We start from the raw sequence: 56,849 nt of genomic DNA on the forward strand, positions 1-56,849 counted from the left end.
GCGCGCATCGCCGATATTGGCGACGTGATAGAAGAGCTGCAAGGCGTCGATGAACCTGCGGCCCGCCTCGATCCCGCCCTTGAGCTCAAAGCCAACCAGCGCGCCGTAGCCGCCTTTTAGATACGCGTCGGCGCGACGACGATTTTCGCCGTTCTGCAGGCCTGGGAAGATCACGTGCGAAATCGACGGATGCTTGGCGAGGAAATTCGCCACCTTGATCGCGTTCTCATTATGCTGACGCAGCCGCAGCGGTAGCGTTTCGAGCCCCTGAATGAACTGAAAGGCATTTTGTGGAGCGATCGCCGCGCCGAGGTCACGCAGCAGCTTCACCCGCGCGCGCAGGATGTAGGCGATCGGTCCGAGCGGCTTCGCGGCCTCGGTCCAGATTGCACCGTGATAGGCATCGTCGGGCTGCGTGAGCAACGGAAAGCGCGACGCATGCGCTTCCCAGTCGAAATTGCCGCCATCAATGATCGCGCCACCGATCGACGTGCCGTGGCCCCCGATATATTTGGTCGTGGAATAGACCACGACGGCCGCGCCATGCTCGAACGGCCGCGCAATCAGAGGCGCAGCGGTGTTATCGAGGATCAGAGGCACGCCTAATGAACGGCCGATATCGGCGACCTCCTTGATCGGAAACACGTTGAGCTTCGGATTGGGCAGCGTCTCGGCGTAGTACGCCCGTGTCCTGGCGTCGGTTGCGCGACGGAAATTCTCGGGCTCCGCCGGATCGACGAAGCGCACCTCGATGCCGAACTGCTTCAATGTCTGGGAAAACAGGGTCCAGGTGCCGCCATAGAGATCCGTCGATGAGACCACGTTGTCGCCGGCCTGCGCAACATTGAAGAGGGCAAAAGCGGAGGCGGTCTGCCCCGACGAGAGAGCCAGCGCGCCCACGCCCCCTTCGAGGGCAGCCAGCCTCTCCTCGAAAGCATCCTGGGTCGGATTCTTGATGCGGGTATAGATCTGGCCGATTGCCTCCAGCGCAAACAGGCGCGAGGCATGATCAGTGTCTTGAAATTGATACGAGGTCGTCTGATAGATGGGTACGGCCACTGCGCCCGTTGCCGGGTCGGAGCGATACGACCCGCCGTGCAGTGCTAGCGTCTCGAAGTTCTTCGTTTCGACAGCCATTCTGTTTCTCCGGCTCCGTCAGATGACCCTACGTCGGCTTGTATGTGCCGCGCACATGTGCGCCGATAGGCACAAATGATGCGTGCCGATTTCAGAGCTGTCGAGCCGTTTGGAAAAATAGCGATGCACGTGCTGCAGTCGCGAGCATCGATGCGCATTTCTTTTTCAATGGCGGCGCCGCCGGAGTTTATTCATCTTGGTGCGATCGTTCACCTTCACCGCCTTAGCAACCGATCAGACCGTGCATATAGAGCTCCATCTTCAGCGAAGACTCGCAGGAGCCGATGAAATGTTGCCACTTACAAATTGAAGCGCAGCAGAATTTCGGCACGATAGGCTGAGAATTGAAAATAATGTCATTCGGGAGAAGTGATAAGACTGAGCATAGAGCGTACGCAGCCTTCAACGGCCGCTTCCGACGATTTCAGGCGCTTGAAGTGGCAAGGACAATACATGGGAAGACGGCGCGAGCTTCGCTTTAATGCCTTCAACATGACCGCGCCGAGCCATAATTGGGCGGGTCTCTGGTCACACCCGCGGGACGCTTCGATCGACTACAATACCCTGGATTACTGGGTTGATTATGCCAGGACCGCGGAGCGGGGACTGCTCGACGGTATCTTTCTGGCGGACGTCTTCGGTGTCTATGATGTCTATGGCGCCAGTCCGGACACGGCTATCAGCCAGGCCGTTCAGCTTCCCAATGCCGAGCCGACGCTGCTTGTGTCCGCCATGGCGCTCGTCACGAAGCATCTCGGCTTCGGCATCACGTCGAACCTGACGTTTGAGCACCCCTACCAATTCGCCCGTCGCTTTTCGACGCTCGACCACCTCACCCAGGGGAGGATCGGCTGGAACATCGTGACCGGCTATCTCGACAGCGGCGCGCGCGGCATGGGTCACGCCGGCGGTCGCGCCCACGACGACCGCTATGACGCAGCGGAAGACTTTCTCGCCGCTGCCTACAAGCTGTGGGAAGAAAGCTGGGAGCGGGACGCGGTTCGCCGCGATCGGACAGCGCGGGTATTCACCGATCCTGCAAAGATCCATCGGATCCGGCATAACGGGCCGTACTACCGCGTCGACGGCATTCACCTGGCCGAACCGTCGCCACAGCGCACGCCCCTCTTGTATCAGGCCGGTACCTCGCGGCGCGGCCGCGCCTTTGCCGCCAAGCACGCTGAGGCGATCTTCCTCAATGGCCAGACCAAGCCGATCCTTGCCCGCGCGGTACGAGAGATCCGGAACGCGGCGAAGGACTTTGGGCGTGATCCCTACGACATCCGCCTGTTTGCGGGCGCGACCGTCATCGTCGGGCGGACGCGCGCCGAGGCCAACGACATTCTCGAAGACTACGCTCGCCATGTCGACGTGGCGGGCCAACTGGCCTTGCTCTCGGGTTGGACCGGGATCGATTTCTCCACCTACCGTCCGGACCAACCGATCCGGTATGTCGAGAGCAACGCAATCCAGTCGATGGTCGAGAACTTCACGGTGCGCAGCGATCGGCCGGTCAAGGTCGGCGATCTCGCAAGCCTGAGCCGCACGGGCGCGCGCTCGCCGTTCGTCGTAGGATCACCTCAGGACGTCGCTGACGAGCTGATCGCCTGGGCCGACGAGACGGATGTCGATGGCTTCAACCTGTTCCGCCTGGTCGTACCGGAGTCGCTTAACGCCTTTGTCGACCTCGTCGTGCCCGAGTTGCAATCGCGCGGCGTCTACAAGACAGCCTACCGCGAAGGAACGCTGCGTGAGAAACTGTTTCCCGGCAGAGGCCCGCTGCTGCATCCCACGCATCCGGGCGCGAGCTACCGTCACCCGGGCGCGCTCGCAACATCGGCCATCCGAACCGATGCAGCCGAATAGACAGCACGAAGTCCTCGGCCGCGGCCGGCGCCAGTAGGAAGCCAACCGGCCCTCATGCGCTGCACGCTGGGCGTCGCAAGACCCGGGATGAAAGCCTCACGCCGGATCCCGCTCTCCATACGAGCGTGAACGGGCCGCCGTTCGCATGCGCGGGGGCTCCGACAGTCAAAACGTTCCGCGGTCTTGCATCCGGCGAGAAACTTGAACCCCAATCCGCAGATTTTACGAAATTGCCAGAGAGGGACCAATGACCGCAAATGCAGTGTTGCTGGCCAGGCCAGCCAATCCCCGCCGCCTCCTCCAAAACGCCAGAGGTCCGCTCATGATGTTCAGGCTGCTTGCTGCATTTTTTCTCCTGTGCGTTGCCGCCGCCGGCGAGGCGCGCGCGGAAGGACGACTGCGCATCGTGGAACAGTTTGGGACGGTTTACCTGCCGCTGCACGTGTTGCGCGACCAGAAGCTGGTCGAAAAGCACGGCAAGGAGGCTGGGATCGATATCAAGGTGGAATGGACCAAGCTCAGCGGCGGCGCGGCGATCAACGACGCGCTGTTGTCCGGCGCCGTCGATGTGGGGGCGGCCGGCGCGGGGCCGGTGATCGTGCTCTGGGATCGCACCAAGGGCAGCGCAGACGTGAAGATCATCGCGGCCCTTGGCGAGCAGCCGAACTACCTGGTCACCAACAATCCCAATATCAAGACGCTGAAGGACTTCACCAAGTCCGACAAGATCGCCGTGCCGGCCGTCGTGGTTTCGCAGCAATCGCGCCTCCTGCAGATTGCCGCCGAGAAGGAGCTCGGTGAGGGCAAGTACAACGCGCTCGACGACCTTACCGTCAATCTGCCCCACCCCGATGCGACGGCCGCGATCCTCTCCGGCTCGTCGGCGATCTCGGCGCACTTCTCCAACCCGCCGTACCAGGAACAGGAATTGAAGGATCCGAAGGTCCACAAGATCCTGAGTTCCTACGACATCATGGAAGGCCGGATCACGCCGACGCTGCTCTATGCGACATCGAAATTCCGCAAGGAGAATCCGAAGACCTTCAGGGCGCTGTTCGACGCGTTGGCCGAAGCCTCGCAGTGGATCGAGACCCACAAGACCGAGGCGGCGGAGACCTACATCCGCGTCGAGCAATCCAAACTCGAACCAGCCTTCGTCAAGTCAGTCATCGACAACGAGGATGTCGATTTCACCATCGTTCCGCAGGGCACTTACAAATACGCGGCCTTTCTCGCCAGGATCGGCGCAATCAAGAACAAGCCAGCGAGCTGGAAGGACTATACGTTCGAAGAACTCCACGACAAGCCGGGAAGTTGAAGAAGATGAACGGCGCAGCCGGGGCTGTCCTTGAGGCCGCAGATCTGACGCTCGACTACGTCTCCGACAACGGCCGCGTTCGTGCGGTCGAGAATGTCAGCTTCGCCGTCACGAAAGGCGAGCGGCTGGTTCTGCTAGGGCCTTCCGGCTGCGGCAAATCGTCGATCCTGAAGACCATCGCAGGCTTCATCAAGCCGAGCGAGGGAAGCATCCTGCTCGACGGCCGTCCGGTCACCAAGCCGGGGCCGGACCGGGTGGTGGTGTTCCAGGAATTCGACCAATTGCTGCCCTGGAAGACCGTACGCGAAAATGTCGCGTTCCCGTTGAAGGTGGCGCGGGGCAAATCACAGGCGGAGGCGCGTGAAATTGCGGAGCAAGCCCTGGTGAGAGTCGGTCTCGCCCGCGCGCTCGATGCCTATCCGCACACGCTGTCGGGCGGCATGAAGCAGCGCGCCGCGATTGCCCGCGCGCTCGCCACCGCGCCGGAGGTCCTGCTGATGGACGAACCCTTCGCCGCGCTCGACGCGCTGACGCGCACCAATCTCCAGAGCGACCTGCTCGATCTTGCGGAAGAATTGAAATTCACGCTGGTGTTTGTAACCCACGCGATCGAGGAGGCCGTACTGATAGGCACCAAGCTTCACCTACTCAGCGCGCATCCCGGCCGGACGCTGGCGACCTTCGACACGAAGGGATTCGGACGGGACAAGCTCGGCACTACGGAATTCCAGGAGATCGTCCGCGACATCAACGCCGCGCTGTTTGCGCGCCCTGCCGGAGCTGCCGCATGACGGATCAAATCGTCGATCTGCCGGCTGCGGAAGGCCCGCAGCCTTTACAGCGCCGTCGAACCTTCAGCCATTCCGTCGGCTTCCGGCGCAGCGTCGTTCTCGTCGCCCTCGCCTTGCTCTGGCAGATCGCAGCCGACCTGACCGCCAATCCGCTGCTGCTGCCTAGCTTCACCCAGACTGCCGCTGCTCTCTGGGATGCCCTGCTCCATGAAAATCTCGCGACAGCCGTCATTGCCTCGCTCTGTGTTCTGCTCAAGGGATATTTGATCGCGCTGGGTCTGGCGATCGTCCTGGTTTCCCTGGCGATCGCCAACATCTTTGTGCGCGAAGCGCTGCTCACACTGACCGCGATGTTCAATCCGCTTCCAGCCATCGCCTTGCTGCCGCTGGCGATGCTCTGGTTCGGCCTCGGCGAGACCAGTCTGATCTTCGTGCTGGTGCATTCGGTGCTGTGGCCGTTTGCGCTGGCGACCTTCACCGGCTTTCAGTCAGTACCCGAGACACACCGCCTGGTCGGCCGCAATTACGGCCTCACGGGTCCGCGGTACGTCGGCTATATCCTGATCCCATCTGCCATGCCCTCGATCATTTCGGGGCTCAAGATCGGCTGGGCATTTGCATGGCGCACGCTGATCGCCGCTGAGCTCGTGTTCGGCGTCAGCTCCAGCCAGGGTGGGCTCGGCTGGTTCATCTTCCGCAACCGCAACGAACTATTCACCGACAAGGTATTCGCCGGGCTCGTGAGCGTCATCCTGATCGGGCTTGTCGTCGAATTCGGCCTATTCCGCGCCTTGGAGAGCGCAACCGTACGGCGATGGGGAACACAAACCTAAGACGTCTCACGGTTGGCAGATCGGCGCGGACTTGGACACGCTAAGCCAGCGCATCGCACTTGATGCGATAAAGCGCCACGTCCGGGAAATGTCATCCTCGAAGGGGCGACAGGCAGAGAATTTTACGGCTGATCCGGCTCGTTTTCTGGAATTGCGCACGGCCGCGATTGTCTGCAAATCATCGCCGTGCACCCTACGAAAGAGAAAACGGATGCCATCTCTTGCCCCAGTTCTGCGCAGCCTCGCGGCCGGCGCAATTGGCCTTGTTGTTAGCTCGCTGTTCGCGCCGGCTGCCCGGTCCGAAGAAATCCGGATCGGCTATCAAAAATCGTCGACGCTGACGGCCATCCTGAAGACCAATGGTGACCTTGAGAAGGCACTTGCGCCGCTCGGCATCACGGTAAGCTGGCGCGAGTTCACGAGCGGATTGCCGCTCCTGGAAGCCATCAATATCGGAAGCGTGGATTTTGGCGCCGATGTCGCCGACACCGTGCCGATCTTCGCGCAGGCCGCCGGTGCCAAGCTCGCCTATATCGCCGAGGAAGCGGCATCGCCCTCGGCGCAGGCGGTCCTGGTGCCGCGCTCATCGCCTATCAAGACGGTCGCCGATCTCAAGGGCAAGAAAGTGGCCGTTACCAAAGGCGCCGGCAGTCATTATCTGCTGCTCGTCGCGCTCGCCAAGGCCGGTCTCAGCTTCCAGGACATCAGCCCGGCCTACCTGACGCCGGCCGATGGACGAACCGCCTTCATCGGCAACAGCGTCGATGCCTGGGTCGCCTGGGATCCGTTCCTCTCCAGCACGTTGAAACAGTCCGATGCTCGGGTTCTCGCCGACGGGAGCAACGGCCTTGCAAGCTACAAGCGCTATTATCTCGCCTCCGCCGCCTACGCTGACGCGCACGGCGATGCCTTGAACGTCATTTTCAGCAAGCTGGTCGAGACCGGCAAATGGGTCAAGGCGCATCCGGCGGACGCGGCCGCCACGTTGACGGGCCTGTGGGGCATCGATGCAGCCACGGTCGAGGAGGCCAATAGCCACCGCTCCTATCTGGTCGGGCCGGTAACGAAGTCCGGCCTGTCGGAGCAGCAGCGCATCGCGGACGCGTTCCTCGCCGAGCATTTGATCCCGGCCAAGCTCGATACCACGGCGTTGAAGATCTGGACGCCCAGCGGCCCCTGAACGCTCGCCTCCGGCGGCGCAGGCGGCCTCAGTGCCCAAACAGAAGGTAACTGCGGTCGATGCCGCGAAGCTCCCGGGTTTCATCGGTCCAGCCGATCGCGCGGCGATAACTGCCGAGCAGCGCGGCCTGCTTCAAGGCAAGGACATCGACGCTCTGCGCCGCATCAGCGAAAGGCGCGACGAACAACGCGTCTTCCGGGCAGTAGAGCTCGCAGAGGAAGCAGGTCTGGCAGTCGCTCTGGCGGGCGATCACCGGAATGCCGCCGGTCTTGTCGAAGACGTCGGTGGGGCAGACATTCACGCAGATGTCGCAGGACGTGCAGCGCTCGGCATCGATGACCTCAATCATTCCGCCGCCTCCGCGTAAGCAGCATCCGCATGGACGCGCGGTGCCGTCCAGACCTCATCAAGGCCGCCCGTCGTGACATAGTGCCGGAAACGTTCGTTCTGGTCTGGAAAATCATCGCGCCGATGCATGCCGCGGCTTTCCTTCCGTGCCAGGGCGCTGCGATACATCCAGCGCGCCGTCGCGAGCATGGCAGCCGCCTCGCGGGCGCGTAGCACGTCGGCTTCGGCCGCGGCATCAGCACTGGACGCTGCGGCCCAGAGCGCATCGAGCCGCTGCAGCGAACCATCAAGACGGCCAGCCTCGCGGAAATAGTTCAGTTCGTACGGAAACACTTCGTCCTGAACTGAGCGCACCAGTTCTGCCGGTGCGAACGACCGGCCGGAGCGCTCGCGAAGTGCGACCGTCCCTGCGCGCGACACTTGCCGGCTCGGCATGGAGCAAGCCAGCCGCGCATAATCGGCCGCCCCCCGCCCCGCCCAGGTGCCCGAAGACATGGCCCAGGCCGCGTTGTGGCTGCCGCCGCCGGTGAACCCGCCGCAGACCAGTTCGCGTGTCGCCCCATCACCTGCGGCATAGAGCCCGGGCACGGTGGTGGCGCAGGTGTCGTCGACAATGCGCAGTCCGCCGGTGCCGCGCACGGTGCCTTCGAGGCGCAATGTGACGGGGAAGCGCTGTGTGAACGGATCGATGCCGGTGCGGTCGAAAGGCAGGAAGAAATTCGGCTGTGACACCCGCATCGACCGCCGCACCGCTTCGTCGGCCCTGTCGAGCCGCGCGTAGACCGGCCCTTGCATCAACGCACGCGCAATGGCCGAGCGGCCGCCCTTCGAAGCCGCGCCCGGAACGACGCTGCCATCCTCATAGGTGAACGTCGCCCAGCCATAGAACAGCGTCTTGGTCACCGAGCCGAATGCCGCCGAAATCGCGTAAGGGTTGGAGAATTCCATGCCGGTCAATTCGGCGCCGGCTTCCGCGGCCATCAGGTAACCATCGCCGGTCAGCACGTTCGAGCCCAGCGTCTTGCTCAGAAATGCGCAGCCGCCGGTCGCGATCACAACCGCCTTGGCGTGCACGATCCACCGGTCGTCCTTCTGCCGGCGCACACCTGTCGCGCCGGCGACCGCGCCGCCGTCATCAACCAAGAGCTCAAGCGCCGGACTATGATCGAGAATGGTGACGCCCGCCGCCTTGGTGCGCTTGCGCATCAAGCGCATATATTCCGGGCCCTGTAGCGAATTGCGCTGGGATTTGCCGTCGTCATCAACCGGATAGGGATAACCCCATTTGGCCAAACGATTGCTTTGCGCATAGGTGCAATCGAGCGTGCGTGCCATCCAGCGGCGGTCCTGGAGATAGCCGCCCATCTTCTCGCGGCCTGCCATGGCGGCTTCGCGAAGCGCGGGTTGGGGATCGATATACCAGACGCCGGTCCCGGCCGCGGCCGTCGCACCCGAGGTGCCACAAAATCCCTTGTCCGCCAGCACGACGCGCGCCCCGTGCTCCGCCGCGCTGATCGCTGCCCATGTGCCCGCGGGGCCGCCGCCGAGGACCAGAACATCCGCGTCGTATTCAACAGATCCGGCCGTGGCCGACAGCTTTTCGGCGCGTCCTCTCATGGATCACTCTCCGCAGTCCAGTTTCACGCGGCAAAGTGTTGACGCCGCGTCGTACAAGATCGCGTGAGCTCATGCCTCTGGCAATTTCAGATATTCGCGCGGATATGGTCGAAGCTTTCCTCGGCGCACGCGGGGAAAGAAGATTCATGTGGTGGCACAGGCAGCGTTTTCTTTTGATCGTAGAACGCAGCAGTAGTCTGCTGAACGTGACGCGGGATCGGGGCCGATTTTTCTTCCTATTCCGGGAGAACCATGACGGCTCGACCCTGTGCGATCATTTCGAACTCGCGACGCCACCCGAGCCCTTTTGCGCCATGCGCGTCGGCCGTGGCTTCTCCTTAAGAGCCCGTCGCCGGCTCTAGCAGTCGCGTTGCCTGCGCCTGGCGCACCCGCGGTATCACCTCGAGCGCAAACCGCCGCATCTCTGCCTCGAACGGCTGGAATTGCAGCATGAACAATTCGATACCGGCATTGTAGAAGTCGCGAATGCGCGCCGCCACCTCGTCATAGCTGCCGACGAGACCGGCGGCAGTTCCGCCGTTGGTACCGACGCGCGGCGTCTTCTGCATGGTCTGCATCATTACGACTTTGGGATCGGTGTTCTGCCGCTGGATTGCCTTCATCGGCGCGTCCCTCGCTGCAAGTGCCAACAGGCGCTCGTGCTCGGCATGCGCGTGCTCGCTGGTCTCACGAGCTACGACGAAGGCGGAGAGGCCGAACCTCAGCGGCGGTGCGCCGGAGCGTGGGCGCGCTGCCACATCTGCAATGAGCCCGGCCACGTCAGAAAGCGGTTGCCCATTGATGAACCAGACGTCGCCGTGGTCGGCGACCAATGCACGCGCGGGTTCGGACTCGCCTCCGACATAGATCGTCGGCCGCGGCCGATAGAGGCTCGTCGGCCGGAGCACGTAGTCGCGCACGTCAAAATGCTTTCCCTTATAAGTGAGCCGCTCACCCTCGATCAGGCGCGATACAACCGAGATCCATTCGCGGCCGTAGGCGTAGCGTTCGTCATGCTCGGCAAAGCCGATACCGGCTTTCTCGAGTTCCGGACGATTCCAGGCATTGACGAGATTGATCGCAAAGCGGCCGCGGCTGATGTTCTCGATGCCAAGCGCCAGCTTGGCCAGCACGACGGGATGATAGAGATAAGGCTTGATCGCCGCGATGATCTCGATCCGGCTCGTCAACGCCGCGACCGCTGCCGCGGCGCTCCAGGCCTCGAGCTGGTCGAAATCCTCGATATGCGGGTTGATGGTGTGCTGCGCGATCAAGGTTGAGTCGTAGCCAAGCTCTTCCGCGGCAAGCACGAGATCACGGTTGCGCTCCCATGAGGCGTCATAGGGTTCATCCGGGTCCTGGTACGCGCCACGTGATCCGTGCACAACCGCCCAGATGCCAAAGCGAGGGGACGTTGCTGTCATGGAAGCCTCTCTTCAGAAGTGCTCGCGTTATCTCGCGCGAACGCGGCCTGTTTTGACCAACGGGTGCTTCAACTTCAAGCGCATCCACATCAAAAGATATTCTTTGCCACCCGAGCACGCGCGGAGAAATGAGAAAACTCCGGAACGAATGACAATTGAAAAACCGCTCTGTTTCTGTTCGCCGAAATTCGTGGGACAGTTTGAGCATGTGATGAAGGTTTGCAACTAACGACAGCGCAGCGAGTGGTGACCCATGCCTGTTTCCCGCGCAGCAGGATGGCTGCGTCCTTGCTTTCCATCACCCTTCACGCGGCGCAATAGGAACAGAGCAGCTTGAGCAATACCGAGCAAACCCTGGCGGCGACCAAATTTGATCAGGCGCGGCCTCCAGCTCCGCAGCATACGCCCGCACCGTTGGGCAAAGGTAGCCTGCTGGCGATCTCCTGGCTCGCGCCGGGCGCGATCGTGATCGTCTGGGAATTGCTTGCAAGAGGTGGATGGATTTCGCCGCAGGTGCTGCCTGCGCCAAGCAAGGTCATTGCGACCGCGATAAAATTGGCGACGACCGACAACCTCTTGAACGATCTTGGGGTGAGCCTGCTGCGCGCAGCGAGCGGCTTTGCGATCGGCGCCGGCATCGGCTTTGCACTTGGCACCCTGGTCGGCTTCTCGCGCATCGCGGAGGCTGCGATAGACCGCAGCGTCCAGATGATCCGCGCCATTCCTTTCCTTGCGGTTCTCCCGCTCGTGATCGTCTGGCTCGGCGTGGGCGAAGCCGAGAAGATTTTCTTGGTCGCGCTTGGCGTGACGTTTCCAATCTACATCAACACCACGCTCGGAATTCGGCAGGTCGATCCCAAGCTGGTCGAGCTCGGACGCGTCCAGGGGCTCGGCCGACTCGAACTGATCCGCCGCGTTATCCTGCCCGGTGCCCTGCCCTCAATCCTGACCGGCGTGCGCTATGCGCTTGCGACAGCGTGGCTCGCGCTGGTCGTGGCCGAAACCATCGGCGCCCAGTCCGGCATCGGATTCCTCGCCATGGATGCGCGGGAGTTTCTACGCACCGATGTCATCGTGCTCACGATCGTGATCTACGCCCTGATCGGCGTCGCGGCCGATGCGATCGCGCGGTTGCTCGAACGGCGCCTGTTGGCCTGGCACCCCAACTATGGAGGCCAACGATGACCGTCCAGGTCGCGCTGCCTTCCCCCTCTACGTCGACGACTCCGGCCGTGGTGGTGAGCAATCTCCGCCGCGCCTATGGCGACCGAATCGTGATCGATAGGCTCAATTTGCGTATCCAGCGCGGGGAGTTCGTGGTGCTGCTGGGCGAAAGCGGCTGCGGCAAGACCACGCTGCTGCGGGCGCTGGCGGGCCTCGATCCGATTCAGGGCGGACGCATTGCAGCGCCGCGGCGGCCGGCCGTCGTGTTCCAGGAGCATCGGCTGCTGCCATGGGACAGCCTTTGGCGCAACGTCTCACTCGGCCTTCAAGTGCCAGACGCGCGCGAACGTGCCGCTGCCGCGCTCGCCGAGGTCGGGCTCGGCGACCGGCTCGATGACTGGCCACGTAACCTTTCGGGCGGACAGGCCCAGCGCGTGGCGCTCGCCCGCGCCTTGGTGCAGCAGCCCGAGCTTCTGCTGCTGGACGAGCCGTTCGCCGTGCTCGATGCGCTGACGCGCATCCGCATGCACGACCTCGTCCGCGAGCTCGTCGCCAATCATCGGCCGGGCGTGCTTCTCGTGACGCACGATGTCGACGAGGCGATCGCGCTGGCCGATCGTATCCTGGTCATGCGCGATGGCGCGATCGCTTTTGAACACCGCAAGGCCGACACGACATCGATCGAACGAACCACGCTGCTCGCCGAACTCGGCGTGCTCGCTTCCCGCCCTGCTGCGTAAGGGACTCAAGGATCGTACCATGTCTTTCTCTTCATTTGGCAACCCCTCCCGCCGTCGCTTTTTCGGCACGGCAGCTTTCGGGATCGGCGCCCTCGCCGGCCTCGATCTCGGCGAACCCGCCTGGTCGGCGGCCGGCCGCACCACCGATCTGGTGCGCCTCACCTGGGGTCTCAGCGGCCTCAACCTCATCGCCAAGGAACGGGGCGAGTTTGAAAAGGTGCTGGCCGAGGACGGCATCAAGGTGGAATGGCTCGGGCCATTTCCGAACCACGCGCCGACCTTGCAAGCCGTCACCGGCGGCAGCGCCGACTTTTCCTTTGGCGGCAGCACGACGCCGGCGCTGGCCGCGATCATCGCGGGCTCTCCCCTTGTCTTTACTCAGTTCGTCGTCTACGAGCCCCGCACCACCGCGATCATCGCCAAGGACGATTCCGGCATCAACAAAATCGAGGACCTGGTCGGCAAATCGGTCGCGGTCAATCGCTCGGGACTTGGCGAATTCCTGCTGGTAGCGGCCCTGGAGAAACACAAGGTCGACCGTTCCGCGGTGAAGTTCGTCTATCTCAATCCGCCCGATGCCGCGCCTGCGCTGGCCTCCGGCAAGGTCGACGCCTGGTCGATGTGGAGCCCCGGGGTCGATATCGCGCGGCTCGAATACAAGGCCCACGACATCTTCCTCGAGGGCCGCGATCTCGAATTCCAGATCGACTACACCTCTCATCTGACCACCCGCAAATTCGCGACCGACAATCCCGCGCTGGTCCGCGCGGTCAACGATGCCTTCCGCGCCGAGGGCAAGTGGATTTCGGAGAACAGCAAAGAGGCCGAATACATCGCACAGAAGGCCGGCAAATACAGCGATCAGGTACGCGACCAGTTCATCGCGATGAACAGGCAGTACCGCTACTTCCCGGTCAACGACGAGAAATTCCTGTCCGAATTGCAGCGGGCCGCGGACTGGCTTGTTGCGCGAAAGGTCCTGCCCGAGCCGATCAAGGTCACCGATCATCTCGCACAGCTCTGATCGCGACTGCCCTCAGCAATCACATCCGGATTCAAAAAATGAACAAACCAGTATCCGCCATAAGTTTCGCTCCATCCCGGCCGGTCGACCTCCACTCCCCCGAGTTGGACAACCTACTCGCCCAGATCGCTGAAGGCGAAAGCGAGCGCGAGCGGGAACGCGTCCTGCCGTTTGAGGCGATTGATCTCATCCGGCGCGCCAAGCTGGGCGCATTGCGCCTGCCGGTTTCCGCCGGCGGCGCCGGCAGCACCATCCGCGAACTATTCGAGATCGTCATTCGCCTTGGCGAAGCCGACGCCAATGTCGCGCACATCCTCCGCAACCATTTCAGCGTGGTCGAGCGGCTCGTCCGCCGCCCGCGCGACGAGCAGGGCCGGATATGGCAGCAGGCGGTCGCTGATGGCGCCATCATCGGGCTTGCCACGACCGAACTTGAAAGCCCACAAGTCGGCAACATCGTCCCGAATACCACCTTTACCCCCGATGGCGACGACTACCTCCTGAACGGGACCAAATATTACAGCACCGGCACGCTCTATTCCGACTACGTCCTGGTTCGCGCCGCCGATCCATCGGGCAAACCGGGCGCGACCATCATCCCGGTGAAACGGGAAGGCGTCGAGCTGATCGACGATTGGGATGGGCTGGGGCAGCGGCTGACAGCGACCGGCACCACGTATTTCCGGAACGTCCGGGTCAGGCGACAAGAGATCGTGTTCGATGCGCCCGATGTCGGATATGGTGTTCCGTATTCGAATACGTTTGCGCAACTCTTCCTGACCGCTATCGTCGCGGGCATTGCACGGGCCGCCTTGCGCGATGCCGCAGCGCTGGTTCGCTCCCGGAAACGAACCTTCTACTATGCGCCGAGCGAAGTGCCGACCGACGATCCGGTGCTGCAGCAAACCGTCGGGCAGATCGCGAGTGGCGCGTTTGCCGCCGAGACAGTGGTCCTTGCGGCTGCCGAGGCGCTGGATGTAGCGACCGACGCATTCGACGCCGGCGCACCCGATGCGGCCGAGGCCGCCCACAAGGCGGCGCTAGTGTCAGCCAAGGCCAAGATCGTCGCCGACGATTCTGCCATCCGCGCCGGCAGCCTGCTGTTTGATGTCGGCGGCGCATCCGCCACCAAGAAGGCGACCAATTTTGATCGGCACTGGCGCAACGCGCGCACCCTGTCGTCACACAATCCGACCAACTACAAGGCGCGGTCGATCGGGCAACACGTGATCAGCGGCACCCCACTGCCGGCCAAGGGCTTCTTCTAGGAGCAAGCCTTCCGCCAGGCAATCCGAGGTGCCAATGGAGGAGACAGATGGCCAGAGCGGACTTCCATCTCGTCAATGAGACCGACGAAGTCGAGCAACAATTCCGTTCTGTCATGCGCCGCCTCGCCGGCGGCGTCAGCATCATCACCGCCGGTCAGGGTAGTGAGATCACGGGCATGACCGTCACCTCCCTGACATCGCTCAGCGCCACCCCTCCCCGTCTCCTGGTCAGCATCAACCGGCAGGCATCTTCCTTTCCATTGATCGAGCGACACCGGCTGTTCGGCGTCAATATCCTGGGCTCCGACCAGCATGGCATAGCGGGTCGGTTCAGCAACGGCCGGCTGAAGGGCAGCCAGCGTTTTGAGGGCATCGAGTGGTCTCCCGGCTCATCGGGCGTGCCTCTGCTCAGCCATTCATTGGCGAGGATCGAATGCCAGGTCGAGGAAATCATCGAGCGCCATTCGCACGGCATCGTCGTGGGCAGCCTGCTGAGCTTCGAGCTGTCCCCTCGCTTGTCGGGCCTCGTCTATTGGAACGGCCAATATATCGAGATCGACCGCGACAGCGACCTCGACCTGCTGGCAGAGGTCGGCATTCCCCTCGCCCATGCCCGGTGATGCATGAAACGCGAACCCCCGCGGGATGAGAGCCCCCTCGCAACCGATCCGGACGGCCCGGCGCTCAAGCGATGGCAGCTCGACCGCATCGTTGCTAAGCTGCGGATATCGCGCGAGGAGACGCACAGTATCCGCCGCGACGGTGAGGCGCGCCGTGCCCCTTCCCGCGAAGCGTTGAAAGATATCCTGAACAGGCTGACCGAAGCCCTGTTTCCGCGCCACTACGGGCGGTTCGATCTTGACGGGGAGAATATCGACTATTTTGTCGGGCACACGCTGGGTGTCGCGCTCGATCAGCTCGCCGAGCAGATCCATCGCGGCGCCCTCTTCATCGGCGACGAGCTGTTGCCCGGATTTCGTCGGCAGGGTGCGATCGATCTCACCCGCCAATTCGCATCCGAGCTTCCGGCGCTCCGCGGCCTCCTCATCAGCGATCTGCGCGCCGCCTTCGTCGGCGATCCCGCCGCGAGGAATTTTCCGGAAATCCTGATCGGCTATCCCGGCATGACGGCGATCATCCATCACCGCCTTGCCCACATTCTCCACCGGTTGGACGCGCGGCTGGTGGCGCGCCTGGTCGCCGAGATCGCCCATACCAGGACGGGAATCGACATTCATCCGGGCGCCAGCATCGGATCGGGCTTCTTTATCGATCACGGCACCGGCGTCGTGATCGGCGAGACCACGATCATCGGCGACAATGTGCGCATCTATCAGGCCGTCACCCTCGGCGCCCGCCATTTCCCGACCGATGACGAAGGCAATCTGATCAAGGGCGATGCCCGCCATCCGATCGTCGAGGACGACGTCGTGATCTACGCCGGCGCCACTATCCTGGGGCGGATCACGATCGGCCGCGGCTCGACGATCGGCGGGAATGTCTGGCTCACGCAAAGCATTCCGCCGAACAGTGTGGTGACCCAGGCCACAGTGCGCAACAAGCCGGGCGCCGGTTAGACCGCCGCCTTCCACCGCATCAGACGCCGCTCCAGCGCCTCCAGCAGGGCATTGAACGTCAGGCCGATCACGGTGATTCCGAGAATGCCGAAATACATCTGCGGGATCAGGAAGCTGTACTGGCTGTAGATGATGAGATAGCCGAGACCCGCCTTCGCACCAACCATTTCGGAGGCGACCAGCACCAGCATGGCCGACGCGCTGGCCAGGCGAATGCCAACAAAGATCGTGGGCAGCGCCGCAGGCAGGATGACCTTGCGGAAGAGCTGCTGCGGGCTCGCCCCCATCGTCCGCGCCGATTTGACCAGCAGCGGGTCGACCTGCCTGACGGCCGCGATGGTGTTGAGCAGCAGCGGCCAGGCGCAGCTATAGATCACCATGGTGACCTTCGACAGCTCGCCGATCCCGAGCAGGAGGATGAACACGGGCAACAGCGCGAGCGGCGCCGTGTTGCGGCAAACTTCGATGAATTGATTGAGCAGGTCGCCGAGTCGGGCGTACCAGCCGACCGCTAGCCCCAACGGGACAATCAGCACCACCGAGATCAGGAAGCCGCTCAGCGCGCGCAACAGACTCGCCGCGACGTCGTCGTAAAGCTCACCGCTTTGGGCAAGCTGCCAGCCTGCGGCGATCACATCCGAAAACGGTGGCAGAAATGCTGGGTCTGCCAATCCGAGCCGCGGCACGGCTTCCCAGAGCGCCAGCAAGAGGAGCACCAGAAGAGAGCGCTTGCCGAACGCAATCACCCTGCGCATCGCGGGACGCAAGGCCTCCCACCTGTTGAAAGCCTGGTCGGGCTCCTGTCCGTGGATCATCGGCCGGCCCTGCGCGAGCTCGATGAGCGGCAGCAACTCGAGGCTAGACATGGGCAAGCTCCTTTTCAGCCTTCTCTGCGTGACGCGCATCCGCCTCGCTCGCGATTTGGCCATTCTGGGCCTTCAGCACTTCTTCCCGCAACAGCGACCAGACCTCATGCCGGGTCTGGCCGAACGCAGGAAGCGAGCGCACGTCGTCGGTCTCGCTGTGCAGTTCCTCCGGCACCCCGATCACCTGCTTGATGCGTCCCGGGCGCGACGTCATGATCGCGACCCGTTGGCCAAGCACGACAGCTTCGTCGATGCCATGCGTGATGAAGAGGATCGTTTTTCCGGTTGTCCGCCAGATGCGCAGCAGCTCGCCCTGGAGCGTTTCGCGCGTCTGCGCATCGAGGGCTGCAAACGGTTCGTCCATCAACAGCACCTCGGGATCATAGGCGAGGCTGCGCGCAATCGCGACACGCTGCTTCATGCCGCCGGATAGTTCATGCGGATAGCGGTCGGCGAAGGCGGCAAGCCCGACGAGGCCGAGATAGTGCAGCGCGCGGTCGCGGCGCTCCCTGGATTTCAGGCCTGCAATATCGAGCCCGAACTCGACGTTCTGTGCCGCGGTCCGCCAGGGAAACAGTGCATACTGCTGAAACACGATGCCGCGATCGCGCGCCGGTCCAGTGATCGGACGGCCATCGAGCAGGATTTGGCCGCTGGTCGGAAGCGCCAGTCCGCCGAGCAGATCCAGCAAGGTGGACTTGCCGCAACCGCTCGGGCCGACCAGCGCCAGGAACTCCCCGGCGCGTACGTCGAGTGTGATATCCTCCAGCGCCGTGAAGCGGCGCGGTGGCCCGCCGCCCTCTCCCCGGACAGTGAATTCTTTCCGAACCTGCTCAAAGCTGATCTTGACCGCGTTCATTTGGCGTCCGCCTGCTTGCCAGTGCGATAGAAGTTGAACTCGTTTGTGTAGGTATCCGCCGCCTTGAGCTGATTGGGCTTGAGCAGGCCGTCCTTGACCAGCCAGTCAATCCAGATCTGGATTTCGCCATCGCTGATGACGCCGCCCTTGGTGGCAACGCCGGTGCTCTTCCAGTATTTGATGGGCGAGGCATCCTCGTTCCGCTTGCGATCGGCAATGATCCTCTCGAACCGGGCGCGCACCTCTTCCGCCTGCGTCGTTTGCGCCCAGGCGATGGCACGCGAAACGCCCTCCACGAGCTTGCGAGACGTGTTGGGATTGTCCTTGATAAACTTGTCGCGCAGGACATAGGCGCCGCCAGTGAAATTGCCGAACAGATCGGTGTCGGCGAATAGTTGGCGGATGCCGCCACGCTCGAGCGCCTTGTCACGCAGAATTCCACTGAGCGTCGTGACGTCGACCGATCCTTGGCGCAACGCCTGCTCGCCAGTGACCGGCGGGACCGCGACCAGTGTGACCTGCTTTGCTTCTGCTGCGCTGAGGCCATTGCGGGCGAGATATTCGCGGAGCACGAATTCCAGATGCGCACCCAGCGTATTAACCGCAACCTTCTTGCCAATCAGGTCACGAGCGGACCTGATCGGGCTGTCCTCCCTCACATAATAGCCGTGGTAGGTGCCAGCGTCGGATCCGTAATAGCCGACTACGGCCTTAATCGGCGCTTTTGCGGCAATCAGTTTGATAATGGCGCCATAGAAGGCACCGCCGATGTCGACATCTCCGGTGACAACTGTCTGGATGTCCTGCGGCCCCGAGATGGTGTTACCGACCCATTTCAGCTTCAGCGGCGCCAGATAGCCCAGATCGTCGGCAAGCTCCACAAATGTAACCTGCCCGGCCCAGCCCTGATAACGGATTTCGGTCTGCTCCGGCAGCGGATCCGCCAGCGCCTGGCTGAACAAAACGATGGTCATGGCGCCCCCCCACAGGACGCGCCATGACGCCTTCGCCAATCGGCTTAAGGAGATCGCGGCCGGCCACTTTCCAGCTTGGGACAAATTCGTCATCTACCTGTTCTCCGATTGAGAAGCGCCTGTCAGGCTGCCTTGGCCTGGGGCTTGATGGCCTTGATGCGCGTCACGCTCTTGCGGCCATCAACGCTCACCGGTGCGTCGCCATCGAGGGTGACCCGGCGGACGACGCGGTGCTGATCGCCGTAATCGTTCACGGCGTAATGCTGGGTGGCGCGATTGTCCCAGATCGCGACGTCGCCCTGCTTCCAGCTCCAGCGTACGGTGTTTTCCGGCGCCGTAATGTGAGACTGGAACAGATCGAACAGCTTCTGGCTGTCGTATTTTGGCACCCCGACGAAGCGCTGCACGAAGTTGCCGAGCACAAGCGTCCGCTCTCCGGTCTCGGGATGGACCCGAACCACAGGATGTTCGGTCTCGTAGATCGTGCCGGTGAAGACCTCGTCGAAATGCTTCCTGTCGGCTTCGCTGGCGCGCTGCTTCACCGCATAGTCATAGGCGTTGCAGTGAACGGCCCACAGCTCGTCGGCAAGCCGCTGCAGCGGCGGCGGCAGATCGAGATAGGCGGCTGCCGTATTGGACCAGATCGTGTCACCGCCGAACGGCGGGATCACGACACCACGTAGGATGGAAATCTTGGGATAGGCGTCCACGAAAGTGACATCGGTGTGCCACTGGTCCGCACGGCCGCCGCCGCGGCCGGAATCGAGCTCCAGAACCGACGCCGTGCCCTTGGCGGCGCCGATGGTCGGATGCGGAACGAGCTTACCAAGCCGCAGCCCAAAGCGTTCCTGCTCGGCATCGTCGAGATGATCCTGATCGCGGAAGAAGATCACCTTGCGCTCGAGCAGCACCTTGTTGATCGCCCCGATCACCTGGTCGGACAGGTCGCCCGACAGCTTGATGTTTCTGATCTCGGCACCAATGCGGGCGGCGCGCTTGACGATATCCGCCCGCGGGATGACGTTGTCGATGGCAGTGGTGTCAGTCATCTTCGTAGTCCCCAAGGCTGCGATCTCGTTGCTGGGCAAAGCTCCGCCATTCGCCGATCGCTTGAAGCAATGGCGGAGCATTGGTCGGATTATTCTGTAATCAGGCCTCTTTGCGGCTTGCCATCGGCTTTCCTCGCCGAACAGGCACGCTGACGCGAGACCTCTCCATCCTCAAGTCGCTTCGGTGCGAACTCGACGCGTAGTCGTAAGATGTTATCGCAAGCCAACTGCAAATACGTTCCAAACTTGCAAGCGATCGGGAAAGAGCTGCGCTCACATCGCGTAGCCGGACGAAATGCGGGTGGTCTTTCATTCGTGTTACTCCGCGGCAGCGGATTGCGGCGACCGCCAGACCGCCGACGCATAAAGCGCGGCATCGAAATCTTCGGCCACGGGTCCGTTGATGCGCGCCTCGTGCTGCGCGAGATCCGCGAGGAACAGATCGCGGCTGATCCGCGCAACGACAGACGGGACATCGCGCTTGGAGCTTGGGATATCTCCAACCGGCAGACCAAAGCTGACGAAGGCCGCGGGATTGAAGACGTGAATGTCCTTCAGATACGGAGCATTCCCCGGTTCCTTCTCGAGAAATTCGTGTCCCGCACCGAGATAGGGGTAAGCGGAAAGGACGTCGTCCCGCTCTTCCTCCGCTGGTGTGAAGCGATCGCGCCAGAGCAGAATCTCGTGCGCAAAGCCGGAGAGTTCCGGCCGCGCCGCGAGGTCCAGGCTATACCCCGTGCCGGCAATGACGAAGTCGAAGGCGATCTGCCCTTGGGGCGTGGTCGCAAGCAGCCGCCTACCGTGGGGTTTTGCTGAGATCCACGGCGCACCCAAATGCAAGTGAAAATCAGGGAAACGTGCGGCCCGCGATATTGAATCGGCCGGCGGAGTCGACCCCTCGCGGCGGAAGCGCAGGGCTTGTTGCCATCGTAGCGCGTCCGGCAACGATCCGTAGTTATCATAGGCTCCCGGATAAAGGCGCAGCCGGATCACCGGCAGCGCCGCAAGCGCCGCGCGGCGTGCAAAGAGATGAACCTCCCTGGCGCCGTTCTCGAGTGCCACCGCGGCAGCGTCAAAGGCCGACGCTGCGCTTCCGAGCACGGCAACCGACTTGCCGCGCAACGCGTCGAAATCGATGCGCTCGGAGGTGTGGGCGTAAAGCTCATTTGGCAGGTTCTGGCACAGCACGTCAGGGATATACGGACCATTGCCGGCAAAGCCGGTTGCGAGAATGATCTTTCTCGCGGTCTCAATGGTCGTTTTGCCGCCCCTCTCCAGGTAAACGCGGAAATGACGATCGCTCGGCACGATGCGAACGAGCCGTGTGCCATAGCGGACGGATATACCGAGTTGTTCCCGATACCAGTCAAGGTAAGCCGCCCAATCGATCCGCGGGATGCGGTCCAATGCGTCGTAGGCCGCAGCTCCGTGCCGTGCTTCATACCAGGCCTGAAAGCTCAGACCGGGCAAGCCGAGTTCGGGACCGGGGAGGGTCTTTGGGGTGCGCAGCTTATGCATGCGCGCGCTCGTCAGCCAAACGCCGGCGCCGGCGTGGTCCTCCGCAGCGTCAATCAGCGAGACCTTGCCGATGCCGGCCCGGCGTAGTGCGAATGCAAACGTGCTGCCGGACTGACCGCCGCCAACGACGAGGACGTTGTGATCTATTCCATCCTGATCCGGCACCCAGTTCTGCGGATCGGGCCCGATCAGGCGAAGGGTTTCTCGCGCGCTGGCATCAGGATCGAGCTGAGGCATGATCTAATCCACTTCGAGATGACCTATCCAAGCCTGCAAATCGTAGAAGCGAATGATGCGCAGTCAATGAAATGAAACCAGCGTTGTTTTTTGGAGTGCACAACGATCCCGTCGTCATCGATCGCCTCGCTAAAACATTTTGGGCGATCTACGCCGCCGGTAACGACAACGGTGTAATCGTGATCGATCATTGCGCTTCTCACGAGCGTTAGCGCCGTTTGCGCTCTCATCTACGCCAGCGGCATCGCGCATAACGTTCATGCTCAGCTTCTCTGCAACAACGTAAATTCATTTCATCGACATCGTTGCGAACTCCGACATACACTTTCTTAGTCTCGCGCACACCGCACGCGGCACGCCTGCGTTCGGGCACAATGCGAGAGCAGTCATCGAGGAACATCGAATGTCGCAGCTCGGCGGCGTCATTAGCCTTGCGCAGGACACACCCGGTCTCGCTCAGGCCTACGAGCAGGCGGGTGTCCTGCAATTTCATCACGGCAAATTCCTGATCGGGCCGCTCGCAGTGAAAGAGGGAGAGCATGTGCTCGATATCGGTGCGGGCACCGGCCGGTTGACCGAGTTTGTGGCAGGCCTGGTCGGGCCGACCGGACGGGTCATCGGGATCGATCCGCTCGAGTACCGGATCGCGATCGCTCGCTTGCGGCAATCGACGACCCTGACATTCGAAACCGGCCGTGCCGAGGACCTATCGCGATTTGACGATGGTTCGTTCGATGTCGTGTATCTCAACAGCGTACTGCACTGGATCGAGGACAAGGCGCAGGCCCTCAAAGAGATTCATCGCGTGCTCAAGGCAGGCGGCAGGCTCGGACTGAACGTCCAGGATCCTGCAAAACCGCACGAATCCCGCACGCTGCTGCGCAAGGCGATCCAGCAAGCCGGGCTTGGCGACCACCACTCCGACTCGCACCGGGTTCTTGGCGCCAGTGATGACGAGCTCAGACGGCTGTTAACCGAGGCCGGCTTCACCGAATATCGGAGCGATCTGCGAGCGCTCGTCGAGGTCCACCGCGACGCGGACTCCTTGCTCAAATGGTCGGAGGCAAGTGCTTTCGGCAATTTCCTGGATGGCTTCTCCGAGACGGAGCGTGCGATGGTTCGCGTCGCCTTTACCGATCTCCTCGAGAGCAAGCGCGTGCCCGAAGGGCTACGGCTGGAGCGATATCTGCGCTTCGCCTTTGCGCGCAAGCCCGACAATCCATCAGGATTCCGGGCGTCCTCGACCTGATCTTTCTCTCCATGTTCGAAACAGCCGCACGAGCGCATGAACCATGAGTGACCGACGACAGCTTGCTCTCAATCTCTTCATCTATCCGGGCGGCCATCATGAGGCAGCGTGGCGTTATAAGGGCTACCCGGCGGATCGTATCCTCGATGTTTCCTTCTACCAGGAGCTCACCCAACGGGCCGAGGCCCACAAATTCGATGCCATCTTCTTCGCTGACGGACCAGCACTTGCAGACAACGTCCGTTATGCGCAGCGCTTTCGATTCGAACCGATCACCTGGCTCGCCGCGATCGCCGCGGTCACCAAGCGCATCGGCCTGATCGCAACCGCATCGACCACCTATACAGAGCCCTATAATCTGGCTCGGCTGTTTGCTTCGCTCGATCACTTGAGCCAGGGCCGCGCCGGCTGGAACATTGTCACGACAAGCACGCCCTATGCTGCGCAGAATTTTGGACTGCCCGAGCATCCGCCGCACCACGAGCGATACGAGCGGGCCCGGGAGTATCTCGACGTCATCACAAAACTTTGGGATAGCTGGGAGGACGATGCTCTCGTCAATGATCCGGTCTCCGGAATTTTCGCCGACACCAGCAAGATCCACACGATCGATCACGTCGGCAAGCACCTGCGCGTACGTGGTCCGCTGAACATCTCGCGTTCGCCTCAGGGGCGCCCGGTCTATGTTCAGGCCGGCTCATCCGAAGACGGGCGCGCCTTCGCCGCTCGTTTCGCGGAGGCGATCTTCACCGCGCATCAGACACTCGCCAGTGCCCAGGAGTTTTATGCCGATATCAAGCGGCAAGCCGGCAGCTTCGGCCGCAGTCCCGACCAGATCAAGATCCTTCCGGGCATCAGCCCGTTCATCGGCAGCACGCAGGCCGAGGCCGATCGTCTGCAGGAGGAGTTCAACGATCTCATCCAGCCGGAGTATTCGCTGACCCAGCTCCGGCAGATGATCGGGCTTGATCTGACCGGATTTGACCTTGACGGCCCCTTCCCGCGCCACTTGATCGATACCGGCGGCCCGCGGGGCGTGGCGAGCCGGTTCAAGCTCGTCGTCGACATTGTCGATCGCGAGAAGCCGACCATCCGGCAACTGGTGCAGCGCCTGGCAGGCGCGCGCGGCCATTGGGTGATCGCCGGCCCTCCCGAAAAGATCGCGGACAACATCCAGACCTGGTTCGAGAACGGTGCGGCCGATGGCTTCAACGTGATGCCGCCCTGGCTGCCGGGCGGCTTCGACATCTTCGCCCAAGAGGTCGTTCCGATCCTGCGCAAGCGGGGCCTGTTCCGCGACGACTATAACGGCAAAACCCTCCGCGAACATTACGGGCTGAAGAGGCCTGCAAGCGTGTTCAGTCATCCGGCCCAAGCGATCGCGTAGCGCTTACACACCATCCCGAAATGAGAATACGTAAAGAAAAGATGAAGAAACTCTGGGTTCTGCTGTCCAGCCTCGTTCTTTCCACTGTCATCGCGGCCAACGCCTTGGCCCAGCAAGCCGCCAAGGCCGAACTCAAGGTGGGCTTCGTTCCAGGCCCGTATATCGACGAGTTCAAGGCCGGCGTCGAACCGGAACTCAAGAAGAAGGGCTATGCCGTCCGCTACTACGAGTTCTCGACCGGATTGGAAGCCAACAACGCCGTCTTCAAAGGCGACATCGACGCCAATGTCATGCAGCACACCGTCTTCCTCAACTCCTACAACGAGCGGCAGAAGACGGACCTTGTCGGCATCGTCCACGTACCGACCCCGCCGATGGGACTTTACTCGAAAAAGTACGTGCCGGGCACGCCCATCAAGGCAGGCTCGACGGTCGCCGTACCGAATGATCCGGTCAACCTGCAGCGCGCGCTCTGGATTTTGCGCGATCTCGGCCTGGTCGAAATCCGCGACAGCAAGCCAGTCGATGTCACCGAGCTCGACGTCATCAAGAACCCCGGCGGCATCAAGATCGTGCCCCTGGAATCAGCACAGGCGCCGCGGGCGCTGGACGATGTGGACTTCGCTGCCATCCAGGGCAACTTCGCGATCTATAGTGGACTTAAGCTGACCAATGCCTTCGCATTGGAGAAGATGACGACGCCTTACATCAATGTCGTGGCCGTCAAGCACGACAATGCCGAAAGCCCCTGGGCGCAGGACGTCGTATCCGCCTACAAGTCGCCGACATTCAAGAACGCGATCCTGTCGGACCGCTTCTATGACGGCTTCACGCTGCCGGACTATCTGCGATGATGAATAGTCGATCCGGCCCCTTCGCGTAATCTGTCGAGGCTTGCTGATATGACCGCCTCGTGCCTTCAATTCGCGCAATCGTTCCCTCTTTCAGGTGCGCGGAAACGCGTATTTCGCTCGAGGTACCGGCAACCGCCTTCGGTCGAGGTCCGGGTTCTCATCGGCACCGTTGCGATCTCACTCTGCCTCGCGATTTGCGTTCGGATGGGTCAGCAGTATCAGAGCCCCGATCAACGAGCGATGCTATCCGCAATGCTTGCCGCCGGCGGCATGCCCCTGACCTACTCACCGGCGGCGCTGTGCACCGCACCGAATCATCATTCCCGGTTTGACCAAAGCGAAATGCGTGCTCTGTTTCGAAACTAGCACTGTGGCGGAGGCGGTCTCCACCCCGCTCACGACATCACCCATATTCGTTGCCGAACTGCCATGAGGCTTATCGCTTGCTTTCCAAGCCGCGCGGTGCCGACCCGCTTGCCTCCGAGGCGCGGCAATCGTCCACGCCTCGCGATGGCAAAAGCTCCCGTCAGGACACCGGTGCGAAGAACACGAGCGCGCGCACCTCGATGCTTTCCCGCGGCGGCGCGCCCGGCGCCAGCGGATTTTCGAACGAGGTATGGAATGACAGCCGCGCACGACCGTCGTTGGCGCTGTCATGGATCCGAATTAAGAGCGCTTCGTCGGCCCGCATCTCCGAGAAGTAGTACCAGCGATGGCTAGGCTTGTATTCCACTCGCGAGGTTTCGCCGCGAACATGGGCATAAACGAGATCGCTCGCGATCAAATCATCATCCGTGAAAGACCGTGCGTCGCACAGCGCGAGCGGTGAGTCCAACACGGGACCGCGAACTGGTCGCCACACATTGACGATACCGAACCGGTGTTTCAACAATTCGTCCGCCTCGGCTCCGAGGTGGTCGCGAACGCGGCGCGGGGCGGAATTCACCGTGTGGTCATTGTGCACCTGCCGCGAGGGTGGCGCCAGCCCTGCCCGCGCCGCATTGCGTACATTGTGGTCGAATATGAACACACGGCTTGCACCGACTTTATCGCGCAACAATTTATCGACTTCCGGATAGTAGACGCGCTTGATCTCTTGCTCGTCATAGAAGTCCGCAACCGCGGTGGGCGCCTTCACGAGCGAAAACCCGTTGCGGTCGAGCGTGAATTCAGATTCGCGGCCGCGAGCGTCCTCGATCTGGACTTCACGTTCGTCGTCGATGCCGTTCCATTGCGGCACGCCGGGGGGTGGATCGATGCGATAGAACGTCGGCTTCTCTGGACCGCGCTTGAGGTAGTGAAGCTTTGCAGTCAGAGTTTTGGGAAGAAACGGCTGTTTCGAGTGGCATGACTGTTACTGCTCCGCGTTAAGGCAGATTGTTGTGTCCAACATTGCTTCGCCGCGATCGGAGTCGAGTAAGTTGCGTTGCCGGCTCCGATTGATCGAATGTCGCGGCAGCTTCCCCAACTTAATGCATTTGCATGCAATGGTCAGCGTGGCGATGAACCAAAGAGTCGCTTTCTGCGCGTGCGATCCTCCAAAGATCGCTTCGTCGGGGAAAATTGCTTCTCTTGGTCCGGACTAATCAAAGCAATCTCACGGATTTTCATTCTTGAACCGGTCGGCGTTACGGTTCCTGCCCGAAAGGCTGTGGAAGGATGGCTGCGGTGGACGTCTAAGCTGACGGATCGATCCAAATATCCGCAAAGCTTCCGTTCAGTCCTTCGGCACCCGGTGCAAAATTGCGCACCTTGCGGTTTGCGATGATGACGCCACCAGCCGCCACAAGATCGACTGAGGCAACCTCTTGGTGAATGATCGCCTGAAATTTCGCCCAGATATCCCGTCGCTTATCGATGTTTGGCTCGACGGCAGCAGCCTCCAGCAGCTTGTCGACTTCCGGATCGCTGTAGTGGGCCGCGTTGGAGAACGGCAGGCCGATGCGGAAATTCTTGGACCAATACGCGCGCTGGATGCCAAGCGTTGGGTCAAAGGTGTTCGACAGGCTCTCGATCGTCAGGTCGAAGGCCCGATCGCGGTACACGACATTCAGATAGGTGGCGAGATCGTAGCGCTGAACCTCGATATCGAGCCCTATCCGGCGCAATGAGTTCCGCAGGAAGTCCGCAAAACTTGAGGGGAGGAAGGGATTTTGGGTCAGCCGCAGCTTTGCCCTGATGCCGCCGGCGCCACGCTTCAAGCCGGCTTCTTCGAGCAGTTGCTCGGCCGTCTTCGGATCGAACGGCCAGGCCTGCACCTTGGGGTCATAGAATTTCGGCAGCGCGGTGGACACCGGCGACGGCGACACCAGCGCGTACCCAAAGAAGACCACGTCCACCAGCGCTTTCGGATCGATTGCATGCGCAATCGCCTGACGCACACGGCGATCCCGCAGCAGCGCGGTATCGAAATTGAAGAACAGTTGCTGCTGCGGACCCGAATAGGCATAGGCAGTCGTATCGACGACGAAGCGCTTGTCGGTCTTGAAGCGCTCGATGTCGCCATACGGCACGGGCGTTGCGCCGATATCCACTTCACCGGCCTCCAGCGCGGCCGCGCGCGCGGCGGGGTCGAGCACGATTTTCATCACCAGCCGGTCGACATAGGGCTTCGGCGCGTCCCAGTAGTTGGGATTCCTCACAAAGAGCAGATGGCTTCCGGGCACCCATTCGCGCAGGATGAAGGGCCCCGTGCCGATGGTCTGCTCCAGGCGTGGCTGGTCCTCGGGCTTGAGCGCCTCGTAGATGTGTTTCGGCACGATCGGCGACTCGGCGCCCGCAAGCGCAGTGATGAGGAACGGCGCGGGCTTGGAGAGAATGATCACCGCAGTCAACGGATCCGGCGTCTCGACGACCTCGACATTGGCGAAGGTGATCCGGCCGCGCGGATGGGCGATCTTCAGCCGCTCGATCGAGAACGCAACGTCTGCGGACGTGAACTCATGTCCATCCGACCATTTGACGCCTGGTCGAAGACGGAATGTGTAGACGACGCCATCGTCACTGATGGTCCAGGAGGTCGCGAGGACCGGCTGCGGATTGAGATCATAGTCGTACGCAAGAAGTCCTTCGTTGATCTTGGTGCCGATGGTCTGGCCGGTTCCCGACGAGGTATTGATCGCAATGAGCGCGGAGGGATCGGGATAGTAGACCCAGTTGAGCGTCCCGCCTGCAACCGGCTTGCCCTCATCCCTGGCGGAGCCCATCGCTGGCCACATCGCCGCGGCAGCAGCCGAGCCGATGATTCCCTGATTAAACCGTCGGCGATTCAGCGACATCACGCCACCTTTCAAAATCTTCAAGCCGGTCGGGCCGAGAGCTGAGGCTCCCGCCGCAACGCACCCCTGCAGCGCAGTAATGATAGGCACGGCTCGCAGAGAATTTGCTTTCGTTGTTCGTCGGGACTGCGGACGATCGCGCACACGGTCCGGCACATCAGCGATAGCAAAATTTTCATTATCCGCTGACGCACTTCGCGGGATTGATTGTCTAGTCTATCGATGGATTATTGCCGCAAGCGCCGCGCATCAATGGCGAGCAATTTGCGATGATTGACATCACACGCCGACAAATGACCAAGAGCCTGCTGCTTGGAGGTGCAGGTGCATTCGGCATAGCGATCACGCCAGGCCGCGCGCGAGCTGCTGACGAGGCGCGGCGCGGCGGCACACTGAATATCGTGATCCAGCCTGAGCCGCCAATTCTGGTCAGCCTCACGCACACGGCTGGTCCTACCACGCGGGTCAGTCCCAAAGTGACCGAAGGGCTGCTCACCTTTGATCTCGACTTCAATCCGCGGCCACAGCTCGCCACCGCCTGGCGCAGGAGTGACGACGGGCTGCGTTACACCTTCGACTTGCGGCGTGGCGTGAAATGGCATGACGGGCGGGATTTCACCTCGGCCGATGTCGCCTATTCGATCGAGCTCTTGAAACAGTATCATCCGCGCGGCCGGGGCACGCTCGCCTCGGTGCGTGAGGTGCTGACACCCGATCAGCATATCGCGGAGATCGTGCTCGACAAGCCGGCGCCCTATCTGCTTGCTGCGCTGACCGCCTCCGAGTCCCCGATCGTGCCGCGGCACGTCTATGAAGGCACCGATCCGCTCGCCAACCCGAACGGCCGCGCCCCGATCGGCACTGGTCCCTTCATCTTCAGGGAGTGGAAGCAAGGAAGCCACATTCTGCTCGAACGCAATCCGAATTATTGGGATCCGGCCAGGCCCTTTCTCGACCGCATCGTAATCCGCTTCATCGCTGATGCAAATGCGCGGGCCGTAGCGCTCGAGACCGGCGAGATCCATCTTGCGCCTGACACGCCCGTGCCGCTGAGCCAGCTCGAGACACTGAAAGCCGATCCTAGCCTTCTGATCGAAACCCGCGGCTACGATTATCAGCCGATCGTTTACCGGCTCGAATTCAATCTCGCCAACCCATATTTCGCCAAGCCCGCGGTCCGTCAGGCGGTGGCCCATGCCATCGACCGCGAAACCATCACGCGCGTGGTCTTCTATGGATGGGGCGAGAGCGCGCCCGCCGCGATCAGTCCCGCCTTGAAACAGTTCTACAACCGCGACATCCCGCGCCACGACTTCGATCCGAACAAGGCGGAGGCCCTGCTTGATGCCGCGGGTTATCCACGCGGCGCTGACGGCATCAGGTTCAAGGTGTTTCACGACTACATGCCCTACAGCGAAACCTACCAGCAGCTTGGCGCCTACACGCGCCAGGCGCTCGCCAACATCGGTATTGGCGTGACGTTGCGCGCACAGGACGTGCCGACCTGGTTCAAACGCACCTACACCAACCGCGATTTCGACTTCATGAGCAACGGCATGAGCCATTCCTTCGACCCGACGGTCGGCGTGCAGCGCCTCTATTGGTCTAAGAACTTCAAGCCGGGCGTGCCGTTCTCCAACGGCTCGGGCTACAGCAATCCGGAGGTCGACCGGCTGCTCGAAGCCGCGGCAGTTGAAAGCGATCCGGCCAAGCGGCGCGAGCTGTTTCGTGCCTTCCAAGTGATCATCGCGACCGACCTGCCCGATATCAACCTCGTGACCGGCGCCAATCTCACCATCGCCAACCGCAAAGTCCGTAACCATACGACCACAATCGATGGCCCATCCGCCAACTTTGCCGACGTCTGGCTCGGGGCCTGATCACACCTGAGGTTCACACCATGAGTTTCGACCTGGACACATCGAATCCGCATTTTGCCAAGGCCGCGGAGCTGCGCGAGATCTTCGCCCGCGACGCCGCCGCGCGCGACCGCGCCGGCGGCAAGCCAGTCGAGCAGCTCGCGCTGCTCAAGGCGAGCGGCCTCCTCAACATCCTCGTGCCGCCGGACTATGGCGGCGCGGGCGAACGCTGGTCGACAGCGCTGAAGATCGCGCGGGAATTCGCCAAGGTGGATGGGGCGCTCGGTCATCTCTATGGCTACCATTTCGGCTCGCAACATGCGGCCCTCTTACGCGGCACGCCCGAGCAGGCCGCCGACATCTTCCGCCGCACCGTCACCGGAAACTGGTTCTGGGGCAACACGGCGAACAGCTTCTCCAAGAGCCTGTTCGGGCGCCGCGAGGGCGACGGCTACATTCTTGACGGCTACCGGCCCTTCACCTCGGGCTCGCATATCGCGGATTATCTCCAGATCGCGTGGGAGGATCACGAGACCGATGTGCGCAGCTTCGCCGTGATCCCGGCGACGCGCGAGGGCATCCAGGTCGAGAACGACTGGGACGGTTTCGGCCAGCGTCAGACCGGCAGCGGGCGCGTGACCTACAGATCTGTCCGCGTTCACGATCAAGAGGTGCTGGCCTACAAGCCGGACGGCGGCCGCCCCTATCAGACCATCACGCCGTTCCTGCAGCAGAGCACGCTGCTCAACGTCTTCATTGGCAGCGCCCAAGGTGCCCTGCTCACTGCGCGTGACTACACCAAGGAGACATCGCGCCCCTGGATCCATTCCGGCGTCGAGAAACACACTGACGATCCCTGGGTCAGGCGGGTCTATGGCGAGCTCTATACGCGCGTGAAGGCGGCGACTCTCTTGGCCGATGAAGCGGCCGCGACGCTCGATTGGGTCTGGTCGCGCGGCCGCGACCTCACGGCCGCCGAGCGCGGCGAAGCTGCTGTCGTCATCGCCGGCGCCAATGTCCATGCCGGGGAGGTCGCGCTCGAGGTCACCAGCCGGATTTTCGAGGTGATGGGCGCCCGCTCCGCCACCATCACCAATGGTTATGATCGCTTCTGGCGCAACGTCCGGATCCACACTTTGCATAATCCGGCCGAATACAAGACCCGCAATGTGGGCTCCTGGTTCCTGACCGGCGCGCACCCCGAGCCTTCAACCTTCCAATAGGCCTGCTGTCACGGCTTCGAAACGGTAGCATGTCCAAAATCATTCAAGTCAACGGCTTTGCCATCTTCAGCCCGGTTCACCTGTCACCGGGATTGTGGCGCCATCCCGATGACCGCTCGCTCGACTTTGCGAGCCTTGACTACTGGACCGATCTCGCCCGGACGCTGGAAGCCGGAAAATTCGACGCGGTCTTCATTGCCGACGGCATCGGCATTCACGATGTCTATGCCGGCAATGCCGACGCAGCCCTGGCCACCGGCGCACAAATCCCCAAGCTCGACCCGATGCTGCTCGTCTCGGCGATGGCCCATGTCACCGAGCATCTCGGCCTGGGTGTCACGGCCTCGGTCTCCTACGAGCCGCCCTTCACGCTTGCGCGCCGCTTCTCCACGCTGGACCACCTGACCAAGGGGCGCGTCGCCTGGAACATCGTCACCGGTTATTCCGCCGCCGCATCAAAGGCCGTCGGCCGCGACAGCATCATGCCGCACGATCCCCGCTACGATCTCGCAGATGAGTTTCTCGATGCCGTCTACGCGCTGTGGGAAGGTAGCTGGGACGAAGAGGCGGTCATCGCCGATCGCGCGAGCGGCGTCTTCGCCGACCCGACGCGCATCCGGAAGATTCAGCATCAAGGACAGCACTTCAAGGTCGACGCCATTCATCTTGTGCATCCCTCGCCGCAACGGACGCCATTCCTGTTCCAGGCCGGAGCCTCCAACCGTGGCAAGGACTTTGCCGCGCGGCACGCCGAAGCAGTCTTCCTCGGGGAGCACTCAAAGACCCGCACCGCGACTAATGTTGCGGAGACCCGGGCTCGCGCTCGTGCGTTTGGACGCCACGGCGGCGATATCCGCTTCTTTGCCTTGGCTGCCGTGATCGCCGGCGAGACCCGTGCCGAGGCCGAAGCCAAATATCGCGACTACCAGCGCTACATCGATCCCAGGGGATCGCTTGCGCTCCTCTCCGGCTGGACTGGCATCGACCTCTCCCGCTACAGCATCGACGATCCCTTCCCCACGGTGAAGAAGGACAATGCAGTCACCTCCATGATCGATTCCTTCTCGCGGACCGAGCGTCCCTGGACGATCCGCGAGATCATCGAACATAACGGCATCGGCGGCCGCGGCCCCGTGATCGTGGGCTCTGTCTCGGAGGTCGCCGACCAGCTCCAGGCCTGGGTCGACGAGACCGATATCGACGGCTTCAATCTCAGCTACGCAGTGACCCCCGGCGGATATCAGGATTTCGCCGAGCTCGTGGTGCCGGAGCTGCAGCGACGTGGCGTCTACAAGACGGACTATGCGCCGGGGACGCTGCGGGAGAAGACTTTTGGACCCGGCCAAGCTCGCCTGCCCGCCTCGCATCCGGCGGCACGCTTCCGCCCCGCTCCTGCGGAAAATCACCTGCGCGCGAGCGCGCAGGGCTGAGCCCATCCAGATTTGCCGGAACCTTCAGCTCGCGCGGGGAAGCGCGTGACGCAGTCCCGCCTGCTCCATCAGCGGGACGACGCGACGGCCGAAGAAATCAAGGTCGGGCTTGAAATCGAAAAAGCTGAGCTGCAGCCCGTCAATGCCCGCCTGCTTGAGCTGCAGGAATTGCTCGACGACCTGCTCTGGCGTGCCGATCACCTCGATATTGCCGCCGATCGCGCGCCGTTTGGGCGCATCGCGGCCGACCCGTCCCTTCCAGGCATGGGCATCGCTGGCAAAATTCTGCATGCTCGCGATGGGATCGATATGCTCGACGATGGCGTCGTGGTATTGCCATGTCTCCCGCTCCGTCTCGCGGCAAATCACCATCGGATTGAGCAGCGTCCGCACCTCGCGCCCGACATCGACAGCAGCCTGCTTGACGCGGCTCACGTGCGCCGGCAGCGCCTCGATCGCGTCCGCAAACGACGAGCCCGCAGGGCTCGTAATGAAGACGATGTCCGAATAGCGGCCAGCGAACGCGATCCCGGCGTCCGATCCGGTGGCGTTGACCAGGACTGGCCGTCCAAAGCGCGGCTTTGGCGTCACGAACGCATTGCTCAATCGCCACGGAGACTTCCCTTCAAAGGAGAAGTTCTCGCTGTCGCTCCAGAGCCGCTGCAGCACCTCGACGAACTCCGCCGCCAGCTCGTAACGCCGGTCGTGCTCGATCTGGTTCCAGCCGAAGGCCTCGTGCTCGATCGCACGATGACCCGTGACGACGTTGATGCCCCATCGTCCGCCGGATATGTGATCCAGTGTGGCGCCATATTTGGCAAGGTGCAGCGGATGGATCGGTCCATAGAGAACATGGATCGTTGATATCAACATGATCTTTGACGTCAACGCGGCAAGCGATGCCGTGGCCATGAAGGAATCAAGCGCCTCACCCGTGAACACGCCGCCGTACCCGCCTTTGGGCAACCACTGCGACAGCGCAAAGACCAGGTCGAAACCGAACGACTCCGCACTGAGTGTCAGATCGCGGTTGTAGTCGAAGGTCCACGTTGTCGATCGTGGCAACGTCGACGCACTCCAGCCGCCCGCCTGGATCGGCAGGAACAAACCCAACAGCAACGGCTGCTTGAGCGCCTTCGATAATGGACTGTCTGGGAATTGCGTTGGCGACGGAAGGATCGGCCACCCAACTATGTCGCCCGGCTTGTGGACTATCGTCATTGCCTATCCGTTCGTCCTGATGATCGACCTCGCATCTTGCATCGGCAACGCCAGCAATGCAGCACGCTCGTGTAACGCGCTCGTGTGAGCTGTTCGACGTTGACTTGCTCTACCAATATTGTCAACTAATCGGCATTCGTGCGCTTTGACGCTTCTGTCTCACGAGAAATCGGACGAAATGTCGGCGTCAAACGTATTTTTTTGACAGGGCCTCGCAAATTGGAAAAATGATGTCGAGCATCGAGCGTCTCGCGAAGACTTTTCGTCGCACGTTCTTGCAGGCGATCCCGACCGTGATCGGAATTGTTGTGATCAACTTTCTTCTGCTGCAGCTTGCACCCGGTGATGCGGCCGACGTGCTGGCGGGAGAATCCGGTTCCGCCACCATGGAGACGGTGGCGGCCTTGCGGGCGCGCTTTGGTCTCGATCAGCCGGTGATCGTCCAGCTCATCGCCTATCTCGACAATCTCGCGCACTTCAGTCTCGGCTTCTCGCCACGCTACAATCTTCCGGTCGTCGATATCATTGCCCAGCGTCTGCCTGGCACCGTGATCCTGATGATATCGGCACAGCTCATCGCGCTCGCCGGCGGGATCGTGCTCGGAGTGGTGATGGCCTCGTTCGCCGGCCGATGGCCGGACCGGGTGATCTCGGTCGTCGTGACCCTGTTCTACTCCATCCCGGGCTTCTGGATCGGGCTGATGCTGATCCTGGTGTTCTCGGTCAGGCTAGGCTGGCTACCGAGTGGCGGCTCAGCGACGATTGGCGCAGATATCGGCGGCTTCGACGCCCTGCTCGACCGTGCGCGTTACATGGTCCTGCCGGCGGTCTCGCTCGCGCTGTTCTACATCGCGATCTATTCGCGACTCGCGCGTACGGCGATGTTGGAGGCCCAAACCCAGGATTATGTGCGCACCGCCGCGGCAAAGGGCCTCTCGCCGCTGGCCATCACGGTTCACCATGTGCTGCGCAACGCACTGTTACCCGTCACCACCGTCGCCGGCATGCATTTTGGCGGGCTCCTCGGCGGCGCCGTCGTGGTCGAGACTGTCTATAGCTGGCCCGGCCTCGGCAGGCTTGCTTTTGAAGCCGTGATGAGCCGCGACTTCAGCGTGCTGCTCGGCATTCTCCTGCTGTCGTCGCTGCTCGTGATCATCGCCAACGTGACCGTGGATCTCGTGCAGGCCTGGCTTGATCCCCGCATTGAGGCGCGCTGATGGACGTGATCGACGTATCTGTGCAATCCACCTCCGCGCCTCCGGCTGCGGTACCACCGTCGCAACTTGCTCCCGACCAGACGACCTGGCCGAACATCCACGCTCCCGAGACCCACATCGTCAGCGGAGCTGCTCTCCCGGGTCGCACACGATCGCTACGTCTTCTGCTGCGAAACCCTTCGGCTGTCGCCGGAATCTGCCTGCTGTTGCTCATCGTGGCTGCCGCTGCGCTGGCGCCGGTTCTCTATCCTGGCGATCCGCTGTCGATGGTCGCGCGGCCGCTGATCTGGCCAGGTCATAACGCGGCCTTCCCGCTGGGCACCGATTCGCTCGGCCGCGACGTCGCCGCAGGACTGATGCACGGCGCTCGCGTCTCGCTTCTGATCGGATTTGTCGCGACCACGATCGGTCTCACCGTCGGCATCTTGGTCGGGGCGGTCGCGGGTTATCGCGGCGGCTGGGTCGATGACGTCCTGGTGCGGTTGATCGAGTTATTCCAGACTGTGCCGAGCTTCATCCTGCTCGTGGTTCTGGTCGCGATTGCGCAGCCCTCGATCGCAACCGTGACCTGGGCCATCGGACTCGTCACCTGGCCAACCATTGCACGACTGGTGCGCGCCGAATTCCGTGCCTTGCGCGAGAAGGAATTCGTGATGGCTGCACGCAGCCTCGGCTTCGGTCACGGCCGCATCGTCATCAGGGAAATCCTGCCCAACGCGCTGCCGTCGATCATCGTCACGGCCTCCGCGATGGTGGCAACCGCGATCCTGATGGAGGCCGCGCTCTCCTTTCTCGGCCTCGGCGATCCCAACGTCGTGAGCTGGGGCAGCATGATCGGCGCCGGCCGTGAGTTGATCAGGACGGCCTGGTACCTCACCGCGCTGCCAGGCCTTGTGATCGTGCTGACCGTGCTGTCCTTCAACCTGATCGGTGACGGCTTGACCGACGTACTCAATCCTCGTCTCAGCCGGGAGCGCTGACCGTGGCACCGCTACTCGAGATCAACAATCTGACGATCGGATTTCCGAACGCAACCCCCGTCCGCGATCTCAGCTTCAGCGTCGCTGTGGCCGAAACGCTGGCCATCGTCGGCGAATCCGGTTCGGGCAAATCGTTGACCGCCCTGGCATTGATGCGGCTGCTGCCCAAAAGCGCTCGTATCGTCACAGGGCAAGTCCTGCTCAGCGGCGATGATCTCATCGCGCTGCCGGAGATGGAGATGCGGCGGCGTCGCGGCCGCGACATCGCCATGATCTTCCAGGAGCCGATGACTTCGCTCAATCCGGTGCTGACCGTCGGGCGGCAGATCGGCGAGGTGCTGCGCCTGCACCGTGGGCTCTCGAAAGCCCAGGCACTCCGCGAGGCCGCCGAGCTCCTCGACCTCGTCCGCATCCCAAATCCCGATCGCTGCCTCGACGACCACCCGCACCGGCTATCGGGCGGCATGCGCCAGCGCGTCATGATCGCGATGGCGGTCGCGTGCCGTCCGAAGCTTCTGATCGCGGACGAGCCGACGACGGCGCTCGATGTAACCATTCAGGCGCAGGTGCTCGAATTGCTCGACCGCCTGCGCCGCGAGCTGTCGCTCTCGCTGCTATTGATCACCCACGATCTCGGCCTGGTCGGGCAATGGGCCGACCGCGTCGTGGTGATGTATGCCGGACGCAAGGTCGAGGAAGCGCCGCCCGACGCGCTGTTTGCGCGTCCACTGCATCCCTACACAAGAGGCCTGCTCGCGGCATCGCCACGGCTTCATGACAGGCTTCACTACCGCCAAGGTCGCCTTTCCGAGATTGCCGGCAGCATCGCTTCGGCGCTGAATGAGCGCGGATGCCCGTTCGCGCCGCGCTGTCCGGATCGGCGGGCGCTTTGCCGGACGCAGTTTCCCGATGAACAGATAGCAAGCGAGGGACGGCGCGTTGCATGCCACGTCGCGCTCACCACAGAGACACAGGACCGGATCCATGACGTTGCTGTCGGTCTCTGAGCTCCGCACAACCTACAATTCCGGCGGAACGGCATTCCACGCGGTGGATGGGGTCTCGTTCGACATCAGGCGCGGCGAGACCGTCGGCCTTGTCGGCGAATCCGGCTGCGGCAAGTCGACGCTCGGCAAGAGCATTCTGCGCCTGGTCGAGCCCTCCGCCGGGCGGATCGAATTCGACGGCACCGACGTCACGGCGCTGCCGGAGCGTTCGTTCCGCGCGCATCGGCGCCGGCTGCAGATGGTGTTCCAGGACCCTTTCGCCTCCCTCAATCCGCGCCAGACCATCGGCGAGATTCTCACAGCCCCCCTCGATGTCCACGCCATCGGCACGCGCTCCGAGCGGCGGAAACGCGTGGAGGATATTCTGATCCGCGTCGGTCTGCCGCCCGATGCCGCAGCGCGCTATCCGCACGAATTCTCGGGCGGTCAGCGCCAGCGCATCGGCATTGCGCGGGCGCTGATCCTCGGCCCCGACCTGATCATCTGTGACGAGCCGGTCTCCGCGCTCGATCTGTCGGTCCAGGCGCAGATCCTCAACCTGCTCGCAGAGCTCAAGCGCAGCCTCGATCTGTCACTGCTGTTCATTTCGCACGATCTCTCGGTGGTGCGCTATCTCGCCGATCGCGTGCTCGTGATGTATCTCGGCCGCATCGTCGAGAGCGGCAGCCACGAGCAGATCTGGCAGATGCCGCTGCATCCCTACACAAGGGCGCTGATCGATGCCGTCCCGGACCCGGAGCGCCGTCGTTATGCAGCGCCGCTGCCCGGTGACTTGCCGGATCCGCGGGCGGCCGGCAGCGGTTGTCGGTTCCAGCCGCGTTGTCCGATCGCGACCGATATCTGCAGACGCCGGGATCCAGAGTTGCGCGGTCACGCCCAAGGCCGGCGCGTCGCCTGCCACCACGCCGACCTCAATTCAACCTGACCCAAGGCAGCGGGTCAGGCGCGGAGCCAGACATTGGCAAAATTGCCCTGCACACCCGTTCCATCCATGGTGTGGCCGACCACGCGGCGGTTATACACGGTGACCGGCTTGCTAAGCATCAGCGGCAGAACAGGAAGTTCATCCGCCACGATCTCCTGAAAGCGATCGATCAGGGCTTTCCGCTTACCCACATCCGCTTCCACTGCAATCTCTGCAAACAGCCGATCGACCTCAGGGTTCGAATAATGGCTGGCATTGGTGAAGGCGACACCCTTGCGGTAGTTGTCGCTGGTGAAGAAACGCTGCAGGCCGACCGTCGGATCGAACATGTTGGTGAAGGGGTGATTGGTGAAGTCATAGTCCCGATCGGAATAGACCCGCTTCAGATAGCTTGGAAAATCCTGCCCCCGGACTGTGACATCGATACCCACGGCGGCCAGCGCGCTCTTGACGGTTTCGCCGGTGCGCTTGAAATTCTCGCCGAAGGGCTGGAAATCATGGGTGAGCGCAAACCGCCAGCGCCCCTTCAGCGGATAGCCGGCCTCATCGAGCAGCCGCGCGGCCTTCTTGGGGTCGTAAGCATAAGTCGTCACGTCCGGATTGTAGAACCGCTTCAGCGTCGGACTGACGATGCTGACGGTCGGCTCGCCCAGCCCGTACCAGGCGACATTGAGCACAACGGCCGGATCGATCGCATGCGCAATGGCCTTCCTGACCTGCAGGTTCTTCAGATAGGGATTATCGAGATTGAACTCGAGGCCGTAGAGTGTTGGCGCGTATTCATAACCCCGGGTTTCCAATCCAAGCTGAGCCAAACCCTGGAAACGCTCCAGATCCAGCGGGGATACCGGCGTTGAGCCGCCGATGTCGAGCTCGCCGGTCTCGAATGCAACCGCACGCGCCGCGCCGTCCGGAATGATCCGCACCAGCAGAGAGTCCAGGTAAGGCTTCGGCGGATCCCAATAATCGGGATTGCGGACATAGCTGATGTGGCTGCCCTGCGCCCATTCCTTGAAGATGAAAGGGCCGGTCCCTATTGGCGCGCGGTTGTTGGGGTTCTGCAGCGGGTCGCCCTTGTCCTCATAGATATGCCGCGGAAGAATTGGCGATTCTCCTGCTGCGAGGGCATAGAGCAGATAGGGCGCCGGTTTAGACAGGGTCAAGACAACCGCATGGTCACCGGCGGCACGCGCATCCTGCAGGTTGGAGAAGGTCGTGCGGCCGCGCGGATGCGCCGATTTTAACAGACCGAGCGAATAGACCACGTCGGCGGCAGTGAATGTATTGCCGTCGTGCCATTTGAGGTTACGCCGCAGCTCGAAGCGATATTGCAGCCCGTCTTCGCTGACGCTCCATGATGTCGCAAGCTGCGGTTTTGGATTAAGGCCAAAGTCATAGCTCAGCAGCCCCTCGACCACCTTGCTGCTTGCCTGGATTGCCGGCCCCTCGGTGGTATTGAAGCAGACAAGCGTGGTCGGCTCGGGATGGATGACAAAGGAGAGCCGCCCACCATATCGGGGACTATCGTCTGCTGCTCGTGCCCAGTCGCCGCTGCCCGGCAGCAGAAGGCCGCCGGCAGACGCGGTCAGAAAACCTCGTCGGCTAATCGTCATGCCATATTACCGCAGCTCATATCCAAGGGCCTTCAACTCCGCCTGCAGCCTGTCACGGCCGTTGAGCGCCTGAACGCTGCCCAATCGCTTGAGCACAGCCTCGACCCATCCCACCGCGGGCAAACCCTGCGAGACCTGAAATTGCCGCAGCAACTCGTCATAGACGGCGATGCCCTCGTCCCGTGGCCGCGCTTGATAGGTTTCGCGATGGACCACGACCCGTTGCGGCAGCCGCGGCTTCACCGCGGATTGGACGGCCGGATCCGGATAGCCCACACAAAGACCGAACACTGGCGCGACATGCGGCGGCAGACCGAGCTCGCGGGCAACCTCATTCGGCTTGTTTCGCAACGCGCCGATATACACCGCACCAAGACCAAGCGACTCCAATGCAACCACGGCGTTCTGAGCGGCAAGTGCCGCATCGATCGCCGAAATCAGAAAGGTCTCGAGGTAGCGAAGGCCTTCGACGGGCCGGTCCGCCTCGCCCGCGAGCCGTTCGATGCGCGACAGATCGGATAGAAACACCAGGAAAAGCGGAGCTTGCCGGATATGCGCCTGCCCGCCTGCATAGTCCGAGAGCCGCGCCCTGCGCGCCTCGTCTTCGACAACGACGACGCTCCAGGTCTGAAGGTTCGAGGATGAGGCCGCCGACTGTGCGGCGGCGACGATCGCCTCGAGCGCGCCCTCAGGCAGCTTGTCCGGCAGATAAGCGCGGATCGAACGATGAGCCAGCAAGCCTGTCAGCACACTATTCCAGGCTCTGTGGACATCGGGCCTTTGCTGACCATAGCGCCGGGCCAGCGCCTCGATCTCGGGCGGTGTCGCATCTTCCACGCGTTCGGCCAAGCTGTGGTTCACTTGCGCTGCGCTCATGTGTCCGACCTCAATCTCGCTATTGTCATACGGTGCTCCCGACCAGCCGCGCTACCGCATTCCGCGCTCACGCCGCGCGCGCCTGCAGGCGACGCACGCGCGGGATCACATGCTCGGCAAAGCGCCGCATGTTGTCCTCGACAGGTTGAAACTGCAGCATGAAGAGCTCGACGCCGATGGCGTGAAAGTCGAGAATGCGCTTGGCGACGGTGTCATAGCTCCCGACCAAACGGGCCGAAGACCCGCCATTGGTTCCGACCCTCGCCTCCTTGGCCGCCGTCTTGAACATCTGGGCTTCCGGATCGGCATTGGCGACCAGCCGTGCGCGGGTCGGCTTGTCCTGTTCGGAGATGGCAAACAAATTCCCTAGTTCGGCCTGCGCCTCGGCGTCGGTATCGCGGGCAACCACAAAGGCCGACATGCCGAAACAGATCGGCGCTCCTTTCCGCGGCCTGCGCGCGACATCCTGGATCAGGGCACGGATGTCCTCGAGCGGCTGGCCGTTCATGAAATAGATGTCTGCGCTGCTAGCGGCGAGCGCGCGCGCCGCCTCGGACTCACCGCCGAGATAGATGGTGGGCCGGCTACGATACTGGTCCGCCGGTCGCAACTGATAGGAGTCCACATTGAAATGTCGGCCACGGAAATCAACGCGTCGCCCGGCCATGAGGGCCTCGACGATCTCAATCCACTCCCGGCCATAAGCGTAGCGGTCGTCATGCGCAGGGAAGCCGATGCCTGCCCGCTCAAGCTCCGGGCGGTACCAGGCATTGACGAGATTGATGCCGAAACGACCCGCGCTGATATTCTCGATCTGCAGTGCCATCTTGGCCAGCACGACCGGATGCACCAGCAGCGGCTTGATCGCGGCGATGAGTTCGATCCTGCTGGTGAGGCCAGCAAGCGCCGCCGCCCCCGTCCAGTTCTCCAGCAGGTCCTGGTCGTCACCGCTCGGGTGAATGATGTGCTGGGCGAGCAGCGTTGATTCATATCCCAGCGCCTCGGCTTCCAGGATGTGCCGGCGATTGCGCCTCCATGAGGCATCGGGCGGATCAAGCGGATGGTGGCGCGAGGCCCAGGCGCCATGGGTGAGCGCCCAGACGCCGAACCGCAGAGGTGATCCCATCGATGCACTCCGCGCGCCGGCTGGTTGGAGCACCGATCCAGCTTCCGGCGCGGAGCATGGACCAGCGGTGTCGCCGGTCGCTCCGTCGACACCTTGTACGCTGCGATCCCGGGATCGAAGAGAGGCTGTCGCGTGGCCCGCCCGAGATGGCGTGATCATCTTGCGGCCACGCGACAGTCAGTTAGCTCCAAGATGACAGAGCGACGGTCCCCCCGCGTCGCCTCATCATCTCAGAACTCTCCCGCCGCTCCAGGAGCCGAAGAGCCTGCCTTGTCTTTGGGAAGTTCGGTGACCAGCGCTTCCGTGGTCACGATCAACGCAGCGACGGAGGCTGCGTCCTGAAGCGCCGTCCGGACCACCTTGGCCGGGTCGACGATGCCGGCCTCGAACAGGTCGACATATTGTTCGGCCTGGGCATCGAAACCGAAAGTCGGCGACCTGTGCTCCAGAACCTTGCCAACCACGATGGAGCCTTCGACCCCGGCATTCTCGGCAATCTGGCGGATCGGGCTTTCAAGCGCCTTCAACACGATGTTGATGCCGGCCTGCACGTCCGGATTGGCATGAGTGAGCTTGCCGATGGCGGACTTGGCGCGCAGCAATGCAATGCCGCCGCCCGGCACGATGCCTTCTGCTATTGCCGCCCTGGTGGCATTGAGCGCATCATCGACGCGGTCCTTCTTTTCCTTGACCTCGATCTCCGTGGCACCGCCAACGCGAATGACGGCAACGCCGCCCGACAGCTTCGCCAGCCGCTCCTGCAGCTTCTCACGGTCGTAATCCGAAGTGGTCTCTTCAATCTGCGCCTTGATCTGGGCGATGCGGCTGTCGATGTCCTTGCGCTTCCCGGCGCCGCCGACAACCGTTGTGTTCTCCTTGTCGATCCGGATGCGCTTGGCGCGACCGAGCTGCGATAGCGTGACGCTTTCCAGCTTGATGCCGAGCTCATCGGAAATGGTCTGGCCGCCGGTCAGGGTCGCGATATCCTCCAGCAGCGCCTTGCGACGGTCGCCAAAGCCCGGCGCCTTCACGGCGGCGACCTTCAAGCCGCCCCGCAACTTGTTGACGACCAGTGTCGCCAGCGCCTCGCCCTCGACGTCCTCGGCGATGATCAGAAGCGGCTTGCCCGTCTGTACGACGGCCTCGAGGACCAGCAGAAGCGGGTGCAGCGAGTTCAACTTGGACTCGTGAATCAGAACATAGGGATCCTCGAATTCGACGAGCAGCTTATCGGCGTTCGTGACGAAGTAAGGCGACAGGTACCCGCGGTCGAACTGGAGCCCCTCGACGACGTCGAGCTCGGTGTCCAGGCTCTTTGCTTCCTCGACCGTGATAACGCCGTCATTGCCTACTTTCTTGACCGCATTCGCGATGATCTTGCCAATGGCGACGTCCCCATTTGCGGAGATGGTGCCGACTTGCGCGACCTCTTCAGAAGACTGCACCTTCCTGGCCCGCTTCTCGATATCCTTGATCGCTTCCGCAACCGCCAGATCGATGCCGCGCTTCAAGTCGAGCGGGTTGAGACTGGCGGCGACCGCCTTGGCTCCCTCCCGCACGATGGCCTGGGCCAGCACGGTCGCCGTAGTGGTGCCGTCGCCGGCGAGATCGTTGGTCTTGGACGCGACTTCGCGCAGGAGCTGGGCGCCGAGATTCTCGTACCTGTCCTCGAGCTCGATTTCCTTGGCTACCGTCACACCGTCCTTGGTGATGCGCGGCGCACCGAACGATTTCTCGATGACGACGTTACGGCCCTTTGGACCGAGCGTCACCTTGACCGCGTTAGCGAGGACATCGACGCCGCGCAGCAACCGCTCGCGCGCATCGGCCGAGAATTTTACGTCTTTGGCAGCCATGAAATGAAATCTCCTTGCGAAACTGTTGGAGTGTCGGGGCCCACGCAGGACCGTTGCACTTGCGCGCACCAGCCGCGGCGAAGCGGCAGCAATAAGATCAGCCGATGATGCCGAGGATGTCGGATTCCTTGGCGATCAAGAGGTCTTCACCGTTGATCTTGACTTCGGTACCGGACCACTTTCCGAACAGGACGCGATCACCTGTCTTCACATCCAATGGAAGCAGCTTACCGGTCTCGTCGCGTGCGCCACTACCGACCGCGATCACCTCTCCCTCTTGCGGCTTTTCTTTCGCCGTGTCGGGAATGATGATGCCACCCTTGGTTTTGGCGCTCTCCTCAACACGCCGGATGACTACGCGATCATGCAGTGGACGAAAGGTCATATGTTCTCTCTACTCTGATCTCTGTTGCGACAGGCCTGAATGATGGTCGTCAGCGATTGCAATTTTCGCTGCAGCGACTTGAGTACGAAACGTAATGGGGCACGTAGTTTGGTGTCCATGTCAAATTGCGCGGCGAACATAGGCCAATGCTTTTGAAGCTAATGCGTCTTGCGGAATAGTTGATGCAATCGACGCCGACATGCAGATCGCAAGCGCGGTCAGGCGCGCTTCAACGTGTATGCAGGCCGACAACGGTCCTCACGTGCATCGAACAAGCTCGATGACAACTGCGTCGGCAACCGATCGCAGAGCCCGTCACGGCCAAAGCAACGATCATGGCATGTCCGCGGTGGAGCCCCAAGCTGGCCTCACCACGCCCAAAGCTGACGGAAGGCCGCATTCAGAGCGATAGTCTATTGGTTGTATATACTAATCCGTTCGCGGGATCAGTGACCCAAATACCGCGCCGAGCCGGTCGGATATGATCGACAGGAGCTCAAGATCCGATCCGACGCCGGGGTATTATCTTCGCTTTTTGTATCCAAATAGCCACATCTGCTTCTTGAATAGATCGATTCTATGGAATAGCCACCTCTCAACGGACTTCAGAGTCCCTACCCGTCTGGATTTCATGCTGACCGCTCGCGGAAAATACGGCCTCAAGGCCATGCTACATCTGGCGACGCTGGAGATGGATAAGACTGCGCAGGCCAGCGAGATCGCCAAGGCCCACAACATCCCAAAGAAGTTCCTCGATGCGATCCTGGGAGACCTCAGGAAGGCCGGCCTCGTGATCAGCCGGAAGGGTCCGGGCGGCGGCTATGCGCTGGCGCGACGGCCACGCGAAATTCAGGTTGGCGCCGTGATCCGCGTGCTGGACGGGCCGCTGGCGCCTATCGCCTGCGCCAGCCGGACGGCTTTCAAGCCATGCCGCGACTGCAAGGACGTCAAAGCCTGCGCGATCCGCATCGTGATGACCGCAGCGCGCGATGCTCTTTCAGATGTGCTCGACACGGTCACGATTTCCGACATGGTCCAGCCCGCAAAGTCGTCGCGCAGGTCGCCCCAGGCGATGGCACGACGGCTGCTTCTGGATCTGCCGTCTCGCTCGACCTGACGCAGGCCCATCTGCCTGGAACTCTCGCCAGGCGGCTTGCCGCTGCCCGTCGGAGCAGCCGAGGACGGCGCTAAACATGGTGATGGCGCTCAATTCGCAGGCCGGACAAGGCCAAGCGAGTCGCGCAGTGTCGCGCCGTCATACTCAGTGCGGAACAGGCCGCGCCGTTGCAGCTCGGGCACCAGGAGGTGAACGACATCCTCTACGCCGCCGGGCAAATAGGGTACCTGCAGCATGAAGCCGTCGCAGGCTCCGGCCTCGAACCATTCCTGCATGCGATCCGCCACCGAGCCGGGCGTGCCGGTGAAGCCGAGCGTGGTGCGGCCGGCGCCGTACCGCTGTCCAAGTTCGGCAAGGCTCACGCCGGAGCGACGGGTCAGTTCGGCAACCTCCCGGTAAATGGCCCTGCACGCCCGGAACATCCAGGTTTTCCGGCAGGACCTGATCCTGCGGAAACAACGACAGGTCGACACCGAGATGATAGGACAACGTCGAAAGACCGGCCGTAGGATGAGCGAGCCCATATAGCTCGTCGCAGAGCGCCTTCGCTGTGTTTTCCGTCTCTGCGATAACAGGAGCAATGCCGGGCAGCACCTTGAGCGTGTCAGGATCGCGGCCAAACCGCACGGCGCGTGCCCGCAGGTCGTTGCGGAATTCGACGGCGACGTCGATCAATCCCGGTGTCACGAAGATGATCTCGGCCCACCGCGCGGCGAAGTCGCGGCCGCGATCCGAGGCGCCAGCCTGGATGAAGACCGGACGTCCTTGCGGCGGTCGGCTGACATTGAGGGGACCGCGGACATTGAACCATTTGCCGGCGTGGTCAATCCGGCGAACCTTGGTTGGATCGGCAAACAGCGGCTTTTGACGATCGCGAACCAGCGCGCCGTCCCGCCATGAATCCCATAGCTTAACTGTTACATCGAGGAATTCGTCAGCGCGATCGTAACGCTCGTCGCGCGAGAGCTGCTCGGTGAGGCCGAAATTGCGCGCTTCCGACTCCTGAAACGAGGTAACGATATTCCATGCGGCGCGGCCGCCACTAAGGTGATCGAGCGTCGCCAGCGCGCGAGCCACGCTGTACGGCTGGGTGTAAGTCGTGGAAATCGTAGCACCAAGGCCGATATGCTTGGTCGCGGCTGCGACGAACGACAGAACCGTCAGCGGATCAAGGCGCAACGCGCCCAGCGCACCATAGCGGAGCTGGCTCTCGAGGCTGCCGCCCAGCGTATCCGGAATGGCGACGATGTCGGCGATGAAGAGAAGGTCGAAGCGCCCCTGCTCCAGCAGCCGCCCGATGTTCTGATAGTAGCCCGCGGAAAGCAGATCGCCTTCGGCCTTCGGATGGCGCCAGCCGCCGTGACTGCCCGAGACCGGGCCGGCGGAGACAAAGGCGGCAAGGTGAAGTTTCTTGTTGGACATCGATCAGCTCACAGTCCACGAAATCTCGATGGGCCCACCACGCTTGAGGGTGTTGTAGATCGGGCAACTCGAGGTGAAGCTGCCGACCAGCACTTCCGCCTCGCTTGCGTTCACACCGGACAGGCGCACGGCAATGCGAATCCATTCATATCGGGTCGGGTCAGTGGCATGTCGCTGGAACGAGACCTCGGTCCCCGCGTCGACCAGAGCTATGCCTCGCTCGGCCGCCGTCTTCTGGATTAGTCCGAGCGAGCAGCTCCCGAGCGAGGACAGCAGCAACTCGCCGGCCGTGATCGCCTCGCCAGGACCGCCGGCGCCGGCGCGCTGGTCGGAAATGAAATGGTGCTTCCCCGCGCTCAGCAAATAGCGGCCGAACAAACCTATTGTGGCGGAGGTAATTGCAACCGTCTCGCCGACTTGCGCATTCATGCTTTCTCTCCATCCTTGGCGAGGACGCGACCGGCTGTCCACGTTGCGAGGTCAGGCGGCCTCGCCTCAGGCTCCAAGTTCCAGGGCAACAGCCTTCTTTGCCTCATCGAATTGCGAGCCGAGCAGGAACGAGCGGACATCGACCTTGTTTGGCAGCACGCCCAGCGCCTGGAAATTGTCGGCAAGATCCTGCGTCGACGCCGCGGCAGCTTCGTCAATGGGCTTCAGGGCGACCGCACCGGACTCGGACAACCGGGCGTCACGGATTAGCTGCTCATAGACCGCCTGCTCGCTTCCATTGGGCGGAAAGCCGCCTTGAGATGCCCAGAGCGCGACGGACTCCGCCGGATGCGCAAAAATGTAGGCTTGTGTCTCGCGAATGATTTTCACGAGCCTGGCGAACACCTGCGGGTATTTCGCTGCGACCGCGGCCCGCGCGACGTAAAACGCGTAGTCATAGGTCTTCACGCTCGGCAACAGACGGGCCTTGTCGCCGAGCTTCGCCAGCGCCAGTGCGGTTGCCGGCTGCCAGTGGATCCAGCCATCGATGCTGCCTTGAGCAAAGGCCGTGAAGGCGTCGGCGCCGCTGAGGCTCAGGGCCTCAACGTCCGAAAGCCGCAAGCCCGCCGTCTCCAGGTACTTGATCAGGCTGTAAGTGCTGGTGGTGCCATTCTGGTGCGCGATCTTCTTGCCCTTGAGATCCGCAGCCGTCTTGATCGGCGAATTCGCCTGCACCAGAAAGTCGACCTCGTTGGCGGGTAGCGGATAGGCCGCCAACGGCGTGATCGGCACGCGTGCCGGAACGGCATTCACCACGGCGGTCGCGGTCGCAAATGTGAAGTCGATCGATCCAGCCTTCACGGCCTCCATCACCGGAAGCGAGGCGGTGAAGCCGGGTTGCCATATGATCCTGGTCCCGAGTTCCTGCTCCAGCTTGCGTCCCCCTGCACCGGCCTGCAGTGAAGCCCAAACGCCGGTGCGTCCGTCCCCGATGACAGCCACCGTCAGCCGCGGCGGAGTGCTCTCGGCAGCGTACGACGATGAAACGAGGCGCGAACCGGCCGATGCCGCGACAAGCGCCGCTCCCGATGCAGCAACCAGGGTTCGCCGCGAAATCCCGGCGGCACGCGGGCCAATCGATCTGTTCGAGATCATCCAATTGTTCCTTTCGTGATGTCTCAAGCGACCGCCGACAGGCTGCCCTCAGCGGTCAATAGACCGTCGAGCAGCTCTTCCTTCAGGGCGCCCAGAGCCGGGTCCCCGCGATGCCGCGGACGCGGTCGATCGAGCATGAGATCCCGTGCGATGCCGCCATCCTTGATCAGGAGCACGCGATCGGACAGCAGCAGCGCCTCCTCGACGTCGTGCGTCACCAGCACGACCGTGCGTGGCCGCGCGGCAAGGAGCCTCGCCAGCAGCAATTGCATCGCTGCGCGCGTGATGGCGTCGAGCGCACCGAAAGGCTCATCGAGCAGCAGCAGGTCCGGCTCATGGATCAGCGCCCGCGCCAATGCCACGCGCTGACGTTGGCCGCCGGATAGCCCAACCGGAAACTCGTTCTCACGACCATCCAGACCAACTGCGCGAAGAATGGCCTCGGCCTCCCGGTCGCGGCCCTTGAGGCCCAGCGTGACATTGCGCAGCACGGTACGCCACGGCAGCAGGCGATCCTCCTGAAACATCAGGCGCACGTCGGCCTTGTGTCCCGCTCTGTGCAGCTCAATGCGCCCTGCTGATGGCGCTTCAAGGCCGGCAACCAGACGCAGCAGGGTGGACTTGCCGGCCCCGCTCGGACCGATGATCGAGACAAACTGGCCTGCAGCGATATCGAGATCGACCGCATGCAGCACCGCGCGGCCCGCGAAGGACTTCTTGACCGAACGCAAGCTGACCTCCGCGCCGCTCATGCCTTGCCCCGTTCGGCGTAGTTCGGGTGCCAGCGCAGAAGACGTCGCTCGATCAGGCGCGTGATGAGATCGGATAGCCAGCCTGCGATGGAATAAAGGATGACGGCGAGCACAATAATGTCGATGCGCAAAAGCTCGCGCGCGTTCTGCACCAGATAGCCCACACCGTCCCGCGATGCGATGGTTTCGCCGACAACCAGGGTGAGCCAGGCGACACCAAGCGCATAGCGAATGCCGACCAGGATCGGTTGCAGCGCCGCCGGCAGGACGACGGACCAGACCAGTGCGATACGACCGAGGCCGTAGGACTTGCCGAGCTCGATCAGCTTGGGATCGACGTTGCGAATGCCGCCGACTGTATTGATGTAGACCGGAAACAGCGATCCCATGGCGACCAGAATTAGCCGTGGTTCCTCGCCAATGCCGAACCAGAGGATCATCAGCGGCACCAGCGCCAGATGCGGGACGGTGCGTATCATCTGCAACGAGCGGTCGATCAAGTCGCGCGCCGGCTCGAACAGGCCGACAACCAGCCCAAGCAAGAGGCCCGCCGAGGCGCCGGTGCCAAAACCGATAACGACACGGCGAAGGCTGACGAGGATGTCATGCTGCAGCTCGCCCCGCGCGGCGAGCTGGCGAGCGGCATTCCAGATGTCCGACGGGGCCGGCACAATCGCGGTGGATACAATGCCGGTGGCCGACAGAGCCTGCCAAACCGCGAGCAAGCCGAATGGTAAGAGCCACGGGAGCAGTGCGCCACGCAGGGACGCGCTTCGTGCGTGCAAGGGCGTCGTCCTGCCCGCCCCTTCGGCGACGTCGGCAACGATCGTCACCACGGGCTCACCCGCCCGGAGGCGAACAACAGCCGGCGTCGCTGCCGCCGCAGAAAGCAGTGACGCATCCGTCATGGAATCGAGCCGACTTCCTCTCACTGGAGACCGCTGTCAGCTTGGCAAACTCCGACGCACAATTCGATGGTAGCGAAATCCATTTTTCGCCCAGCGGTGTGACAGGCGTTCTCTTCGGAGGGCTGGTTACAGAATCAAATTTCGACGCGCGTGCACTGAAGCGATGCGGCGCCCTTGCACTATGCGGGGCAGCAGCGATGTCGCTGAAAGATCGACGCCGTGCCAAGCCAGCCCCCGCTCGCGCTCCCCCGCCGGAATGACATCACACGGGTGCGGCCCGGCCATCCAAACTTAGGGCAGAACAGTTCAGAACCTCACTTCGAGGGCGAGCACGGCGAAGGTTGCAAGCCAGTGCTCGCCCATATAGTCACCGGCAATGTGCGGCAGGCTTGCCGTCAGGTGCCGCGCCCCCGCTGTTTCTGCAACCTGCCGCCGCGGATCGCTTGACGGCAGCGCCCGCGCGAGCGACCGCCAGCACCAGGCGCGGCTCAAATTCAAACCATCGAGATGGGCGATCTTTCCGTCCGTGCGGTCGGTGACGGTGGCAGGCCGGAACAGGGTCGCAGGCTCGCCCTGTGCGATCTGCGGAAGGAAACGATCGAACCAGGGGAGGAACGCGTCTTCTGGTAGAAGGCGACGCATACATTCGGCTTCGATGAGTGCTGACGATTGAAAGTCGTCCAGACTTGGTTCGCCCCAGGCCGGACAATGGGCATCTTCGCCGTACCAACGTCGGGCGGTGTCCAACAGCAGCGATGCAAATGCGGGATCCCGCACCGCGTCGGCATAGTCTGCTGCCAGACGCAATGCGAAGGCCGTATTGAAATGCGTGCCGACGCGGACCGGATAGACGGCGCGTGGCAGGAAATCCCGAAACTGTTGCCCGATCACTTCAGCCAAAGGCGCGAGACCACGCGACCACGATCTCCGCTCATGGCCCATCAGTTCTGCCATCAGCTTGAACAACCATGCCCAACCATAGGGACGCTTGAACCCGCGAGCCGTTGGGCGGGCAAAATACGCGCATTCCGCAGCGACTTTCTCCGGCACGAATTGGACGTCAAACAAGGCGCGGATATCCGCAGCCGGCGCAAAGCCGGGAAAGCGGCGCAACAGGTAGGCGAGCATCCAGTAGCTGTGAACGCAGGAATGCCAATCGTAGCTGCCATAAAAGACCGGGTGCAGATCGTTCGGCGCGCGCGCATCTGCCGGCTCAGCCAGCGCGTGATCGAGATTATTGGGATATTCGCGCGTGACATGGCCGAGTGCGATCCGGGCAAAGCGTGCCGCCAGATCTTCCGTGAGCCGCAGGTCTTGCGTGAGCAGATCTGGCATGGGCTTCACTCCTGATGAGCCAAAATATCTTTGGGCCGCAGCAGGAGAGGCATCGTGGCCAGGAGCGCCGCCGCGGCGCCAAGTGCAAAGGGTCCGGCATTCGCGGTCCCGGCCACCAATCCGCCGAGCGGGCCGCCGACCGCGAGTCCCAGGTCCCAGGCAGACGTAACCGCGCCCAGTGCCGCGCTGCGTTCGCGCGGATCGGCCGCTTCCGTTACGAGGCTCGCCAGACACGGATAAAGCATGGAGAGCCCCGCGCCGGTCAACATCGTAAAGGTGAAGGCCGGCCACGCCGTATGCGCGGCATAAAGACCCGCAAGTCCCGCGGCTTCGACAAGGAAGGCGGCCAGGATCACGCGCCGCGCCCCGAAGCGATCGACCGAAGGGCTGCCGACGAACCGTGTGATCATGAAGGCGATGCCGAACGCGGCGAGCGCGAGATCCTTGCCTATAAGGTGGAGAGCCTCGAAACGGGGTACCAGGAAAGCCGCGATGACGCCATAACCAATGCTGGCGAAGACGTTCGAAGCGCCGGGTATCCACGCCGCCTTGGGCAGAAAGGCACGGCGAATGCTTGCACCCGCTAGTGAAGCTCGGTCCGAATGTCGAGTCCACGCGACTAATACCGAGGCAAGTGCCGGAAATGTGCTCGCGGCGATCCACACGCTGCGATAACTGCCCACGGCCAAAATTGCAGCCCCGAGCACCGGCCCGGCAGCCAGCCCGGTCCACATCGACAGGCCAAAGTGCCCGGCAATTCTGCCCCGCCGCGAAGGCTCCGCGCGTGCCAGAACCCAGCCGATGGATGCCGTAAACAGCGCGCCCTCGCCCGCTCCCAGAGCGAGGCGGGCGAGAATCAGCTCCGGCAACCCAGTCGCAACCAGATGACCGAGGCCACCGGCCAAGCCGAGAATTGAGCCCGCCATGACCACGCCGCGCCCGCCGCGCTGGTCCGCAAGGCGGCCAGCGAGCGGGCGGGCAACCATGGTGGCGAGAGACCCAATCGTCACCGCCATGCCGGCAGTAACGGCGTCCGCACCCAACCGATCATGGGCGTAGGAGGGCATGACGTGGATCGTCATGCCAATCGCAGCGTAGCCAAAAAAGCAGGCAGCCCAGAGTGGCCAATACGTCGCAGCCTCGGCGATCGTTGCGTGCCGGAAATTGGAGGGAGTGCTCATTAGCATCGAACTCGCATATTATCAGATGACATTATGCGTGCTCGTTGATATGACTCAATTCAGTTATCCTCATCCAGATTATGCGGCTATCGCATGAACACGCGCGATCTCGAGGCCTTCCTAGCAGTGGTGGAAACCGGCTCGATTGTCGGTGCGTCGGCCCGTCTGCACCTGACGCAGCCGGGCATCAGCCGCCGCATCCAAACTTTGGAAGATCTGCTGGGTGTGGCCTTGCTCGACCGGGCATCGAAGCCCCTCAAACCAACGGCAGCGGGGCGCGAAACCTACCAGCATGGGCGCCGCGTATTGCGCGTGCTCGAAGATCTCAAGACCGGGCTGTCATCAGAAAGAACAGTCGGCGGAGAATTCCGGCTCGGCATCACCCCGTATCTGTCTGAGGTCGCGATGACGACGCCGCTCGACCGGCTCCGAACCGTTTTCCCGGACCTTACTTTGCGCGTCACGACGGGATGGCCGGAACAGCTTCTCGATCAACTTCGTCGCGGCGAGATCGACGTGGCGGCGTTCTGCCTTCCGGAGGCGATCAATCCGCCAGACGAATTCGAGGGCGATCCGATTGATCTCCAGCCGCTATTCGTCGTCGCGCCGCGAACATTTGTCCTGCCGTCTCCTGCAACACTGCGCGACGTGTCAGGCCTTCCCTGGATCATCAACCAGGATGGGTGCGGCTTCCGTAGCGTCCTTCGACGTCGTCTTGAGCAGGAGCGCCTGCCCTGGCGGATCGGTGTCGAAGCGCTCAGCTCGGACCTGCGGCTTTCCCTTGTTGCGCGCGGGGTCGGCATCACCTTGGCAACCAAAGCCGCGATTGAAAGTTTTCGGTTGCGAAACAGGCTCAAGATCGTCGCTATGCGGGACTTTGAGCCGAAGGTCAGGGCGTGGGTCGTTCACCGCCCACCTATTGGCCGACTGAGGAAACCGATTGAATGCCTCAATGGTGCTCTCAAGGTGGCACTTGAAACGCCTGACCCCCTCGCCCAGTTCGAGCTAGGCACTACAACGTCGCCGCCTGCGAACGTGCGCAGGTCGCCTAAGGGGCGCAGGGATTCCTGACGGTTTTCTAGCCTGCGGATCATCGGGCCCGCAAAAGAGTCGCCGTGGTTTCGGAAGACTGCGGCACCGGCAGCGCCTCGAGGCTTTGGATCAGCCGGCGATATCGACCACCACGCGATTGGCGAGTTTGACGGGATCGGTGCCGGACTTGATGATCGAGGCGCGCTTGAGATCAGCGGTGATCTTCACCACCTCCCGGCGCAGCGCATCCCCCGCGGGATGATGGCTGTGGGTGTGGTCGCGAAGCATCGCGGCGAGATCGGCGACGGCGATCTTCGGCGTGTATTTCGAGAAGACTTCGGCGGCATCGTCAGGATGTGCGGCGACATGGTGGGCGGCGTCGCGGATCGCATGGGTCAGCGCCGCGACCGCGGCCGGATCGTTGGCCCAGAGAGAGCTGCGCACACCAAGCGTGCAGCATGACAGATCGGCGTAGTCACCGCTCAAATTCGACGCGATTTCGACGAGCTCGCCATTGGAGCGACGCTTGGTCAGCCAGGCATTCGGGTCGGAATCGGCGATGGCCTGGATTTCGCCCCGCTGTAGGGCGATTAGCTGCAGGTCGGCGGGAAACTCGCGCCATTGCACATCGGCCTGCGGGTCAAGTCCGGCATCGGAGAGGAGGATGGCAAAGAAATTGCGCGGCGGGCCGGAGATGCTGGAAACTCCGATCGTCTTGCCTTTCAGACCAGTGATGTCCGCAATCTCGGAATTCTTGGCCACGAACAGACGGGTGCAGCCACCATGCAGGCCGGTGGTGAGCTTGACATCGATGCCCTGCTCGAGCGGTTTCAGCCAATTGAGCAGCATGCTCGAACCAGCGTCCGCCTTGTCTGTTGCGAGCGCCTGGAGCATCTGATCGGTGCTGCCGGCGAGCTGCAGAAACTCGACATCGAGATTGTACCTTGCGAAAAAGCCGCGATGCAGCGCGACCGGCACCGCCGCAGTGCAGATGCCTGTGCCGTTATAAGCGAAGCGGATGTGGCGCGATGGGCCGACGGCCGTCTCGCCGGCATCGGCGGTGCGACAGATCGGGACGTCGCCTTGGAAGTCAGTCGCAGACCCCAAACCGAACACCGGCAAGGCCCGCGCGGCCTGCATCAACCCAAGCGGCGCGCCGATGCCGGCCAGCCCCGCGAGGCCCAATAGCCGGCGGCGTGACGGCAAGCTCGGCCAGTCCTCAGATGAAGTCGTCATATGAAACTCCCATGTTGCGTGTCGCTGATGCCGGATGTCGCCCAGCGATCAGAACGCGCCGTCATATTCCAACGTGACGCGATGGATGCGTCGTGGCGCCTTGCCGTAGTCGCGCAGGGCGTAATGCTGGACTTGCCGATTGTCCCAGATCGCGACGTCGCCTTCCTGCCACTCGAAGCGGGCCTGCACTTCGGGCGTCTTGATAGTTCAGGAGGCTCTGGCTTGCTGTTTTGGACACACCGAGCAGATGGCTGGTATGTGCCTCGCTGACGAAGATCAGCTTGCGGCCGGTCTCCGGATGGGTCTTGACAACAGGAACCTCGATCGGCGGAAACTTGACCGCCGCCTCTCTGATGCGCGCGAGCCCCTCTTCCGCCATCTCCTGGCCCCCTCCCGCGTAGCCGGTGAGCAGATCCGACAACGCAGCCTTCTTCGGCGCGGCAAAGAAGGTGTTCACCGCCGTCAGCTTCTCGAAATAGCGGGCGTGGTCCGGATCGAGCAGATCATAGGCCGCAGTGGATGAGGCCCAGATCGTGTCGCCGCCGCCGCCCGGCGGCACCTGCCTGATGTGCAGCACCGTCGCCTTCGGCGGTTGGCGCTGCCAGGACACGTCGACGTGCCAATTGTCAGTGCCGCCAGACTTGGTGTTCTCGTCATGAGCAATGACCTCGATCTCGGGGAAACCTTCAACCGACGGCAGATAGATGTTCTTGCGGATGGGATTCCCGAAGACGCGGGCAAGCTCGACATGCTGCGCGAAGCTCAGCGCCTGCTTGCGGAAGAAGATGACGCCGTGCTGCACCAGAGCGTGGTAAAGATCTCGCTCATTCTGACCGCTGAGCGGCCTGGTGAGATCGATGTTCTCGATCACGGCACCGATCAGTGGCTTGTAGGGCCGGATGATAATATCCTGGTGGGCCCGCTCTGCTTTGGCAGCACCTTTCTCTAGCGCGACGCTCATCCTTCGTCCCCTCAAAGATTGCAGACTCAAAGGGTAGATGTGACGCGTCGACCGCGTCAAGATTATCCATTAAACAAGTAGACAATTGCCGCGCAGCGCCTCGTGAGCGAGGAATTCGCATCTTCCCTGTACTAAGGAGGAAAACGTTTCACCGTCGAAGGATGACCGTTCCCGCCGCTGCCAAGATCGGAAGCAATCTCAATTTGCGGCAGCCACCATCCCTGATGGCTGTCAGGCTTGATGTCATTGGTTTGTGTCGGCCGCCACAGACGTCGTCTTGCCAAGCAACCCCTTTGCCAACGTTAGTATCTCGCCGTCCGCTGGTATAAGGAGCTGCCACGGCGGAACGCCTTGCTCGACCGCGTATCGTTTCAATTCGTCGCGCGTGACGGTCGCGTGGTCGAGAGATTCCATATGCGTCGCGATCACCAGGACATCCCGCGCCAACCTGCAGGTCGCCACCGCTTCCGCGGCGTCCATCGTGATGAGGTCGCCGTCCCACCGCGCTCCGCAGGCGTGGATGACGATAATGTCGGGCTGGCTTTCGACGATCGTGGCCTGGACTGCAGGATAAAGCACGGTATCGCCGGCCCAATAGAGGGAGGGTTCGCCATCTGCCGTGATGGAGAACCCCATCACCGATCCCATCTTCTTCACGACCGGCCCGAGACCATGGCTGCCCTCTCGCCGTTGGAAGCGGATGCCCTGCCAGTCTACAATATCGTCAAGGGGTGTAACCTCTCTGAACCCATGGGAGCGGATCTGATCCTCGTCGCCCGGCTGGCAGATCAGCGGCAGATGCTTCGGCACCAGAGACTGTGCCACGGGATCGAAATGGTCGGCATGCAGATGCGAAACGAGGACGAGTTCGACGCCGTCAAGAATTTCCTCGGGGCTAACAGGCAAATCGACCAGCGGATTCGGCGCGCGTCCGGTGAAGGACGGACGCGAGCCCTTTGGAGCAAAGAACGGATCGATCAAGATCGTTCTGCCCAGGACATTGAGTTTCAACGTGGCGTTACGCAGCAGCCGCAGTTTCATGGTC

50 protein-coding genes and 1 pseudogene (1 of these 51 only partly in view) are annotated in these 56,849 nt (G+C 62.4%); 23 read left to right on the top strand and 28 right to left on the bottom strand.

Annotation, left to right across the window (positions count from 1 at the left end; genetic code table 11):
- Positions 1-1,137, bottom strand: partial view of an O-acetylhomoserine aminocarboxypropyltransferase/cysteine synthase family protein gene (locus P6U23_RS24155; protein ID WP_407175058.1) — the 5' portion only. The gene continues 189 nt to the left of window position 1, outside the view; 1,137 of the gene's 1,326 nt are visible here — the first part of the coding sequence; the start codon lies at positions 1,135-1,137; the stop codon falls past the left edge of the window.
- A gap of 453 nt (positions 1,138-1,590) precedes the next feature.
- Between P6U23_RS24155 and P6U23_RS24160 the strand changes: the two genes are divergently transcribed.
- The 5 genes from P6U23_RS24160 (at position 1,591) to P6U23_RS24180 (ending at position 7,125) form a co-directional block, all read left to right on the top strand.
- Positions 1,591-3,003 carry an LLM class flavin-dependent oxidoreductase gene (locus P6U23_RS24160; protein WP_407175059.1) on the top strand — a complete coding sequence of 471 codons (1,413 nt, stop codon included), beginning with the start codon at positions 1,591-1,593 and terminating at the stop codon, positions 3,001-3,003.
- Positions 3,004-3,325: 322 nt separating this feature from the next.
- Positions 3,326-4,321: an ABC transporter substrate-binding protein gene (locus P6U23_RS24165; RefSeq protein ID WP_407175060.1), complete on the top strand. Its 996-nt coding sequence runs from the start codon at positions 3,326-3,328 to the stop codon at positions 4,319-4,321.
- A gap of 5 nt (positions 4,322-4,326) precedes the next feature.
- Positions 4,327-5,112 (top strand): ABC transporter ATP-binding protein, encoded by a 786-nt coding sequence (locus tag P6U23_RS24170; RefSeq protein WP_407175061.1) that lies wholly within the window; start codon positions 4,327-4,329, stop codon positions 5,110-5,112.
- Positions 5,109-5,945, top strand: coding sequence for an ABC transporter permease (locus P6U23_RS24175; RefSeq protein WP_407175062.1), 837 nt, complete (start codon positions 5,109-5,111; stop codon positions 5,943-5,945). Before P6U23_RS24170 ends, P6U23_RS24175 begins: the two co-directional genes overlap by 4 nt.
- A 211-nt stretch (positions 5,946-6,156) precedes the next feature.
- Complete coding sequence (locus P6U23_RS24180) at positions 6,157-7,125, top strand: aliphatic sulfonate ABC transporter substrate-binding protein (protein ID WP_407175063.1); 969 nt, start codon at positions 6,157-6,159, stop codon at positions 7,123-7,125.
- Between the two features lie 28 nt (positions 7,126-7,153).
- On the opposite strand, the gene P6U23_RS24185 is transcribed toward P6U23_RS24180, so the two are convergent.
- From P6U23_RS24185 to P6U23_RS24195, 3 genes are all read right to left on the bottom strand, one after another.
- On the bottom strand, positions 7,154-7,474 hold the full coding sequence (locus tag P6U23_RS24185) for a ferredoxin family protein (protein WP_407175064.1): 321 nt from the start codon (positions 7,472-7,474) through the stop codon (positions 7,154-7,156).
- Positions 7,471-9,090, bottom strand: a complete 1,620-nt coding sequence (locus P6U23_RS24190; RefSeq protein ID WP_407175065.1) for an FAD-dependent oxidoreductase — start codon at positions 9,088-9,090, stop codon at positions 7,471-7,473. Before P6U23_RS24190 ends, P6U23_RS24185 begins: the two co-directional genes overlap by 4 nt.
- Positions 9,091-9,428: 338 nt before the next feature.
- Positions 9,429-10,514 carry an LLM class flavin-dependent oxidoreductase gene (locus P6U23_RS24195; RefSeq protein WP_407175066.1) on the bottom strand — a complete coding sequence of 362 codons (1,086 nt, stop codon included), beginning with the start codon at positions 10,512-10,514 and terminating at the stop codon, positions 9,429-9,431.
- A 414-nt stretch (positions 10,515-10,928) separates the two neighbouring features.
- On the opposite strand from P6U23_RS24195, the gene P6U23_RS24200 reads away from it, so the two are divergent.
- Genes P6U23_RS24200 through epsC form a run of 6 tightly spaced genes read left to right on the top strand, consistent with a single transcriptional unit; the run spans position 10,929 to position 16,287 of the window.
- Complete coding sequence (locus P6U23_RS24200) at positions 10,929-11,699, top strand: ABC transporter permease subunit (protein WP_407181561.1); 771 nt, start codon at positions 10,929-10,931, stop codon at positions 11,697-11,699.
- Positions 11,696-12,418: an ABC transporter ATP-binding protein gene (locus tag P6U23_RS24205; protein WP_407175067.1), complete on the top strand. Its 723-nt coding sequence runs from the start codon at positions 11,696-11,698 to the stop codon at positions 12,416-12,418. Before P6U23_RS24200 ends, P6U23_RS24205 begins: the two co-directional genes overlap by 4 nt.
- Positions 12,419-12,437: 19 nt before the next feature.
- A complete protein-coding gene (locus tag P6U23_RS24210; protein WP_407175068.1) occupies positions 12,438-13,442 on the top strand; it encodes an NrtA/SsuA/CpmA family ABC transporter substrate-binding protein in 1,005 nt (334 codons plus the stop codon).
- Between the two features lie 38 nt (positions 13,443-13,480).
- The gene (locus P6U23_RS24215; RefSeq protein WP_407175069.1) at positions 13,481-14,710 is read left to right on the top strand and encodes an acyl-CoA dehydrogenase family protein; all 1,230 of its coding nucleotides are present in this window, start codon (positions 13,481-13,483) and stop codon (positions 14,708-14,710) included.
- Positions 14,711-14,757: 47 nt separating this feature from the next.
- The gene (locus P6U23_RS24220) at positions 14,758-15,330 is read left to right on the top strand and encodes a flavin reductase family protein (RefSeq protein ID WP_407175070.1); all 573 of its coding nucleotides are present in this window, start codon (positions 14,758-14,760) and stop codon (positions 15,328-15,330) included.
- A gap of 3 nt (positions 15,331-15,333) precedes the next feature.
- Positions 15,334-16,287 carry a serine O-acetyltransferase EpsC gene (gene epsC / locus P6U23_RS24225; RefSeq protein WP_407175071.1) on the top strand — a complete coding sequence of 318 codons (954 nt, stop codon included), beginning with the start codon at positions 15,334-15,336 and terminating at the stop codon, positions 16,285-16,287.
- Here the strand turns inward: epsC and P6U23_RS24230 are convergent.
- The 5 genes from P6U23_RS24230 to P6U23_RS24250 form a co-directional block, all read right to left on the bottom strand.
- Positions 16,284-17,153, bottom strand: coding sequence for an ABC transporter permease (locus P6U23_RS24230; protein WP_407175072.1), 870 nt, complete (start codon positions 17,151-17,153; stop codon positions 16,284-16,286). The genes epsC and P6U23_RS24230 overlap by 4 nt on opposite strands.
- The gene (locus tag P6U23_RS24235; RefSeq protein ID WP_407175073.1) at positions 17,146-18,012 is read right to left on the bottom strand and encodes an ABC transporter ATP-binding protein; all 867 of its coding nucleotides are present in this window, start codon (positions 18,010-18,012) and stop codon (positions 17,146-17,148) included. Before P6U23_RS24235 ends, P6U23_RS24230 begins: the two co-directional genes overlap by 8 nt.
- Positions 18,009-18,986, bottom strand: coding sequence for an ABC transporter substrate-binding protein (locus P6U23_RS24240; protein WP_407175074.1), 978 nt, complete (start codon positions 18,984-18,986; stop codon positions 18,009-18,011). The genes P6U23_RS24235 and P6U23_RS24240 overlap by 4 nt, the downstream gene beginning before the upstream one ends.
- 122 nt (positions 18,987-19,108) lie before the next feature.
- Entirely contained in the window at positions 19,109-20,035 is a 927-nt protein-coding gene (locus tag P6U23_RS24245; protein ID WP_407175075.1) for a TauD/TfdA dioxygenase family protein, read from the bottom strand.
- A gap of 318 nt (positions 20,036-20,353) precedes the next feature.
- Positions 20,354-21,790 (bottom strand): FAD-dependent oxidoreductase, encoded by a 1,437-nt coding sequence (locus P6U23_RS24250; RefSeq protein ID WP_407175076.1) that lies wholly within the window; start codon positions 21,788-21,790, stop codon positions 20,354-20,356.
- Between the two features lie 403 nt (positions 21,791-22,193).
- Here P6U23_RS24250 and P6U23_RS24255 point away from each other — a divergent pair, with 403 nt between their 5' ends.
- The 3 genes from P6U23_RS24255 to P6U23_RS24265 are packed head-to-tail and all read left to right on the top strand — an operon-like array spanning position 22,194 to position 25,280.
- Complete coding sequence (locus P6U23_RS24255) at positions 22,194-23,039, top strand: class I SAM-dependent methyltransferase (protein WP_407175077.1); 846 nt, start codon at positions 22,194-22,196, stop codon at positions 23,037-23,039.
- Between the two features lie 43 nt (positions 23,040-23,082).
- Entirely contained in the window at positions 23,083-24,426 is a 1,344-nt protein-coding gene (locus P6U23_RS24260; RefSeq protein WP_407175078.1) for an LLM class flavin-dependent oxidoreductase, read from the top strand.
- 41 nt (positions 24,427-24,467) lie between these two features.
- A complete protein-coding gene (locus tag P6U23_RS24265; protein ID WP_407175079.1) occupies positions 24,468-25,280 on the top strand; it encodes a MetQ/NlpA family ABC transporter substrate-binding protein in 813 nt (270 codons plus the stop codon).
- A 526-nt stretch (positions 25,281-25,806) separates the two neighbouring features.
- On the opposite strand, the gene P6U23_RS24270 is transcribed toward P6U23_RS24265, so the two are convergent.
- Together P6U23_RS24270 and P6U23_RS24275 are read right to left on the bottom strand one after the other, a co-directional pair.
- Positions 25,807-26,595 (bottom strand): CmcJ/NvfI family oxidoreductase, encoded by a 789-nt coding sequence (locus P6U23_RS24270; protein ID WP_407181562.1) that lies wholly within the window; start codon positions 26,593-26,595, stop codon positions 25,807-25,809.
- Positions 26,596-26,956: 361 nt separating this feature from the next.
- On the bottom strand, positions 26,957-28,558 hold the full coding sequence (locus P6U23_RS24275) for an ABC transporter substrate-binding protein (RefSeq protein ID WP_407175080.1): 1,602 nt from the start codon (positions 28,556-28,558) through the stop codon (positions 26,957-26,959).
- A 269-nt stretch (positions 28,559-28,827) separates the two neighbouring features.
- On the opposite strand from P6U23_RS24275, the gene P6U23_RS24280 reads away from it, so the two are divergent.
- From P6U23_RS24280 to P6U23_RS24290, 3 genes are read left to right on the top strand one after another with little or no spacing between them, the layout of a single operon-like run.
- Positions 28,828-30,438, top strand: a complete 1,611-nt coding sequence (locus tag P6U23_RS24280) for an ABC transporter substrate-binding protein (RefSeq protein WP_407175081.1) — start codon at positions 28,828-28,830, stop codon at positions 30,436-30,438.
- Between the two features lie 20 nt (positions 30,439-30,458).
- Positions 30,459-31,640 carry an acyl-CoA dehydrogenase family protein gene (locus tag P6U23_RS24285; RefSeq protein ID WP_407175082.1) on the top strand — a complete coding sequence of 394 codons (1,182 nt, stop codon included), beginning with the start codon at positions 30,459-30,461 and terminating at the stop codon, positions 31,638-31,640.
- 29 nt (positions 31,641-31,669) lie between these two features.
- Positions 31,670-33,070, top strand: a complete 1,401-nt coding sequence (locus tag P6U23_RS24290; protein ID WP_407175083.1) for an LLM class flavin-dependent oxidoreductase — start codon at positions 31,670-31,672, stop codon at positions 33,068-33,070.
- Between the two features lie 24 nt (positions 33,071-33,094).
- On the opposite strand, the gene P6U23_RS24295 is transcribed toward P6U23_RS24290, so the two are convergent.
- On the bottom strand, positions 33,095-34,291 hold the full coding sequence (locus P6U23_RS24295; protein ID WP_407175084.1) for an LLM class flavin-dependent oxidoreductase: 1,197 nt from the start codon (positions 34,289-34,291) through the stop codon (positions 33,095-33,097).
- A gap of 230 nt (positions 34,292-34,521) precedes the next feature.
- On the opposite strand from P6U23_RS24295, the gene P6U23_RS24300 reads away from it, so the two are divergent.
- From P6U23_RS24300 to P6U23_RS24315, 4 genes are read left to right on the top strand one after another with little or no spacing between them, the layout of a single operon-like run.
- Positions 34,522-35,508, top strand: a complete 987-nt coding sequence (locus P6U23_RS24300; RefSeq protein ID WP_407181563.1) for an ABC transporter permease — start codon at positions 34,522-34,524, stop codon at positions 35,506-35,508.
- Complete coding sequence (locus P6U23_RS24305; RefSeq protein WP_407175085.1) at positions 35,508-36,488, top strand: ABC transporter permease; 981 nt, start codon at positions 35,508-35,510, stop codon at positions 36,486-36,488. Before P6U23_RS24300 ends, P6U23_RS24305 begins: the two co-directional genes overlap by 1 nt.
- A gap of 2 nt (positions 36,489-36,490) precedes the next feature.
- A complete protein-coding gene (locus tag P6U23_RS24310; RefSeq protein ID WP_407175086.1) occupies positions 36,491-37,495 on the top strand; it encodes an ABC transporter ATP-binding protein in 1,005 nt (334 codons plus the stop codon).
- The gene (locus P6U23_RS24315) at positions 37,473-38,420 is read left to right on the top strand and encodes an ABC transporter ATP-binding protein (protein WP_407175087.1); all 948 of its coding nucleotides are present in this window, start codon (positions 37,473-37,475) and stop codon (positions 38,418-38,420) included. Before P6U23_RS24310 ends, P6U23_RS24315 begins: the two co-directional genes overlap by 23 nt.
- Before the next feature lie 14 nt (positions 38,421-38,434).
- Here the strand turns inward: P6U23_RS24315 and P6U23_RS24320 are convergent, their stop codons facing one another.
- The 5 genes from P6U23_RS24320 to groES form a co-directional block, all read right to left on the bottom strand.
- Positions 38,435-40,033 carry an ABC transporter substrate-binding protein gene (locus P6U23_RS24320; RefSeq protein ID WP_407175088.1) on the bottom strand — a complete coding sequence of 533 codons (1,599 nt, stop codon included), beginning with the start codon at positions 40,031-40,033 and terminating at the stop codon, positions 38,435-38,437.
- 6 nt (positions 40,034-40,039) lie between these two features.
- On the bottom strand, positions 40,040-40,909 hold the full coding sequence (locus tag P6U23_RS24325; RefSeq protein WP_407175089.1) for an NADPH-dependent oxidoreductase: 870 nt from the start codon (positions 40,907-40,909) through the stop codon (positions 40,040-40,042).
- Between the two features lie 67 nt (positions 40,910-40,976).
- Positions 40,977-42,035 (bottom strand): LLM class flavin-dependent oxidoreductase, encoded by a 1,059-nt coding sequence (locus P6U23_RS24330; protein WP_407175090.1) that lies wholly within the window; start codon positions 42,033-42,035, stop codon positions 40,977-40,979.
- Between the two features lie 230 nt (positions 42,036-42,265).
- On the bottom strand, positions 42,266-43,891 hold the full coding sequence (groL, locus tag P6U23_RS24335) for a chaperonin GroEL (RefSeq protein ID WP_407175091.1): 1,626 nt from the start codon (positions 43,889-43,891) through the stop codon (positions 42,266-42,268).
- 97 nt (positions 43,892-43,988) lie between these two features.
- Positions 43,989-44,276: a co-chaperone GroES gene (gene groES, locus P6U23_RS24340; protein WP_407175092.1), complete on the bottom strand. Its 288-nt coding sequence runs from the start codon at positions 44,274-44,276 to the stop codon at positions 43,989-43,991.
- A gap of 631 nt (positions 44,277-44,907) precedes the next feature.
- On the opposite strand from groES, the gene P6U23_RS24345 reads away from it, so the two are divergent.
- Complete coding sequence (locus P6U23_RS24345) at positions 44,908-45,393, top strand: RrF2 family transcriptional regulator (protein ID WP_407175093.1); 486 nt, start codon at positions 44,908-44,910, stop codon at positions 45,391-45,393.
- A gap of 144 nt (positions 45,394-45,537) precedes the next feature.
- Here the strand turns inward: P6U23_RS24345 and P6U23_RS24350 are convergent, their stop codons facing one another.
- The 7 genes from P6U23_RS24350 to P6U23_RS24380 all read right to left on the bottom strand — a co-directional run bounded on the left by P6U23_RS24350 (position 45,538) and on the right by P6U23_RS24380 (position 52,476).
- Positions 45,538-46,815 carry an NtaA/DmoA family FMN-dependent monooxygenase gene (locus P6U23_RS24350; protein WP_407175094.1) on the bottom strand — a complete coding sequence of 426 codons (1,278 nt, stop codon included), beginning with the start codon at positions 46,813-46,815 and terminating at the stop codon, positions 45,538-45,540.
- A gap of 3 nt (positions 46,816-46,818) precedes the next feature.
- Complete coding sequence (locus P6U23_RS24355; RefSeq protein WP_407175095.1) at positions 46,819-47,244, bottom strand: OsmC family protein; 426 nt, start codon at positions 47,242-47,244, stop codon at positions 46,819-46,821.
- Between the two features lie 66 nt (positions 47,245-47,310).
- Positions 47,311-48,399, bottom strand: a complete 1,089-nt coding sequence (locus P6U23_RS24360; RefSeq protein ID WP_407175096.1) for an ABC transporter substrate-binding protein — start codon at positions 48,397-48,399, stop codon at positions 47,311-47,313.
- A 23-nt stretch (positions 48,400-48,422) separates the two neighbouring features.
- Positions 48,423-49,151, bottom strand: a complete 729-nt coding sequence (locus P6U23_RS24365; protein ID WP_407175097.1) for an ABC transporter ATP-binding protein — start codon at positions 49,149-49,151, stop codon at positions 48,423-48,425.
- Positions 49,148-50,059, bottom strand: coding sequence for an ABC transporter permease subunit (locus tag P6U23_RS24370; RefSeq protein ID WP_407175098.1), 912 nt, complete (start codon positions 50,057-50,059; stop codon positions 49,148-49,150). Before P6U23_RS24370 ends, P6U23_RS24365 begins: the two co-directional genes overlap by 4 nt.
- A gap of 306 nt (positions 50,060-50,365) precedes the next feature.
- Positions 50,366-51,394, bottom strand: coding sequence for a DUF2891 domain-containing protein (locus tag P6U23_RS24375; protein WP_407175099.1), 1,029 nt, complete (start codon positions 51,392-51,394; stop codon positions 50,366-50,368).
- A gap of 5 nt (positions 51,395-51,399) precedes the next feature.
- Positions 51,400-52,476: an MFS transporter gene (locus P6U23_RS24380; RefSeq protein WP_407175100.1), complete on the bottom strand. Its 1,077-nt coding sequence runs from the start codon at positions 52,474-52,476 to the stop codon at positions 51,400-51,402.
- A gap of 192 nt (positions 52,477-52,668) precedes the next feature.
- On the opposite strand from P6U23_RS24380, the gene P6U23_RS24385 reads away from it, so the two are divergent.
- The gene (locus tag P6U23_RS24385; protein WP_407175101.1) at positions 52,669-53,646 is read left to right on the top strand and encodes a LysR family transcriptional regulator; all 978 of its coding nucleotides are present in this window, start codon (positions 52,669-52,671) and stop codon (positions 53,644-53,646) included.
- 90 nt (positions 53,647-53,736) lie between these two features.
- On the opposite strand, the gene P6U23_RS24390 is transcribed toward P6U23_RS24385, so the two are convergent.
- The 4 genes and pseudogenes from P6U23_RS24390 to P6U23_RS24405 all read right to left on the bottom strand — a co-directional run bounded on the left by P6U23_RS24390 (position 53,737) and on the right by P6U23_RS24405 (position 56,785).
- The gene (locus P6U23_RS24390; RefSeq protein ID WP_407175102.1) at positions 53,737-54,843 is read right to left on the bottom strand and encodes an ABC transporter substrate-binding protein; all 1,107 of its coding nucleotides are present in this window, start codon (positions 54,841-54,843) and stop codon (positions 53,737-53,739) included.
- A 48-nt stretch (positions 54,844-54,891) separates the two neighbouring features.
- Positions 54,892-55,032 (bottom strand): TauD/TfdA dioxygenase family protein, encoded by a 141-nt coding sequence (locus P6U23_RS24395; RefSeq protein WP_407175103.1) that lies wholly within the window; start codon positions 55,030-55,032, stop codon positions 54,892-54,894.
- 76 nt (positions 55,033-55,108) lie between these two features.
- Positions 55,109-55,804, bottom strand: a pseudogene (locus tag P6U23_RS24400) (TauD/TfdA dioxygenase family protein); the annotation flags it as partial.
- Positions 55,805-56,047: 243 nt separating this feature from the next.
- Positions 56,048-56,785, bottom strand: coding sequence for an MBL fold metallo-hydrolase (locus tag P6U23_RS24405; protein WP_407175104.1), 738 nt, complete (start codon positions 56,783-56,785; stop codon positions 56,048-56,050).
- Between the last annotated feature and the right edge of the window lie 64 nt (positions 56,786-56,849).

Source organism: Bradyrhizobium sp. STM 3562, assembly GCF_045571435.1.
Taxonomy (GTDB): domain Bacteria; phylum Pseudomonadota; class Alphaproteobacteria; order Rhizobiales; family Xanthobacteraceae; genus Bradyrhizobium.

What these genes read in the sequence shown, in the direction of transcription:
- P6U23_RS24160 (WP_407175059.1), top strand. Translation starts at nt 1,591, where the DNA reads ATGGGAAGACGGCGCGAGCTTCGCTTTAATGCCTTCAACATGACCGCG.
- P6U23_RS24390 (WP_407175102.1), bottom strand. Translation starts at nt 54,843, where the DNA reads ATGACGACTTCATCTGAGGACTGGCCGAGCTTGCCGTCACGCCGCCGG.
- epsC (WP_407175071.1), top strand. Translation starts at nt 15,334, where the DNA reads ATGAAACGCGAACCCCCGCGGGATGAGAGCCCCCTCGCAACCGATCCG.
- P6U23_RS24260 (WP_407175078.1), top strand. Translation starts at nt 23,083, where the DNA reads ATGAGTGACCGACGACAGCTTGCTCTCAATCTCTTCATCTATCCGGGC.
- P6U23_RS24365 (WP_407175097.1), bottom strand. Translation starts at nt 49,151, where the DNA reads ATGAGCGGCGCGGAGGTCAGCTTGCGTTCGGTCAAGAAGTCCTTCGCG.
- P6U23_RS24315 (WP_407175087.1), top strand. Translation starts at nt 37,473, where the DNA reads ATGACGTTGCTGTCGGTCTCTGAGCTCCGCACAACCTACAATTCCGGC.
- P6U23_RS24265 (WP_407175079.1), top strand. Translation starts at nt 24,468, where the DNA reads ATGAAGAAACTCTGGGTTCTGCTGTCCAGCCTCGTTCTTTCCACTGTC.
- groL (WP_407175091.1), bottom strand. Translation starts at nt 43,891, where the DNA reads ATGGCTGCCAAAGACGTAAAATTCTCGGCCGATGCGCGCGAGCGGTTG.
- P6U23_RS24355 (WP_407175095.1), bottom strand. Translation starts at nt 47,244, where the DNA reads ATGAATGCGCAAGTCGGCGAGACGGTTGCAATTACCTCCGCCACAATA.
- P6U23_RS24385 (WP_407175101.1), top strand. Translation starts at nt 52,669, where the DNA reads ATGAACACGCGCGATCTCGAGGCCTTCCTAGCAGTGGTGGAAACCGGC.
- P6U23_RS24170 (WP_407175061.1), top strand. Translation starts at nt 4,327, where the DNA reads ATGAACGGCGCAGCCGGGGCTGTCCTTGAGGCCGCAGATCTGACGCTC.
- P6U23_RS24240 (WP_407175074.1), bottom strand. Translation starts at nt 18,986, where the DNA reads ATGACCATCGTTTTGTTCAGCCAGGCGCTGGCGGATCCGCTGCCGGAG.
- P6U23_RS24380 (WP_407175100.1), bottom strand. Translation starts at nt 52,476, where the DNA reads ATGACGATCCACGTCATGCCCTCCTACGCCCATGATCGGTTGGGTGCG.
- P6U23_RS24325 (WP_407175089.1), bottom strand. Translation starts at nt 40,909, where the DNA reads ATGAGCGCAGCGCAAGTGAACCACAGCTTGGCCGAACGCGTGGAAGAT.
- P6U23_RS24275 (WP_407175080.1), bottom strand. Translation starts at nt 28,558, where the DNA reads ATGTCGCTGAATCGCCGACGGTTTAATCAGGGAATCATCGGCTCGGCT.
- P6U23_RS24375 (WP_407175099.1), bottom strand. Translation starts at nt 51,394, where the DNA reads ATGCCAGATCTGCTCACGCAAGACCTGCGGCTCACGGAAGATCTGGCG.
- P6U23_RS24235 (WP_407175073.1), bottom strand. Translation starts at nt 18,012, where the DNA reads ATGAACGCGGTCAAGATCAGCTTTGAGCAGGTTCGGAAAGAATTCACT.
- P6U23_RS24330 (WP_407175090.1), bottom strand. Translation starts at nt 42,035, where the DNA reads ATGGGATCACCTCTGCGGTTCGGCGTCTGGGCGCTCACCCATGGCGCC.
- P6U23_RS24180 (WP_407175063.1), top strand. Translation starts at nt 6,157, where the DNA reads ATGCCATCTCTTGCCCCAGTTCTGCGCAGCCTCGCGGCCGGCGCAATT.
- P6U23_RS24300 (WP_407181563.1), top strand. Translation starts at nt 34,522, where the DNA reads ATGTCGAGCATCGAGCGTCTCGCGAAGACTTTTCGTCGCACGTTCTTG.
- P6U23_RS24250 (WP_407175076.1), bottom strand. Translation starts at nt 21,790, where the DNA reads ATGCCTCAGCTCGATCCTGATGCCAGCGCGCGAGAAACCCTTCGCCTG.
- P6U23_RS24245 (WP_407175075.1), bottom strand. Translation starts at nt 20,035, where the DNA reads ATGACTGACACCACTGCCATCGACAACGTCATCCCGCGGGCGGATATC.
- P6U23_RS24350 (WP_407175094.1), bottom strand. Translation starts at nt 46,815, where the DNA reads ATGTCCAACAAGAAACTTCACCTTGCCGCCTTTGTCTCCGCCGGCCCG.
- P6U23_RS24290 (WP_407175083.1), top strand. Translation starts at nt 31,670, where the DNA reads ATGTCCAAAATCATTCAAGTCAACGGCTTTGCCATCTTCAGCCCGGTT.
- P6U23_RS24190 (WP_407175065.1), bottom strand. Translation starts at nt 9,090, where the DNA reads ATGAGAGGACGCGCCGAAAAGCTGTCGGCCACGGCCGGATCTGTTGAA.
- P6U23_RS24255 (WP_407175077.1), top strand. Translation starts at nt 22,194, where the DNA reads ATGTCGCAGCTCGGCGGCGTCATTAGCCTTGCGCAGGACACACCCGGT.
- P6U23_RS24230 (WP_407175072.1), bottom strand. Translation starts at nt 17,153, where the DNA reads ATGTCTAGCCTCGAGTTGCTGCCGCTCATCGAGCTCGCGCAGGGCCGG.
- P6U23_RS24345 (WP_407175093.1), top strand. Translation starts at nt 44,908, where the DNA reads ATGCTGACCGCTCGCGGAAAATACGGCCTCAAGGCCATGCTACATCTG.
- P6U23_RS24210 (WP_407175068.1), top strand. Translation starts at nt 12,438, where the DNA reads ATGTCTTTCTCTTCATTTGGCAACCCCTCCCGCCGTCGCTTTTTCGGC.
- P6U23_RS24285 (WP_407175082.1), top strand. Translation starts at nt 30,459, where the DNA reads ATGAGTTTCGACCTGGACACATCGAATCCGCATTTTGCCAAGGCCGCG.
- P6U23_RS24175 (WP_407175062.1), top strand. Translation starts at nt 5,109, where the DNA reads ATGACGGATCAAATCGTCGATCTGCCGGCTGCGGAAGGCCCGCAGCCT.
- P6U23_RS24305 (WP_407175085.1), top strand. Translation starts at nt 35,508, where the DNA reads ATGGACGTGATCGACGTATCTGTGCAATCCACCTCCGCGCCTCCGGCT.
- P6U23_RS24195 (WP_407175066.1), bottom strand. Translation starts at nt 10,514, where the DNA reads ATGACAGCAACGTCCCCTCGCTTTGGCATCTGGGCGGTTGTGCACGGA.
- P6U23_RS24370 (WP_407175098.1), bottom strand. Translation starts at nt 50,059, where the DNA reads ATGACGGATGCGTCACTGCTTTCTGCGGCGGCAGCGACGCCGGCTGTT.
- P6U23_RS24360 (WP_407175096.1), bottom strand. Translation starts at nt 48,399, where the DNA reads ATGATCTCGAACAGATCGATTGGCCCGCGTGCCGCCGGGATTTCGCGG.
- P6U23_RS24215 (WP_407175069.1), top strand. Translation starts at nt 13,481, where the DNA reads ATGAACAAACCAGTATCCGCCATAAGTTTCGCTCCATCCCGGCCGGTC.
- P6U23_RS24280 (WP_407175081.1), top strand. Translation starts at nt 28,828, where the DNA reads ATGATTGACATCACACGCCGACAAATGACCAAGAGCCTGCTGCTTGGA.
- P6U23_RS24220 (WP_407175070.1), top strand. Translation starts at nt 14,758, where the DNA reads ATGGCCAGAGCGGACTTCCATCTCGTCAATGAGACCGACGAAGTCGAG.
- P6U23_RS24165 (WP_407175060.1), top strand. Translation starts at nt 3,326, where the DNA reads ATGATGTTCAGGCTGCTTGCTGCATTTTTTCTCCTGTGCGTTGCCGCC.
- P6U23_RS24320 (WP_407175088.1), bottom strand. Translation starts at nt 40,033, where the DNA reads ATGACGATTAGCCGACGAGGTTTTCTGACCGCGTCTGCCGGCGGCCTT.
- P6U23_RS24205 (WP_407175067.1), top strand. Translation starts at nt 11,696, where the DNA reads ATGACCGTCCAGGTCGCGCTGCCTTCCCCCTCTACGTCGACGACTCCG.
- P6U23_RS24295 (WP_407175084.1), bottom strand. Translation starts at nt 34,291, where the DNA reads ATGACGATAGTCCACAAGCCGGGCGACATAGTTGGGTGGCCGATCCTT.
- P6U23_RS24185 (WP_407175064.1), bottom strand. Translation starts at nt 7,474, where the DNA reads ATGATTGAGGTCATCGATGCCGAGCGCTGCACGTCCTGCGACATCTGC.
- groES (WP_407175092.1), bottom strand. Translation starts at nt 44,276, where the DNA reads ATGACCTTTCGTCCACTGCATGATCGCGTAGTCATCCGGCGTGTTGAG.